Below are 57,671 nucleotides of genomic sequence, written 5' to 3'. Positions count from 1 at the left end.
ACGACGCGGAGGGCGACGGCGACGCGGCCACCCTCGCCCAGGCCATCGAGCACGCGATCAAGGAGAAGGCCCAGGTCATCAACATCTCCCAGGACACCGCGAACGCCATCCGGCCGGCCGGCGGCCTGCACGACGCGATCAACGACGCGCTGGCGCACCAGATCGTGGTGGTCGCCTCCGCGGGCAACGACGGCCTCGACGGCAACGTCAAGCTCACCTACCCGGCTTCCTACCAGGGTGTCCTGGCCGTCGCCGCGTCGGACCGCAACAACGAGCGCGCGTCCTTCTCCCAGTCGGGCGACTTCGTGGGCGTCGCCGCCCCCGGCGTCGACATGATCTCCACCGTGCCCAAGGGCGGCCACTGCTCGGACAACGGTACGAGTTTCTCGGCGCCCTACGTCGCCGGTGTCGCCGCGCTCATCAAGGCGAAACACCCCGGCTGGACGGCGCGCGAGGTCGTCGCCCAGATCGAGCAGACCGCGGAACGCTCGGTCGCCGGGCACGACATGCTGGTCGGCTGGGGCGTCGTCGACCCCGTCCGCGCCCTGACGGACGACGAACACCCCGTCGAGAAGCCCGACGCCCACGAGGGCCTCAGCCACGCCGAGGCCCCGACCCCGGCCCGGCTGGTGCTCGGCGAGACCGCCGACGAACGCAACGCCCGCCTGGCGACGTACGTCGCCGTCGGAGCGGCCGTGCTGGTGGCCGCGCTCGCGGGGGTGGCGGTGGCGATACGGGACGCGCGCAGGAGGACGGCGGGCGGCGGCGTGAAAGAAGGGTGAAGGTCGCGGGCCTGCAGCAGACTTGTCACACAAGTCAGTTGGGGCTGTCAGTGACGTTGACTAGAGTACTTGCATTGCGTAGACGAACGCCCGGGGAGTGCTGCCGCCCCGGGCAGGGGACGGAAACGGGGGGTGGCGCAACGTGCGGCCTGACGACGGCACGGGCGGACTGAAGGTCGGTCTGGAGGCTCTGAAGACCTTCAAGACGCGTGTGGACTCGGTGCTCAAGACTTTCGAGGGTTCGCCTGGTTCGGCGAAGAAGGTGGCGATGCATACGATCACCGCCGCCTCGTTCTGTGGCAATGGCGGATTTCCCGAGGCCACGGGACTGCACAGCCAGTACACACGCGTCCACGACCGCCTCATGACGCTCTCCCAGTCGCTGACGTTGCAGATCGAGGCGATGCAGATCGCGGTGCATGGCGCGGATGTCGGATTCGCCAATCTGGATGACGAACAGCGGCGCCGCTTTCACGAGATCCGCACCCAGATCAACGAGCAGTTCGGTGACACGCAGAAGGACCAGAAGCGCGCCGACAACCAGCAGCTCGGCGACGGGGAAATCTAATGGGCGACCACGACAAGAATCCGGATGTGCACCAGTTCGACCGCTGGGCGGCCGACCAGCAGTTCAAGCAAGAGAAGTCGGCGATGGACAGCCACCAGTGCGCCGCGCCGAGTCTCGACAAGCCGGGCGGCGGCTGCCAGGTCAGCGACTTCGAGAGCCACCAGTTGAACGACATGGTCGACATGGTGAAGTCCGCGAACCCCGAGCATCTGGAGAACGCCGCCAACGGCCTCTGGGACGCTCGGGACGCCATCTGGAGTGCCGCCGGTGAGCTCCTGGAGCACATCGGCAGGGTCGACTGGCACGGCGAGGCGGCCACCGCGTTCCACAGCTGGGCCGGCGACCTCGTCAATCACTCGTACGAGTTGGGTTTCTACGCGGACAACGTGGCGACCCAGGTCTCCGCAGCCAGCACAGGACTTGCCTCCGTACGCAACTCCATGCCGCCCCGGGACAACCGGCCCAAGATCCTTCTGCCCGCGGAACAGGCCAAGTTGGACCCGCATGGCATCCAGGCCCAGCAGGTCGAGAACCACCGCCAAGAGGCGATCAACCAGATGAACCGTCTGGCGTCGTACTACGCGGTCTCGGAGGGGAACCTGCGGGGGCTGGACGAGCCCAAGTTCGGGAAGATGCCGGACATGGGGGTGCCTACGCCGACGGCATCCCACGGGTGGCGACAGGACGACGAGGGCGGCGGAGGCCAGACGACCCTCCCGCACACCCCTGTGGCAGGCGGCCCGGTCGGTCACTCTGTCGTCACTCCAGCCGGGCCCAGTGCGGTAGGGAGCGACTCCGGAACGAAGCTGCACCATGTGGTCCTGCCGCCTGAGCAGCACGTGCACGTGGACCCGCCGACCCAGCACGTCGGCACCAACATCGACAACGTCAACACCCTGCCCCCGGACACCGTGAAGCCGACGGTGCCGGTCGCACCGCCGACCGCGCCCGGTCCTGGCGGCGGCGGTGGAGGGCCGATCGTTCCCTTCCCCACCGGTCCCATGGTCCCGCCCGTGGGCATGCCCGTGCCGCGCGGTGGAACAGGCGGCGTCCGGGGCCCGGTCGGGACTTCGCGGATGACCGTACGCCCCATAGAGGAACCGGAGGTCGGAACCGGCGCGGGACGCGGCCCCATCAGTGGGGTGCGGCAGTCTGTCGTACCTGGTCAGCCGGGTGCGCGCGGGCCGGCGTCACCGGTGGGCCGGACCCCCGTGGGGCAGACCCCCATGGGCAAGGCTCCGGTGGGCCGGGGACCGGTCGGGCGCGGCATCGTCGGCGGCACGCCTCGGACCGGGGGCGTGCCCGGCGAGCGCATCGGTGAATCGGGCCCGACCGGGGCGGCACGCAGTGGTGTCATCGGCGGTCGGCCGACCACGCCTTCCGCGAAGGGTGTCAACGGCTCCAGGGTGCCGCGCGGCAAGGTCATCGGCGGCGAGCCCGCCGCTCGTGACCCGCACGCGGTCGAGCGGCCCGGTCAGCGCGGAGTGATCCGGGCTGCCGAGCCTGAGGGCGCCGAGGGACAGGTTTCGCGCAGGTCCGTGACCCCCGGCGGTGCGGTCGGGGCGCCCACCGGCAAGGCGCCGACGGCCAGGAACGGCGCTCGCGCCGCTGCCGACGAGCACATGCCGGGGCGTTCGTCGTCCCGACGCTCCAAGCGGGACCGCGACGAGAAGAAGTCGCGCCGGCGGCAGGCGCCGGAGACCGAGTAACGAGATGAAGCGAGGACGTACGAGAGGCATGTTGTCAGCGAGCACGAGACGACTGACCGCCGCGTGTGCGGCGCTCGGCGCACTGATGGCTCTGCCGGTGGGCCTGGCCCCCAGCGCGGCTGCCACCGACGTCCAGTCCCAGCAGTGGTACCTGTCGGCGATGAAGGCCGACGAGATGTGGAAGACGAGCACGGGCAAGGGGGTCAAGGTCGCGGTCGTCGACTCGGGTGTCAACTCCTCGACTCTTTCCCTCAAAGGTCAGGTGCTGTCAGACGAGGTGCCTAAGTCTCTTTCCTATGGGGCCACGAAGGACTTGGCCGGCCACGGTACGACGATGGCGGAAATCATCGCGGGTACTGGTCAAGGTGGAGGGCTGAAGGGCCTTGCACCGGGGGCCAAGATTGTGCCCTATCGCATCGCGGGCAAAGAGTTGAGCCTGTCTGAGCGGAACAAGGCGCCTGACGTCGCGAAGGTGATCAGGGCCATCGCTGACAGTGACGTCAAGATCATCAATATGTCCTTCGGTGACGACATCAGCTATGACGACGAGGAGGCGGCAATCAAGTACGCAGCCTCAAAAGGCAAGTTGATGTTCGCCGCCGTAGGCAACGACGCTCAGACGAAGAACAACGCGGGGTATCCGGCTTCGTACCCCTACGTTGTCGGGGTCTCTGCCATAGACAAGACCGGAAAGGCGGGGAAGTTCTCGGTTCACGGGCGGTATGTGGACCTTACGGCTCCCGGCGTGGACGTGCCCGGGTGGTGCGATGCGACCTATCAGTCATATTGCGCGCACCAACAGGGCACCAGTGAAGCCACCGCCATCGCCTCCGCCTCCGCCGCCCTCATCTGGTCCGCCCACCCGGACTGGACCGCCAACCAGGTCCTCCGCTCACTGATCGACACTGCCGGCCGGGACTGGCCCAAGGACACCCCCAGCAACTACCTCGGCTACGGCGTCGTCCGCCCCCGCAAGGTGCTGGAGAACCCCCACTACAACCCGGGCTCGGCGACGGCCGACCCGCTCGCCACGGAGAACTGGCGCGGCAAGCCGGGCAGCTCGCCCTCCACGTCCGCATCCAGCTCCACCCCCTCGGCCCCCGCCAAGTCCACCCCCGGCGGTGCGACCTCCGCGGCCGACACCAGCTCGAAGTCGTCCGGCAGCACCCTGACGTGGGTCGTCGTCGGAGCCGCCGCCGCACTGGTGGTGATCGGTGGCGCGGCCTTCGCCGTGATCCGGTCGCGCCGACGTGCCTGACGGTTCACAGGAAAGGCGTCACCACCCGGTGATGCGCAGTCAACAAGAGCACAGCTCTCACGAAGGGGAGTGCCGCAATGGCCGACGGCCGTAAGTTTGTAGATGAACACGCGCAAAAGCTCCAGACGAACGTCATCGACCGCTACGACTCGGTCAAGAAGTGCCTCGGCCGGCTCCAGGGCACGATCGACATGATCGAGACCCAGTGGACGGGCCACGGCTCCAACGCGTTCAAGACGAAGCAGCACGAGATCAACGAGCACATGGCCGCCATCGGCCGCATGCTCGAGGACTTCCTTGAGGGCATCAACCTCAACAAGAGGGACAAGACCACGCTCGAGGACGAGCTCCACTCGACGATCAGCAAGATCGAGGTCGACGCCGGCGCGAGCACCTCCGCGCTGAACCTGTACTGACCGGGATCGATCCCCCCAGGAAGAGGAAGAGATGACCACTCCGCACTACCAGGATCTGTCCGTCAAGTACGGGGCCATGGACGCGCTCGCCACCGAGCTGGGCAACGTGGCCAAGCAGCTGGAGGAAGACCTCAGCGCGCTGAAGAAGGGCGTCCTCGACGTGGCCGAGGGCTGGGGCGGCGAGGCGTACGACTCGTTCCAGCGCAAGTCCGTGAAGTGGGACCAGCACGCCAACGGTATCCACCAGGCGCTGCTCTCCATCACCCAGCGCGTGCACTCCGCCGGCGGCGACTACCGCGGTGGCGACCTCAAGGGCGCCAGCTACTTCGAGTAAGGCGGATTCGAGTACACGAAACGTCGAGTACACGAAACGTCGAGTACATCGAACGCCGTGAGAACGGCGAGGGGTGGGCACGCGCGGGAGGTGCCCACCCTTTGGCGTTTCCCCGGCCGGGCGTGAGCCAATTGCCGCTGCCGCTGCCGCCGTACCCGCAGACGCGAGACGACCGAGGGGCCGGAGCCGGACGAACATGTCCGGCTCCGGCCCCTCGGCCACTCCCGCGAGACGCTCAGTACTCCGACTCCACCAACCCCGTCTGCACCAGCATCTTCCCCCGCCTGCGCGACACGAAGACGCCCCGGCCCGCCGGCATCGGACGCGGGCGGACACCGCCGAGGATGTCGCCCTCGCTCGGGTCGCCCGCCAGCACCACGCCCTGCGCGCCCAGTTCCATCATCCGCTGCATGAACGCCTCGAACGACGCCCGGCCCGCGCCCGCGGTGGAGCGCGCGATGATGAACCGCACGCCGACGTCACGGGCGAACGGCAGCAGATCGGTGAGGCCGCCCAGCGGGTTTCCGCTGGACGTGGAGACCAGGTCGTAGTCGTCCACGACCACGTACACCGTCGGCCCCCGCCACCAGCTGCGCTCCCGCAGCTGCTGAGCCGTCACATCGGCCGTGGGCGTGCGCCGCTTCATCAGGTCGGCGAGGGCCACCATGTGGTGGTCCATGGCGTTGGACATCGGGATGTACTCGGCGAGATGCGAGGCCGGGGTGACATCCAGCAGCGAGCGCCGGTTGTCGACCACGAAGAACTTCGCCTCGTCGCCCGAATAGCGCTGCGTCAGCTGCGTGATCAGCAGCCGCAGCAGGTTCGACTTACCCGACTCGCTCTCGCCGAAGACCATGAAGAACGGGTCCGTCTCGAAGTCGACGAACACCGGCTCCAGATCGTTCTCGTCGATGCCGAAGGCGACCCCCTGCCGGGGGAACCGGTCGCCCGCGGGCAGCTGCGCCACCGGGAGTTCCCGGGGCAGCATCCGCACCTGCGGCGCCCCCGGCGCCTGCCAGTGCCGGGACACCTCGGCCGCCAGCGCCGCCGTCGCGTCCGCCAGGTCCGTGTCGGAGGTCAGGCCGTCGATGCGCGGCACCGCCGCCATGAAGTGCAGCTTCTGCGGCGACACGCCGCGACCCGGCACACCCGCCGGCACGTTCGCCGCCACCTTGCGGTCGATCTCGGAATCCATGGTGTCGCCGAGCCGCAGTTCCAGGCGGTTCATCAGATGGTCCTTGAGGTTCGCGCGGACCTCCATGGAGCGCGACGCCGTCAGGACCAGGTGGATGCCGTAACCGAGGCCGCGCGAGGCGATCTCCAGGACGGCCGGCTCCAGACTGTCGTAGTCCGTGCGGAAGTTGCCCCAGCCGTCGATGAGCAGGAAGACATCGCCCCACGGCTGGTCGGTGACCGAGATCTCGCCGCGCTCGCGCCGGGTGCGGAAGTCCTGGATCGAGGCGATGCCCGACGCCCGGAAGTACTCCTCACGGCGCCGCAGCACCCCGTAGACCTCGGACACCGTACGCCGTACCCGCTCGGGGTCCAGCCGCGAGGCGATCCCGCCCACGTGCGGCAGGCCGGAGACCGCCGCCATTCCGCCGCCGCCGAAGTCGAGGCCGTAGATCTGCACCTCGTACGGCGTGTGCGTCAGCGCGAAGGAGCAGATCAGCGAGCGCAGCAGCGTGGACTTGCCGGACTGCGGGCCGCCCAGCAGCTGGAGATGGCCCGCCGCGCCGGAGAAGTCGAGCCACAGCGGCTCACGACGCTGCTCGTACGGCTTGTCGACCAGGCCCACCGGGACGACGAGGCGCCCGGCACCCTCGTAACCGGGCTGCGTGAGCCCGCGCCCCTCGACGGCCGTGAGCCTGGGCAGCAGCCCGTCCAGCGAGGGCGGGCTGTCCAGCGGCGGCAGCCACACCCGGTGCGCCGCCGGACCCTGCGCCTCCAGCCGGCGCACGATCACATCGAGCACCGTGTCCGCGAGCGCGTCGTCGACCTGGGACGCCGACTCCGTGCGCTGCTTGGGCACCGGCGCGTAGTGCACCGGCACCTCCGCGGCCGTGAACAGCACCGGCCGCCGGTCCAGGGGCAGCGGCCCCCCGCCCGCGGCGCCCTGCCGGCCCCCGGATCGGTACACCCCGGAGACGTACGCCGCCTTGAAGCGCACCATCTCGTCGGTGCCGAACTTCAGGAAGCCGGAACCGGGCACGTTCGGCAGCTCATAGGCGTCCGGGACGCCGAGGGCCGCGCGGGACTCGGCCGCGGAGAAGGTGCGCAGACCGATCCGGTACGACAGATACGTCTCCAGACCGCGCAGCCGGCCCTCCTCCAGGCGCTGCGAGGCCAGCAGCAGATGCACGCCCAGCGAACGCCCGATACGGCCGATCTGCACGAACATCTCGATGAAGTCCGGCTTGGCGGTGAGCAGTTCGGAGAACTCGTCGATCACCAGCACGAGCGAGGGGATCGGCTGCAGCGGGGCACCGGCCGCGCGCGCCTTCTCGTAGTCGTGGATGTTCGCGTAGTTGCCCGCGTCGCGCAGCATCTCCTGGCGGCGGTTCAGCTCGCCGCGGATCGAGTCGCCCATGCGGTCGACCAGGGTGAGGTCGTCGGCCAGGTTGGTGATGACCGCCGCCACGTGCGGCATCTGCGCCATCCCGGCGAAGGTCGCGCCGCCCTTGAAGTCGGCGAGGACGAAGTTCAGGGTCTCCGAGGAGTGCGTGACCGCGAGGCCGAGCACCAGCGTGCGCAGCAGCTCCGACTTGCCGGAACCGGTCGCGCCCACGCACAGGCCGTGCGGGCCCATGCCCTCCTGGGCGGCCTCCTTGAGGTCCAGCATCACGGGCCGCCCGTCCGGGCCGACGCCGATCGGCACCCGCAGCCGCTCGGCGAGCCCCCGTGGCCGCCAGGTGCGCCGCGGATCGACGGACGCGGCGTCGCCGAGGTTCAGCAGCTCGGTGAACTCCAGGTTGGCCAGCAGCGGTTCGTCGTCGTCACCGCCGGAGGCCAGCCGCAGCGGGGCCAGCTGGCGGGCGAGGGCCTCGGCGGACTCGTACGACAGGACGTCCGGAGTGCCCTCGTAGAGGTCGCCGTTCGCGGACTCCAGGCGCAGCACGCCGGGCTGGGCGATGACCATGAGGTCGCCGCGGGCGGCGGTGAGCTCGCCGGGCACGACCTCGATCACCGTCACGCCCTGCAGCCCCTCCATGTTCGAGAGGACGGAGTCCTGCGGCAGGGACACCCCGTCGAGGACGACGACGATGTGGGGCTCGTCCAGGAGCGGTGCGCCGCTCGGGTGGAACCGGGGGCGGCCGGAGAGGCGGTCGGCCAGCAGGTCCTCCAGCTCCCGGGCGTCGGGGCCGATCAGCCGGCGCGTGCCCGCCCCGTCCAGGGCGCCGGGCGCCTGCGCGTGCGGCAGCCACTTGACCCACTCCCAGCGCGGGAGCGTCTCGCGGCCCGCCGCCACGGCGACGACCAGGTCCTCGGGGGAGTGCAGCGCGGCCAGCGAACCGGTCAGGGCGCGGACCGTCGAGCGCGCGGACTCCGGATCACCGCTGACGGTGACGTGGTGGAAGGCGCGCAGCGACACGGCCATCGGCAGGTCGCTCAGGGTGGCGTGGACGTCGAGGAAGCGTTCAACGGCCCCGGCCGTGAGCGGCTCCAGCCGCCCGGCCGGGCCGGACTCGGGCGCGATGAGCGGCGTGGCCAGCTCCTGGGAGCCGAGCCCGATGCGCACCTGCGCGAAGTCCTCGTCGCCCGGCCTGCGCTCCCACACCCGGCTGCCCTCGGCGACCAGCGCCCACAGCTGCTCGGGGGAGGGGTGCAGGTAGTACTGCGCGTCGCGCTGCGCCTTCGCGGTCTCCACGGCCGCGCTCCGGGTGCCCGAGAGATAACGCATGTAGTCGCGCCGCACATCGGCGAGTTGGCCCTGCGAACCGCGCCGGAATCGAATGACCATGGCGATGGACATACCGACCGTCGACGCGATCATCACCATGCCCATGATCTTCATGAACGGCTGCCCGTTCGTGAAGAAGAAGACCACCGAACCACCCATACCGAGTGTCGGCAGCAACTGCATGAGGACGCTTTCCTGCGGCCCCCGCGGCAATTCCGGCGGCGGCTGGAGAACGACCTCCCCTGTGGGCACTTCGGACGGCAGCGCCCGTGGCGGGCGCTTCACGACGATGTGACTCACTGCTCCCCAATTCCTTTACCAGGCCCCACGAATGAGGTCCGTCCCCCGTCGACGGACGGACGCAGGCCGCCGCGTGATCCTACTGACTCCATGTGTCACCGGTGCGGGGTAGGGTGCCGGGTGTTCGCTCGAGCACACGCGAACAAACCCCGTGAACCGGGGTATTCCGTGCGAGGCGTCGCCGCATACCACCCCCGGTGGAACCGGCCGGCGCCCGCCGCGCCGATTACCGGGAATTCCGTCCGGGGACAGGCGCGGGATTTTCACAGCACGGGCGCAGGACCATTACTGAGGGGGAGTACGAGGTGAGCACGACGACCACGGGAACAGCGATGCCCGGCACCGGATCGGGTTCGGGGCTCGGTTTCTGCCGGGTCACGATCGTCGCACCCGACAGCCGGATCGACGTGGCGCTGCCCGACGACATCCCGGTCGCCGACATCTATCCGGAGATCCTCCGGCTCTCCCGGCAGGACCCCGCCGAGGGCGCCCCGGTCGGCTACCACCTCGTGCGCCGGGACGGCACCGTCCTCGACAGCGCGCGCTCCTTCTCCGCGCAGCGCATCCTCGACGGTGAGCTGCTCACCCTGCGGCCCTTCTCCGAGTCGCTGCCGCCGGCCGTCTTCGACGACGTCTCCGAGGCGGTCGCCTCCTCGGTGACCCGGCACCGCACCCTGTGGAGCGACGACCTCACCCGCGCCGCGGGCCTCGTCGGCGCGGGCGTCCTGGCCGCCCTGCTCGCCTTCGTCACCTGGCAGGCCGACCCCCGGCACGACATGCACAGCCTGCCCGGCGTCCTCGCGGGCGTCGCCGGGGTGCTGCTCGTCGTCTTCGCCGCCGTCCGCGGCCGGGTCTACGACGACCGGGGCGCGGCCATCGCCCTGGGCCTCGGCGCCCTGCCCAACGCCGGCGTGGCCGGCTCCGGCCTCCTCGCCCTCGCGCACGGCCAGGGCATCGGCAAGCTCCAGTTCCTGCTCGCCTGCGCCGCCGTCCTGGTCGCCTCGGTCGTCCTGACCCTGTGCACACCCGGCGGGGACGCCCCGTTCGTCGCCTTCGTGCTGGCCTCCGCGCTGGGCCTGGTCACCGTGTTCACCGCGATCCTCGTGCACTGGACGCCCAAGGACATCGCCGCCCTGTGCGCACCCCTCGCGGTCGGCGGCCTGGCCTTCCTGCCGGGCCTGTCCATGCGCTTCGCCCGGCTGCCCATCGGTTTCGAACCGCCGAACTCCGCCCAGAGCGGCGCCTACGGCACGGAGACCGTCGTACAGGAGCCGGTCGACATGAAGCGGATAGAGGCCCAGGCCCGCCGCGGTCACGAGATCCTGGTCGGGCTCGTCGGCGGCTGCGCGCTGACCGCCCTCGCCTCCTGCGCGGTGCTCGGCTTCTCCGACGACATCTGGGCCCAGCTGCTCGCCCTCGCCACCGCCGTGGCCCTGCTGATGCGCGCCCAGCTCTTCCGCTACACCGGCCAGGTCGCCCCGCTCCTGGCGGCCGGCCTCGGCTCGCTCGTGCTGCTCGGCTTCGGGCTGGCGCTCAACCCGCCGCAGTCCGTCCTGCGCGACGCGCTCACCGGCGACCGTTCCGGCCTGGACATCCGCGCCATCTGGCTCGCCGCGGCGATCGCGGCCGGCGCGGCCCTCGTGGCGGCCCTCGGGCTCATCGTCCCGCGCCAGGGCCTGAGCCCCTTCTGGGGCCGGTTCCTGGAGATCGTGGAGGGCTTCGTACTGCTCACCCTGGTTCCCCTCGCGCTCGCCGTGTTCGACGTGTACGCGGCCGCCCGCGCGATGACCAGCAAGTGAGGTGAGACCCCGCCCCCGCCGGGCCGCCCGCCCCCGCCGGGGCGGCGAGGAGGACGATCCCCCAGCGTGAGCTTCGGCCCGCCCCCGCCCCCGTCCACGCAGTGCGCGCCGGCGGCCCGACCGGCCGCGCGGCCGGCGCGGACTGGACCCCCGCACCGTCGGCCTCAGGCACTGACCCCACCCGCACGAAAGGGGCGGCACCCTGGGTGCCGCCCCTTCCCCGTGTCCCGACGCGCCTACTGCACGTCCAGCCCCCCGTTGTGCGCCATGGGCTTCAGATCGAACTCCCCGTCCCGCGCGCCCAGCACGAACGCCCGCCACTCGGCCTCCGTGTAGCGCAGCACCGTGTCCGGGTCGAGCGAGGAACGCATCGCCACGGCCCCCTCGGGGAGGTACGCGATCTCGACGCGCTCCTCGTCCTTCTCGGTGCCCGGGGCGCAGTGCCACTCGACGTCCGAGATGTCGAGCGCGTACAGCTCGTCGCGCTCGCGCTCCTTGCGTGCCTTGGTCTCGGCTTCCGTTTCCGCCATCTCGCGGCGACCCCTTCCCGACATCACGTACGGTTGCGGTGACGTACAGTCCCGGTGCTCACCCTAGTGGCCGTACGCCGTCCCATGGAGTGGTTCTCCGACCGGGGCGAACGGGTCCGCGGGCGCCTGGTACCCTGAGTGACGGCCGTTCGTGTACGCACCCCCGGAGCACCGAGCAAGCATCGAGCCCTGGAGGCCGCGCGCAGCGGATCCCCGCCTTCCGAGTCACGGAAGCTCCCCCGAGATGTAGACCGGGGGCACTCGGTGGCCTCAACAGACTATGAGGAGTACGCGTGTCGCTCGACGCCGTTACGAAGAAGCAGATCATCGGCGAGTTCGGTACCAAGGAGGGTGACACCGGCTCCCCCGAGGTCCAGGTCGCTCTGCTGTCCCGTCGGATCTCCGACCTGACCGAGCACCTCAAGACCCACAAGCACGACCACCACAGCCGTCGTGGCCTGCTGATCCTGGTCGGTCAGCGCCGCCGCCTGCTGCAGTACCTGGCGAAGAAGGACATCCAGCGCTTCCGTGCGCTGGTCGACCGCCTCGGCATCCGCCGCGGTGCGGCCGGCGCCAAGTAAGGACGCCGTGAGGGGAGCGGTTCCCGGCAGGACCCGGGAGCCGCTCCCTTTGCTGTACGTGCGGAAACGTGCGCGGTGTCACTCACGCTTTGTAGTGTGGTAGCACAACGCAAGACGCAGTACGCAAGAACGCAGTACGCACGACACACATGAGGAGAAGCGCACCACGCCGCCGCCGGTCCTCGGTAGTGGCCCCCGGGGGAAGCGAACCCCGGGTGCTTCGATCGAAGACCGGCCCGCACCAGGCGCGCTTCTCCACCACCGTCCCCCTGCCACACGGGCAGGCCAGGGGCAAAAGACGATAAGTAGGAGAAAACGCTAGTGGAGAACGAGACCCACTACGCCGAGGCCGTCATCGACAACGGCGCCTTCGGTACCCGCACCATCCGCTTCGAGACGGGCCGCCTGGCCAAGCAGGCCGCCGGCTCCGCCGTGGCGTACCTGGACGACGACACCATGGTGCTGTCGGCCACCACCGCCTCCAAGAACCCCAAGGACCAGCTCGACTTCTTCCCCCTCACGGTGGACGTCGAGGAGCGGATGTACGCCGCCGGCAAGATCCCCGGCAGCTTCTTCCGCCGCGAGGGCCGCCCCAGCGAGGACGCGATCCTCACCTGCCGCCTGATCGACCGCCCGCTGCGCCCGTCCTTCAAGAAGGGCCTGCGCAACGAGATCCAGGTCGTCTGCACGGTCATGGCGCTCAACCCCGACCACCTGTACGACGTCGTCGCGATCAACGCCGCGTCCGCGTCCACCCAGCTGGCCGGCCTGCCCTTCTCCGGCCCGATCGGCGGCGTCCGCGTCGCGCTGATCCGCGGCCAGTGGGTCGCCTTCCCGACGCACACCGAGCTTGAGGACGCCGTCTTCGACATGGTCGTCGCGGGCCGCGTCCTGGAGGACGGCGACGTCGCGATCATGATGGTCGAGGCCGAGGCCACCGACAAGGCGATCAAGCTGGTCGAGGGCGGCGTCGAGGCGCCGACCGAGGAGATCGTCGCCGCCGGTCTCGACGCCGCGAAGCCGTTCATCAAGGTCCTCTGCCGCGCCCAGGCCGACCTCGCCGCCAAGGCCGCCAAGCCCACCGGCGAGTTCCCGATCTTCCTGGACTACCAGGAGGACGTCCTCAAGGCCCTGACCGCCGCGGTCAAGCCCGAGCTGGCCCAGGCGCTCACCATCGCCGGCAAGCAGGAGCGCGAGGCCGAGCTGGACCGCGTCAAGGCTCTGGCCGCCGAGAAGCTCCTCCCGGAGTTCGAGGGCCGCGAGAAGGAGATCTCCGCCGCGTACCGCTCGCTGACCAAGACCCTGGTCCGTGAGCGCGTCATCAAGGAGAAGAAGCGCATCGACGGCCGCGGCGTGACGGACATCCGTACGCTCGCCGCCGAGGTCGAGGCCATCCCGCGGGTGCACGGCTCCGCGCTGTTCGAGCGTGGCGAGACCCAGATCCTGGGCGTCACCACCCTCAACATGCTCCGCATGGAGCAGCAGCTGGACACCCTCTCCCCGGTGACCCGCAAGCGCTACATGCACAACTACAACTTCCCGCCGTACTCCACCGGCGAGACCGGCCGCGTCGGCTCCCCGAAGCGCCGCGAGATCGGCCACGGCGCCCTCGCCGAGCGCGCCTTGGTGCCGGTGCTGCCGACGCGCGAGGAGTTCCCCTACGCGATCCGCCAGGTGTCCGAGGCCCTCGGCTCCAACGGTTCGACGTCCATGGGCTCGGTCTGCGCCTCCACCATGTCGCTGCTGAACGCCGGTGTGCCGCTGAAGGCCCCCGTCGCCGGTATCGCCATGGGTCTGATCTCCCAGGAGATCGACGGCGAGACGCACTACGTCACCCTCACCGACATCCTCGGTGCGGAGGACGCCTTCGGCGACATGGACTTCAAGGTCGCCGGCACCAAGGACTTCGTGACCGCCCTCCAGCTCGACACCAAGCTGGACGGCATCCCGGCGTCCGTCCTGGCCGCGGCCCTCAAGCAGGCCCGCGACGCCCGTCTCCACATCCTCGACGTGATGATGGAGGCCATCGACCGGCCCGACGAGATGAGCCCGCACGCCCCGCGGATCATCACCGTCAAGATCCCGGTCGACAAGATCGGTGAGGTCATCGGCCCCAAGGGCAAGATGATCAACCAGATCCAGGAGGACACGGGCGCCGAGATCACCATCGAGGACGACGGCACCATCTACATCGGTGCCGCCGACGGTCCCTCGGCGGAGGCCGCCCGCGCCACGATCAACGGCATCGCCAACCCGACGATGCCCGAGGTCGGCGAGCGCTACCTGGGTACGGTCGTCAAGACCACCACCTTCGGCGCGTTCGTCTCCCTGCTCCCCGGCAAGGACGGTCTGCTGCACATCTCGCAGATCCGCAAGCTCGCCGGCGGCAAGCGCGTGGAGAACGTCGAGGACGTCCTCGGTGTGGGCCAGAAGGTCCAGGTCGAGATCGCCGAGATCGACTCCCGAGGCAAGCTGTCCCTCATCCCCGTGATCGAGGGCGAGGACGGCGACGAGGCGAAGGACGACGCCGAGCAGTGACGTCCCGTGGCTCCAAGGTGACGGCCCGCCCCTCTTCGGAGGCGCGGGCCGTCGCCCGTACCCAAACCCTCATCAAGGGCACCGGCGGCATCGGTACCGTCCGCAAGACCACCCTCCCCGGGGGCCTGCGCGTCGTCACCGAGACCCTGCCCTCCGTCCGCTCCGCGACCTTCGGCATCTGGGCCCATGTCGGCTCCCGTGACGAGACCCCGTCCCTGAACGGCGCCACGCACTACCTGGAGCACCTGCTCTTCAAGGGCACCGGGCGCCGCTCCGCGCTGGACATCTCCGCCGCGATCGACGCCGTCGGCGGCGAGATGAACGCGTTCACGGCCAAGGAGTACACGTGCTACTACGCACGCGTGCTCGACACCGACCTGCCGCTGGCCATCGACGTCGTCTGCGACATGCTGACCGGCTCGCTCATCGTCGAGGAGGACGTCGACGTCGAACGCGGCGCGATCCTCGAAGAGATCGCGATGACCGAGGACGATCCCGGCGACTGCGTGCACGACCTGTTCGCGCACACCATGTTCGGCGACAACGCCCTCGGCCGCCCCGTCCTCGGCACCGTCGACACCGTCAACGCCCTGACCGCCGACCGCATCCGCCGCTTCTACAAGAAGCACTACGACCCGACCCACCTCGTGGTCGCCTGCGCCGGCAACGTCGACCACAACAAGGTCGTACGACAGGTCCGCGCGGCCTTCGAGAAGGCGGGCGCGCTGAAGAACCCGGACGCACAGCCCATCGCCCCGCGCGACGGCAGCCGTACGATCCGCACCTTCGGCAAGGTCGAACTGCTCGGCCGCAAGACCGAGCAGGCCCATGTCGTCCTCGGCATGCCGGGCCTCGCCCGCACCGACGAGCGCCGCTGGGCCATGGGCGTCCTGAACACCGCCCTCGGCGGCGGCATGTCCTCGCGGCTCTTCCAGGAGGTCCGGGAGAAGCGCGGCCTGGCCTACAGCGTGTACTCGTACACCTCCGGCTTCGCCGACTGCGGTCTGTTCGGCGTCTACGCCGGCTGCCGTCCCAGCCAGGTGCACGACGTGCTGCGGATCTGCCGCGACGAACTCGACCAGGTCGCCGAGAACGGGCTGACCGACGACGAGATCGCCCGCGCCATCGGCCAGTTGCGCGGCTCCACCGTGCTCGGCCTGGAGGACACCGGGGCGCTGATGAACCGCATCGGCAAGAGCGAGCTGTGCTGGGGCGAGCAGATGTCCGTGGACGACATGCTGGCGAAGATTGCCGCGGTCACCCCGGACGAGGTCCGCTCGGTCGCCCGCGACATCCTGGGCAGGCGCCCGTCGCTGTCGGTCATCGGCCCGCTGAAGGACAAACAGGCCGCGCGACTGCACGACGCCGTCGCCTGACCACCCGCACCGCCGTCACCGGACGGCACGTCGACACGACGGCAAGCCGGCAGGGACCGGTGAGCCGGCAAGGATCGGTAAGGAAGCGAAGATGAGCAAGCTGCGCGTGGCGGTCCTCGGGGCCAAGGGCCGGATCGGGTCCGAGGCCGTCAAGGCGGTCGAGGCCGCCGAGGACATGGAGCTGGTGGCCGCCCTCGGCCGCGGCGACAAGCTGGAGACGCTGGCGGAGACCGGCGCCCAGGTCGCCGTCGAACTGACCACCCCCGCCTCGGTCATGGGCAACCTCGACTTCTGCGTGCGCCACGGCATCCACGCGGTCGTCGGGACGACCGGCTGGACCGAGGACCGTCTCGCGCAGCTGAGGGGCTGGCTCGACCAGTCCCCTCGGACCGGTGTGCTCATCGCCCCGAACTTCTCCATCGGGGCCGTCCTGACCATGAAGTTCGCGCAGCTCGCGGCGCCGTACTTCGAATCGGTCGAGGTGGTCGAGCTGCACCACCCCGACAAGGTCGACGCGCCGTCCGGTACGGCCACGCGCACGGCGCAGCTCATCGCCGAGGCCCGCCGCGCGGCCGGCACCGCCCCGGCCCCGGACGCCACGGTCACCGCGCTCGACGGTGCCCGCGGCGCCGACGTGGGCGGCGTCCCCGTACACGCCGTACGGCTGCGCGGTCTCCTGGCCCACCAGGAGGTGCTGCTCGGCGCCGAGGGCGAGACCCTCACCATCCGCCACGACTCCCTGCACCACAGCAGCTTCATGCCGGGCATCCTGCTCGGCGCGCGCCGCGTGGTCACCACTCCGGGCCTGACCTTCGGCCTGGAGCACTTCCTCGACCTGAGCTGAGAACAGTCCCTGCCATGCGCGCGAAGATCAATTACCTCATCACGGCCGCCGTCCTGGTCTTCTACTTCGTCCTGGTCGGCAGCCGCGGTGTGCTGCTCATAGAGAGCGGTACGGCCCTCACCGTGACCTTCGGGATCGCGGTGCTGATCCTGCCGGTCATCGGCCTGTGGTTCCTGTGGAAGAACACCCAGTTCGTCCGCCGGGCCAACCAGCTCGCCGCCGAACTCGACGCGGAGGGGGGCCTGCCCGTGGACGAGCTCAAGCGCACGGCGGGCGGCCGTATCGACCGCGACTCGGCGGACGAGGTCTTCGCCCGGCGCAAGGCCGAGACGGAGTCCTCCCCGAACGACTGGCGCTGCTGGTTCCGCCTGGCGGTCGCCTACCACGACGCCCGCGATACGCCCCGGGCGCGCAAGGCGATGCAACGGGCGATCGCCCTGCACGCGGGCCGCACTCCGATGGACGCGTGACGGTCCGTACAGCGCGTCGTCGGCCGCGGGTGCGTCGTGGCCGCTCGCGCAGTTCCCCGCGCCCCTTACGGGGCTACTGAACGGCGGGCACCCGGCCGGCCGCAGCACAGGGCACCCGATCAGTACCGAGCCTCAGCGGCAGCGTTCCGCCGCCCACGCCTCCACCACATCCGCCGCCCGGTCGAACGCCGCCGGGCGGTTGAGAAAGTCCAGCGAGGCCGTCGTGAGCAGCGGCACCGCATCCCCCGCCCGCCCCGCAGGGACCCACACCAGTGCCTGCCCCTGCACCGTCCTCGGCAGCCCCAGCCACCGCACCGGCTGCTGCACCGTCCGCAGGGCCCCCACCCGCGCCCACGGCACCGTCCGCGTCGCCAGCAACCCGACCCGCCGTACTCCCCGCGGGCTCACCCACACGCCCATCCGCAGCAGCCGCAGCGCCCCGGCGATCACCAGCAGACCGATGCCGAGAACGGCGACCGCGGACGACGACGGACCGGTCAACGCGATCAGCACCGCGGCGAACAGCACGAACGACGCCAGCATCAGCACCAGCGCCGCCATCCCCACCCGCCAGGGACCGGGACGGTAGGGGCGCCGCCAGCGGTCCCGGTCGTCGTACGGCAGTGCGCTCTCGGAGGCCGCCTCGAAGGTACGGTCGGCCGTCAGGAAGGACAGGGGCACGGCGGTTCCTCACTCGGTCCTCGCGGGGGCTGTGCCCGGTGAGGCTATCCGGCCGCCTGAGCGCTCACCAGCCAGGAGCCGCCGTAAGGGTCAGTGCCCCTGGGACGCCTGGGACTGCGGCGCCGGCGGATCCGCGGGCGTGGACAGCGACGGCATGCCGATGATCAGCGCGCCCACCAGACCGGCCACGACGGTCAGACCCAGCAGCCAGCGCCCGGCTATCTCGCCGAAGGACCCCCGCAGGCGCGGCGGGGGAGTCACATTGCTGCGGAACATGTCGCCCTCGGCGAGGAAGGCGAAGGGTACGGGCTCGCGGCGGCGGGACATCGCGGCTGCCACTCCTTTCCCGGTTCGGGGTCGAACGTGCGGGTCTCACCGGTACAGACGATCGAGTACCGCAAAAGGTGCCCATGTCGGAAAAAATCCTCGGCACGTCTTTCGGGGTGAGGTCCCGCTCCGGCCTCGGCGGGTGCCCCGTAAGGTGGGCGCGAACCACCGATGGGAAGGACCCCAACCCCCGTGACCACCCCCGAGTCGCTCACGTTCCGCAGCGATGTCACCGTCGAGCTGGTGAAGTCCAGCGCTTCGGACGCCGACGTCCTCTTCGCCGCCCGCGTCTCCACCGCCGGTGAGCAGTCCCTGGACGAGCTGAAGAAGGACCCCGAGCGCTCCAAGGGCCTGATCAACTACCTGATGCGCGACCGGCACGGCAGCCCGTTCGAGCACAACTCGATGACCTTCTTCATCAGCGCCCCGATCTTCGTCTTCCGCGAGTTCATGCGGCACCGCGTGGGCTGGTCGTACAACGAGGAGTCCGGCCGCTACCGGGAGCTGGAGCCCGTCTTCTACGTCCCCGACACCGCCCGCAAACTCGTGCAGCAGGGCCGCCCCGGCAAGTACGTCTTCGTCGAGGGCACCCCGGAGCAGCACTCCGCCGTCAAGGGCACCCTGGAGGGGTCGTACGAGCAGTCGTACGCCGCCTACCAGCAGCTTCTCGCCGAGGGTGTCGCCCGCGAGGTCGCCCGCTCGGTGCTCCCCGTCGGCCTGTACTCCTCGATGTACGCCACCTGCAACGCGCGCTCCCTGATGCACTTCCTCGGTCTGCGCACCCAGCACGAGCTGGCCAAGGTGCCGTCCTTCCCGCAGCGGGAGATCGAGATGGTGGGCGAGAAGATGGAGGCGGAGTGGGCGAAGCTCATGCCGCTGACGTACGCCGCGTACAACGCGAACGGCCGCGTCGCGCCGTAGCGGGCCCCGGAACGGATGTACGGGTCAGCCTCCTGAAGTGTCCGTATTGCGGCATTTAGAGAAGTTCATCTAGCCTGATCAAACGGACCCGGCACTGCTTGAACCCCCGAGCAGGCAGTGCCGGGTTCCACTTTTGTCCTGACTTGCCCGGACCCCGAGGGCAGACCGCGCAGGGCGCACCGAGTAGCGTGTTACCCATGGCTCCGACCTCGACTCCGCAGACCCCCTTCGGGCGGGTCCTCACCGCCATGGTCACGCCCTTCACGGCGGACGGCGCACTCGACCTCGACGGCGCGCAGCGGCTCGCCGCCCACCTGGTGGACGCAGGCAACGACGGCCTGATCATCAACGGCACCACCGGCGAGTCCCCCACCACCAGCGACGCGGAGAAAGCGGACCTCGTACGAGCCGTCCTGGAAGCGGTCGGCGACCGCGCCCACGTCGTGGCCGGGGTCGGCACCAACGACACCCACCACAGCATCGAGCTGGCCCGGGAGGCCGAGCGCATCGGCGTCCACGGCCTCCTGGTCGTCACGCCGTACTACAACAAGCCCCCGCAGGAGGGCCTGTACCGGCACTTCACGGCCATCGCCGACGCGACCGGCCTGCCGAACATGCTCTACGACATCCCCGGCCGCAGCGGCGTCCCGATCAACACCGAGACGCTCGTCCGGCTTGCCGAGCACCCCCGGATCGTCGCCAACAAGGACGCCAAGGGCGACCTCGGCCGCGCCAGCTGGGCCATCGCCCAGTCCGGCCTCGCCTGGTACTCCGGCGACGACATGCTGAACCTGCCCCTGCTGTCCGTGGGCGCCGTCGGCTTCGTCTCGGTCGTCGGCCACCTGGTCACCCCGGACCTGCGCGCCCTGGTCGACGCGTACACCTCCGGTGACGTCGTCAAGGCCACCGAGATCCACCAGAAGCTGCTCCCGGTCTACACCGGCATGTTCCGCACCCAGGGCGTCATGACCACCAAGGCCGCGCTCGACCTGCTGGGACTGCCCGGCGGCCCGCTGCGCTCGCCCATGGTGGAGTGTTCCCCCGAGGAGATCGCCCAGCTCAAGATCGATCTTGCCGCCGGCGGGGTACAGCTCTGACAACAGACTTCAGCACCACCCGGACCCTCGCGGTCCAGAAGCTCCCGGAACCCTCCGGGGCTTCACAACTGAAGACACACAACTGAAGGCACACAACCGAATACGCGGGCACCGGTCCCGCACCCCACAACGACAACTGCTTCGCACGAACGTCATGCGCGCCACGTGCCCTACCGGTACGTGGCGTGTGTGGTTGAGGAGAGTCTTTTGAGTCATCCGCATCCTGAACTGGGCCCGCCCCCGCCGCTCCCCGAGGGCGGCCTGAGGGTCACCCCGCTCGGCGGTCTCGGCGAGATCGGCCGGAACATGACGGTCTTCGAGTACGGCGGCCGTCTGCTGATCGTCGACTGCGGAGTGCTCTTCCCCGAGGAGGAGCAGCCCGGAATCGACCTGATCCTGCCCGACTTCTCGTCCATCCGGGACCGCCTCGACGACATCGAGGGCATCGTCCTCACGCATGGCCACGAGGACCACATCGGCGGCGTCCCCTTCCTGCTCCGCGAGAAGCCGGACATCCCGCTGATCGGCTCCAAGCTGACCCTCGCGCTGATCGAGGCCAAGCTCCAGGAGCACCGCATCCGGCCGTACACGCTGGAGGTGGCCGAGGGGAACCGCGAGCGCATCGGCCCCTTCGACTGCGAGTTCATCGCCGTCAACCACTCCATCCCGGACGCCCTGGCCGTCGCCATCCGCACCCCCGCGGGCATGGTGGTGCACACCGGCGACTTCAAGATGGACCAGCTGCCGCTGGACAACCGTCTCACCGACCTGCACGCGTTCGCGCGGCTCAGCGACGAGGGCATCGACCTCCTGCTGACCGACTCCACGAACGCCGAGGTCCCCGGGTTCACCCCGCACGAGCGGGACATCTCCAGCGTGCTGCGCACGGTCTTCGCCGGCGCCGGCAAGCGGATCATCGTGGCGAGCTTCGCCAGCCACGTCCACCGCATCCAGCAGATCCTGGACGCGGCGCACGAGTACGGCCGCCGGGTCGCCTTCGTCGGCCGCTCCATGGTCCGCAACATGGGCATCGCCCGCGACCTCGGCTATCTGAAGGTCCCACCGGGCCTGGTGGTCGACGTCAAGACGCTGGACGACCTGCCCGACCACGAGGTGGTCCTGGTCTGCACGGGCTCCCAGGGCGAGCCGATGGCGGCGCTGTCCCGGATGGCCAACCGCGACCACCAGATCCGCATCGTCCACGGCGACACGGTCATCCTGGCCTCCTCGCTGATCCCCGGTAACGAGAACGCGGTCTACCGCGTGATCAACGGCCTGACCCGCTGGGGCGCCAACGTCGTCCACAAGGGCAACGCCAAGGTGCACGTCTCCGGTCACGCCTCCGCGGGCGAGCTGCTGTACTTCTACAACATCTGCCGCCCGAAGAACCTGATGCCGGTGCACGGCGAATGGCGCCATCTGCGTGCCAACGCCGAGCTGGGCGCGCTCACGGGTGTCCCGCACGACCGCATCGTCATCGCCGAGGACGGCGTGGTGGTGGACCTGGTCGAGGGCAAGGCCAAGATCTCCGGGAAGGTCCAGGCCGGCTACGTCTACGTCGACGGGCTCTCCGTCGGCGACGTGGGCGAGCCCGCGCTGAAGGACCGCAAGATCCTCGGCGACGAGGGCATCATCTCGGTCTTCGTGGTGGTGGACTCCTCCACCGGCAAGATCACCGGGGGCCCGCACATCCAGGCCCGCGGCTCCGGCATCGAGGACGCGGCCTTCACCGAGGTCGTCCCGAAGATCAACGAGGTCCTGGAGCGGTCCGCCCAGGACGGCGTCGTGGAGCCGCACCAGCTCCAGCAGCTGATCCGCCGCACGCTCGGCAAGTGGGTCTCGGACAACTACCGCCGCAGGCCGATGATCCTGCCTGTGGTCGTGGAGGTCTGACGACCCGTCGGCTCGGACCGGGAGCGGGGCGCCTCGATTTGCATCGGGGCGCCCCGCTCCAGTACGTTTACGACCTCGCCCGGTTGGGAACCCCAGCACTTCACGTGCTGGACAAGGTTGCCCAGGACCGGGAGGGAAATCCGACTCAGAACTTCTGATAAAGTCGGAACCGCCGGAAAGGGAAACGCGAAAGCGGAAACCTGGAAAGCGCCGAGGAAATCGGATCGGAAAGATCTGATAGAGTCGGAAACACGAAGGGAAGCCCGGAGGAAAGCCCGAGAGGGTGAGTACAAAGGAAGCGACCGTTCCTTGAGAACTCAACAGCGTGCCAAAAGTCAACGCCAGATATGTTGATACCCCGTCTCCGGTCATCACGACCGGGACGTGGTTCCTTTGAAATAAACACAGCGAGGACGCTGTGAACGGTCGGACTATTCCTCCGACCGTTCCGCTCTTCAGTTTGTGCACCGGCTGAAATGTTTTTCGGCCGAGTAAACATTCACGGAGAGTTTGATCCTGGCTCAGGACGAACGCTGGCGGCGTGCTTAACACATGCAAGTCGAACGATGAAGCCCTTCGGGGTGGATTAGTGGCGAACGGGTGAGTAACACGTGGGCAATCTGCCCTGCACTCTGGGACAAGCCCTGGAAACGGGGTCTAATACCGGATATGACCGTCTTGGGCATCCTTGACGGTGTAAAGCTCCGGCGGTGCAGGATGAGCCCGCGGCCTATCAGCTTGTTGGTGAGGTAACGGCTCACCAAGGCGACGACGGGTAGCCGGCCTGAGAGGGCGACCGGCCACACTGGGACTGAGACACGGCCCAGACTCCTACGGGAGGCAGCAGTGGGGAATATTGCACAATGGGCGAAAGCCTGATGCAGCGACGCCGCGTGAGGGATGACGGCCTTCGGGTTGTAAACCTCTTTCAGCAGGGAAGAAGCGAAAGTGACGGTACCTGCAGAAGAAGCGCCGGCTAACTACGTGCCAGCAGCCGCGGTAATACGTAGGGCGCAAGCGTTGTCCGGAATTATTGGGCGTAAAGAGCTCGTAGGCGGCTTGTCACGTCGGTTGTGAAAGCCCGGGGCTTAACCCCGGGTCTGCAGTCGATACGGGCAGGCTAGAGTTCGGTAGGGGAGATCGGAATTCCTGGTGTAGCGGTGAAATGCGCAGATATCAGGAGGAACACCGGTGGCGAAGGCGGATCTCTGGGCCGATACTGACGCTGAGGAGCGAAAGCGTGGGGAGCGAACAGGATTAGATACCCTGGTAGTCCACGCCGTAAACGGTGGGCACTAGGTGTGGGCAACATTCCACGTTGTCCGTGCCGCAGCTAACGCATTAAGTGCCCCGCCTGGGGAGTACGGCCGCAAGGCTAAAACTCAAAGGAATTGACGGGGGCCCGCACAAGCGGCGGAGCATGTGGCTTAATTCGACGCAACGCGAAGAACCTTACCAAGGCTTGACATACACCGGAAAGCATTAGAGATAGTGCCCCCCTTGTGGTCGGTGTACAGGTGGTGCATGGCTGTCGTCAGCTCGTGTCGTGAGATGTTGGGTTAAGTCCCGCAACGAGCGCAACCCTTGTCCCGTGTTGCCAGCAGGCCCTTGTGGTGCTGGGGACTCACGGGAGACCGCCGGGGTCAACTCGGAGGAAGGTGGGGACGACGTCAAGTCATCATGCCCCTTATGTCTTGGGCTGCACACGTGCTACAATGGCCGGTACAATGAGCTGCGATACCGTGAGGTGGAGCGAATCTCAAAAAGCCGGTCTCAGTTCGGATTGGGGTCTGCAACTCGACCCCATGAAGTCGGAGTCGCTAGTAATCGCAGATCAGCATTGCTGCGGTGAATACGTTCCCGGGCCTTGTACACACCGCCCGTCACGTCACGAAAGTCGGTAACACCCGAAGCCGGTGGCCCAACCCCTTGTGGGAGGGAGCTGTCGAAGGTGGGACCAGCGATTGGGACGAAGTCGTAACAAGGTAGCCGTACCGGAAGGTGCGGCTGGATCACCTCCTTTCTAAGGAGCACTTCTTACCGGGCTCTGCTCGGTCAGAGGCCAGTACATCAGCGCATGTCTGATGCTGGTTGCTCATGGGTGGAACGTTGACTACTCGGCACAGATGGTTCGGATGGAATCACCAGTACTGCTTCGGCGTGGAACGTGATGATCATCGGCTGGCTGTGTCGGGCACGCTGTTGGGTGTCTGAGGGAATGATCTGATCTTCTCCTCAGTCGCCGGCCCCAGTGCACTCGGACCTGTTGATGGTTCGGGGTGATGGGTGGCTGGTCGTTGTTTGAGAACTGCACAGTGGACGCGAGCATCTGTGGCCAAGTTTTTAAGGGCGCACGGTGGATGCCTTGGCACCAGGAACCGATGAAGGACGTGGGAGGCCGCGATAGTCCCCGGGGAGTCGTCAACCAGGCTTTGATCCGGGGGTTTCCGAATGGGGAAACCCGGCAGTCGTCATGGGCTGTCACCCTTGCCTGAACACATAGGGCAAGTGGAGGGAACGAGGGGAAGTGAAACATCTCAGTACCCTCAGGAAGAGAAAACAACCGTGATTCCGGGAGTAGTGGCGAGCGAAACCGGATGAGGCCAAACCGTATGCGTGTGATACCCGGCAGGGGTTGCGTGTGCGGGGTTGTGGGATCTCTCTTCTACGGTCTGCCGGCCGTAGGGCGAGTCAGAAACCGTTGATGTAGACGAAGGACATGCGAAAGGTCCGGCGTAGAGGGTAAGACCCCCGTAGTCGAAATGTCAGCGGCTTGCTTGAGAGACACCCAAGTAGCACGGGGCCCGAGAAATCCCGTGTGAATCTGGCGGGACCACCCGCTAAGCCTAAATATTCCCTGGTGACCGATAGCGGATAGTACCGTGAGGGAATGGTGAAAAGTACCCCGGGAGGGGAGTGAAATAGTACCTGAAACCGTGTGCCTACAAGCCGTGGGAGCGTCGGATGCAGCTTGCTGCATCTCGTGACTGCGTGCCTTTTGAAGAATGAGCCTGCGAGTTTGCGGTGTGTTGCGAGGTTAACCCGGGTGGGGAAGCCGTAGCGAAAGCGAGTCCGAACAGGGCGATTTTAGTAGCACGCTCAAGACCCGAAGCGGAGTGATCTAGCCATGGGCAGGTTGAAGCGGAGGTAAGACTTCGTGGAGGACCGAACCCACCAGGGTTGAAAACCTGGGGGATGACCTGTGGTTAGGGGTGAAAGGCCAATCAAACTCCGTGATAGCTGGTTCTCCCCGAAATGCATTTAGGTGCAGCGTCGTGTGTTTCTTGCCGGAGGTAGAGCACTGGATAGGCGATGGGCCCTACCGGGTTACTGACCTTAGCCAAACTCCGAATGCCGGTAAGTGAGAGCGCGGCAGTGAGACTGTGGGGGATAAGCTCCATGGTCGAGAGGGAAACAGCCCAGAGCATCGACTAAGGCCCCTAAGCGTACGCTAAGTGGGAAAGGATGTGGAGTCGCACAGACAACCAGGAGGTTGGCTTAGAAGCAGCCACCCTTGAAAGAGTGCGTAATAGCTCACTGGTCTAGTGATTCCGCGCCGACAATGTAGCGGGGCTCAAGCGTACCGCCGAAGTCGTGTCATTCACATAATAGCCCCAACGGGTGTGTGGATGGGTAGGGGAGCGTCGTCTGCCGGGTGAAGCAGCACCGGAAGGTAGTTGTGGACGGTTGACGAGTGAGAATGCAGGCATGAGTAGCGATACACACGTGAGAAACGTGTGCGCCGATTGACTAAGGGTTCCTGGGTCAAGCTGATCTGCCCAGGGTAAGTCGGGACCTAAGGCGAGGCCGACAGGCGTAGTCGATGGATAACCGGTTGATATTCCGGTACCCGCTGTGAAGCGTCAAACATCGAGCATCGTGATGCTAAGGCCGTGAAGCCGCCCTGATCTCTTCGGAGTTGAGGGGAGTGGTGGAGCCGCTGAACCGAGCGGTTAGTAGATGAGTGATGGGGTGACGCAGGAAGGTAGTCCATCCCGGGCGGTGGTTGTCCCGGGGTAAGGGTGTAGCCCGAGTGGTAGGTAAATCCGCCACTCATGAGGGTGAGACCTGATGCCGAGCCGATTGTGGTGAAGTGGATGATCCTATGCTGTCGAGAAAAGCCTCTAGCGAGTTTCATGGCGGCCCGTACCCTAAACCGACTCAGGTGGTCAGGTAGAGAATACCGAGGCGTTCGGGTGAACTATGGTTAAGGAACTCGGCAAAATGCCCCCGTAACTTCGGGAGAAGGGGGGCCACACTCGGTGATGACCTTTACGGTCTGAGCTGGGGGTGGCCGCAGAGACCAGCGAGAAGCGACTGTTTACTAAAAACACAGGTCCGTGCGAAGCCGTAAGGCGATGTATACGGACTGACGCCTGCCCGGTGCTGGAACGTTAAGGGGACCGGTTAGCTCCATTTCGGTGGGGCGAAGCTGAGAACTTAAGCGCCAGTAAACGGCGGTGGTAACTATAACCATCCTAAGGTAGCGAAATTCCTTGTCGGGTAAGTTCCGACCTGCACGAATGGCGTAACGACTTCTCGACTGTCTCAACCATAGGCCCGGTGAAATTGCACTACGAGTAAAGATGCTCGTTTCGCGCAGCAGGACGGAAAGACCCCGGGACCTTTACTACAGTTTGATATTGGTGTTCGGTTCGGCTTGTGTAGGATAGCTGGGAGACTGTGAAGCTCATACGCCAGTGTGGGTGGAGTCGTCGTTGAAATACCAGTCTGGTCGTGCTGGATGTCTAACCTGGGTCCGTGATCCGGATCAGGGACAGTGTCTGATGGGTAGTTTAACTGGGGCGGTTGCCTCCTAAAGGGTAACGGAGGCGCCCAAAGGTTCCCTCAGCCTGGTTGGTAATCAGGTGTTGAGTGTAAGTGCACAAGGGAGCTTGACTGTGAGACCGACGGGTCGAGCAGGGACGAAAGTCGGGACTAGTGATCCGGCGGTGGCTTGTGGAAGCGCCGTCGCTCAACGGATAAAAGGTACCCCGGGGATAACAGGCTGATCTTCCCCAAGAGTCCATATCGACGGGATGGTTTGGCACCTCGATGTCGGCTCGTCGCATCCTGGGGCTGGAGTCGGTCCCAAGGGTTGGGCTGTTCGCCCATTAAAGCGGTACGCGAGCTGGGTTTAGAACGTCGTGAGACAGTTCGGTCCCTATCCGCTGTGCGCGTAGGAGTCTTGAGAAGGGCTGTCCCTAGTACGAGAGGACCGGGACGGACGAACCTCTGGTGTGCCAGTTGTTCTGCCAAGGGCATGGCTGGTTGGCTACGTTCGGGAGGGATAACCGCTGAAAGCATCTAAGCGGGAAGCCTGCTTCGAGATGAGGACTCCCACCCACTTGATGGGGTAAGGCTCCCAGTAGACGACTGGGTTGATAGGCCGGATCTGGAAGCCAGGTAACTGGTGGAGGTGACCGGTACTAATAGGCCGAGGGCTTGTCCTCAGTTGCTCGCGTCCACTGTGTTGGTTCTGAAACCACGAACAACCAAAGTGCCGGTTGATAGTTTCATAGTGTTTCGGTGGTTATAGCGTTAGGGAAACGCCCGGTTACATTCCGAACCCGGAAGCTAAGCCTTTCAGCGCCGATGGTACTGCAGGGGGGACCCTGTGGGAGAGTAGGACGCCGCCGAACAATTTTTCAAAAGGTCGGATCCTGAACTTCGGTTCAGGGTCCGACCTTTTTTTGTTCTGCGTAACGTGTCGTTCACCCTGTGCGCCGACCATCCCTCACATGGGAACCTCCGCAATGCTCAGGGCGGCCGGCGTCGGAGTCGGTGACGAGGTCGTCGTACCGGCCTTCGGGAACGTCGAGGTCGCCGAGGCAGTGACCCTGGCCGGCGCGCTCCCCGTGTTCGCCGACATAGACCCCGTGACCTACTGCCTGGACCCCGAGGCGGTCGAGGCGGCCGTAACCTCCCGCACCGCGGCCGTCGTTGTCGTCCACCGCTTCGGCCGGCGGGCCGACACCGGGCGGCTGCACGCCCTGGGGCAGCGGCACGAGCTGCTGGTCCTGGAGCAGGGCGAGTCCGAGGTGGCGCCCGACGAGACGGCGCAACGGCGGGAGCGGGCCGCCTACTTGGACACCAAGCTGAAGGGCGTGCGGACCCCGGACGGAGGGGACGGACACACCTACCAGCAGTACGTGGTGCGGGTGCCCGGCAACGGACGGCCGGACCGGGACGCCTTCGCACGCGCCCTGCGGGCCAAGGGAGTCGACTGCCGGGTACCGGTGAAGACACCCGTGCACCGGCTGCCGGAATTCCGCCGCTGCGTGTCCCTGCCGCAGACCGAACTGGCCGCCGACGAGACGCTCGCGCTGCCCGTCGACGCCTCACTGACCAAACGGGAGATGCACCGCGTCGCCGCGGCCTGCAACGCCCTCGGCGGACTGCTCCAGCCCGCCTTCTGACCGGCTCCCGAACGAATTTGGGAAGTCGGGCCGGTTCGGGGTACAGTTTCTTTGTCGCCGCGAGGGAAACCTCGAAAACGACAGGCCCCTATAGCTCAGTCGGTAGAGCGTCTCCATGGTAAGGAGAAGGTCAACGGTTCGATTCCGTTTGGGGGCTCGCAAATAAAAGGCCCCACCCTTTCGGGTGGGGCCTTTTTGCTGTGCCCGGGAGCGGCCCCCGAGCCGCCCCCGGTTCAGCCCTCGTCGGGGTGCAGGCCCGGGACCCGCATCGCCAGAATGGCCATGTCGTCCGACGGGGCGTCGGACGCGAAGCGCTCCACCGCGCGCATGATCCGGGCGGCGACCGCGCCCGCCGTCAGACCCGTACACGTGGTGAGGACGTCGGCGAGACCGTCGTCGCCCAGCATGCGGGAGCCCTCGCGGCGCTCGGTGACGCCGTCCGTGACGCAGAGCAGCACATCGCCGGGATCGAGGGTGACCCTCTCCTCGTACAGCTCCAGGTCCTCGATGACGCCCAGCAGGGGCTGTGGTTCGGCGGCCGGGGTGACCGTGCCGTCCTGGCGCAGGCGCAGCGGCAGCGGATGCCCGGCGCAGACCACCTTCAGCTCGGCGCTGCCGTCCGGCTGGGGCCGCAGCTCGCCGTAAAGGAGTGTCAGGAACCGGCTGCGGTCGCCCTCGTCGAGAATGGCCGAGTTCAGCCGTTCCAGAACCGCGGGGCCGCTGAGGCCCTCGCGGGCCAGCAGGCGCAGGGCGTGCCGGGCGAGGCCGGTGACCGCCGCCGCGTTGGGTCCCGTACCGCAGACGTCGCCGATGGCGAAGCCGTAGGCGCCGTTGCCGATGGGGAAGAGGTCGTAGAAGTCGCCGCCCACCTCGTTGCCCTCGCCCGCCGCGCGGTAGATGACCTCCACCTCGACGCCGTCGATGTGCGGGGTGCCGGGCGGCAGCAGGCTGCGCTGGAGGGCCTGGCTGATGGCCGTGCGCTCCGAGTACAGGCGGGCGTTGTCCAGGGCGAGAGCGGCCCGGCGGGACAGGTCCTCGGCCAGTTCCAGGATCTCCTGGCGGAAGTGTTCGTCGGTGGGCTTGCCGAGGACCAGCATGCCGATGACCCGGTTGCGGGCGACGAGCGGCAGAACGACCGTTTCGCCACCGACCGCGGAGGCCGTGGCGAGGGTCGGGCCGATGCCCGCGGTGATCCGGTGCGTGGCGCCGTCGGCCAGGCCCAGGGTGCGCATGGAGGTGCGCAGGGCGGCCTGGTGGGCGACCTCGCCCGGGGCCGTCCACACGCGGGCGCCGGGTGTGGGCACCGGGTCCGGCGGGGCGATCTTCGACAGCAACGACTTGATGCCGTCGATGAGTTCCTCGTCCTCGTGCAGCACGTACGACAGATACGGGTCCGAGGCCTGGTCGGCGATGGTGTAGACGGCGCACCAGGTGGCCAGGGTGGGAACGGTCATCTGGGCCATGAGGGCCAGCGTCTGGTCGCGGTCCAGGGTGCCCGCCAGCAGATCGGACGCCTCGACCAGGAAGCTCAGGGAGCCGCGCCGCAGCCGCTCCAGCTCGCCGAGGCGCGCCGACTCCACGGCCAGGGCGATGCGGTCGGCGGCGAACTGGAGGCGCAGCGCCTCCTCGTTGGAGTACCGGCCCGATGCCTCCGCGGCGACGCCGAGGGAGCCGGTGAGGCGGCCCTCGACCTTCAGCGGGACGGTGACGACCGAGCGCATACCGGTGCCGCCGAGCAGCGGGACGGCGCCGGGGACGGCGCTGAGGTCGTCGTGGACGGCGGGCATGCGGGCGGAGCCGTAGCGGCCGGGGCCGGCCTCCACGGGGACGCGGGCGAAGCGCTGGCGGGCGGAGGGCAGCCCGGTGGAGGCGCGCACCTCCAGCTCGGTCTCGTCGTCGGTGGCCAGCAGCAGGAACGCGGAGTCGCCGTCGAGCATGTCGCGGGCGCGTTCCACGGTGCGCTGGAGCAGGCCGTCGAGGTCGTCGGGGGCGGGGGAGCCGATGAAGACCTCGAAGGGGTCGGCGCTCTGGCCGTCCTGCGCGGTGCCCTGGTCGCCGGCCGGGACCCGGGTGGGTGTCTGGAGTACGGCGCGCTCGTGGTCGCGCACCAGCAGGCACACGGTGGAGGGCTCGCCGCCGGTGTCGCGCACGCGCAGGTGGGAGGCGTACACCTGGTTGACGCGGCCGTCGGCGCCGCGGATGCCGTAGCTGCCCTCCCAGCGGGAGAGCTGGAGGGCCTCGGCGACGCCGGTGCTGGTGCCGGGGGTGTGCGGCCAGGCGGCGAGGTCGGTCAGCGGCCTGCCGACGGCCTCCGCCGCCGGGTGGCCGAAGAGGTGCTCCGCGTCCTCGTTCCAGGAGGTGATGGTGCCCTTGCGGTCGATCTGGAGGACGGCGACGCGGACCCGGCCGTCGGCGACCGGCAGCAGGTCGGCGGGGAGGGCGGGGCCGGCGGTGCGGGTGCCGACCGGTCGTTCGGGCAGGTTGAGCTGGAACCAGACGTGCTTGTGGGTCGGCGTGTAGTCGACGCCCCAGCGGGTGGCCAGGGCGGCGCAGAGCTGGAGGCCGCGGCCGCCCTCGCGGTCGGGGCTGGCCATGGGGCTGGCGGAGGTCTGGAGCGGGACCTCGCGCTCGGGGTAGTGGTCGGAGACCTCGATGCGCACCCCGTCGTCGGTGCGCAGGCACAGCACCTCCGCGTGGGTGCCCGCGTGCACGACCGCGTTGGTCACCAGTTCGCTCGTGAGGACGACGGCGTCGTCGACGATGTCGGCGAAGCCCCAGCCCTGGAGTGTGTCGCGGACGAAGGACCGGGCGGTCGCCACGGATCGTCCGACGGGCTCGAAACTGGCGGCCGCGCGCGCGGTGATCACAGAACTCCTCGGCCGGTTGTCGGTGGGCGGGGCGGGCAGGGCGGATTGGCCGGCCGGGTCGAGCCGCTGCTGCGGCATCGGCGCGTCGGACGGCCGCTGTTCCGGGGGCTGTCCCCCCGGGATCAGTCCGGTGGTCATGGTCTGCGGCCGCCCCTCCGATGCCCGCTCGTACTGGTGCCACCGCCCAGGCCGGACGGGACCGGTGCGGCTGGACAGCCGGATGCAAGGTTACTTACCTTCGCCGTCCGAGCGGGTGCCGGTCGCCGGTGTTTACCCCCCAGGGTGTGCGGACGATGTGCGAAGCTGCCGAACTGTTATGGCCTGGTTCGGGCAGGGTGAAACACTGGGCAAGCTTCTGATGAAGGTCGGGTCGCACCGCGTGTGTTCCGTGCGCGGCGGGCAGCAGCCCTTGGTGTGGCCGGATCTCGTCTGGCAGAAATACGCAGCAGTAACCGGTACGCGGAAGTAACCGGTATGCCGAAGACCGGTATGCCGGGCGGAAGCGTCCCGCTAGGGCAGCAAGGGTCGATCCCCCGGGAGGGACACAGTGGAGTCTGGCGCAGCGACGCGTGGCGGGAAGACGCGCGCGAAGGGCGGACCGTCCCTGGGCAGGAGTGGCGGCACCACCGAGGTGGACACCGCTGCCCTGAACCGGCTGCTGGCGGCCCTCGTGTCGATGCGTGACGGCAACTTCCGCAAACGCCTGACGGTCTCCGGGGACGGCGTGATGTCGGAGATCTCGGCGGTCTTCAACGAGGTGGCCGACCGCAATCTGCATCTGACCGGCGAGCTGTCCCGGGTGCGGCGCATGGTCGGCCGTGAGGGAAAACTCACGGAGCGGCTGGAGACGGGGGCCTGCGAGGGCTCCTGGGCGACGGCGATCGACCACTCCAACGCGCTGGTGGACGATCTCGTACGACCGGTCTCCGAGGTCGGCCGGGTGCTCACCGCGGTCGCGGAGGGCGATCTGTCGCCGCGCATGGAGCTGCGCACACAGGCGCCGGACGGCGGCACCGGGCATCCGCTGCGGGGCGAGTTCCTGAAGGTCGGCCGGACCGTCAACAACCTGGTCGACCAGTTGTCGACGTTCACCGACGAGGTCACCCGGGTGGCCAGCGAGGTCGGTACCGAGGGAAAGCTCGGCGGCCAGGCCCGGGTGCGGGGCATGTCGGGTTCCTGGAAGGACCTGACGGAGTCCGTCAACACGATGGCGGACCGGCTCACCGCGCAGGTGCGGGACATCGCCCTGGTGACGACGGCGGTCGCCAAGGGTGATCTGTCGCGCAAGGTGACCGTGCATGTCGCGGGCGAGATGCTGGAGCTGAAGAACACCGTCAACACGATGGTCGATCAGCTTTCGGCCTTCTCCTCGGAGGTCACCAGGGTGGCCCGGGAGGTGGGTACCGAGGGCATCCTCGGCGGCCGCGCGCAGGTGCCCGAGGTGGCCGGCGTGTGGAAGGAGCTGACCGACTCCGTCAACACGATGGCGGGCAATCTGACCGCCCAGGTGCGTGGGATCTCGCAGGTCACCACGGCGGTGGCGAACGGTGATCTGTCGCAGAAGGTGACGGTGCAGGCGCGCGGCGAGGTGGCGCAGCTCGCCGAGACGATCAACCAGATGACCGAGACGCTGCGGATCTTCGCGGACGAGGTCACACGCGTGGCGAACGAGGTCGGCGCGGAGGGGCGGCTCGGCGGCCAGGCGAACGTGCCGGGTGCGGCCGGGACCTGGAAGGACCTGACGGATTCGGTCAACACGGTGTTCCGGAACCTGACGACCCAGGTGCGGGACATCGCCGCCGTGACGACCGCGGTGGCCAACGGCGATCTCTCGCAGAAGGTCACGGTGGACGTGGCCGGCGAGATGCTGGAGCTGAAGAACACCGTCAACGGGATGGTGGACCAGCTGTCGTCCTTCGGTGCCGAGGTGACGCGGGTCGCGCGGGAGATCGGGGTCGAGGGCGAGCTGGGCGGCCAGGCGCAGGTGCCGGGCGCGGCGGGGACGTGGAAGGACCTGACGGACTCCGTCAACACCGCGTTCCGAAACCTCACCGGCCAGGTGCGCAATATCGCCCAGGTGACGACGGCGGTGGCGAACGGCGATCTGTCGCAGAAGGTCACCGTGGACGTCTCCGGCGAGATGCTCAAGCTGAAGAACACCGTGAACACGATGGTGGACCAGCTGTCGAGCTTCGCCGACCAGGTCACGCGGATGGCGCGGGACGTGGGTACGGAGGGCCGGCTGGGCGGCCAGGCGCAGGTGGACGGCGTGTCGGGCACCTGGAAGGAGCTGACGGACTCCGTCAACTTCATGGCCGGAAACCTCACGTCCCAGGTGCGCAACATCGCCCAGGTGACGACTGCGGTGGCCAACGGCGATCTCTCGCAGAAGATCGACGTGGACGCGCGGGGCGAGATCCTGGAGCTGAAGGACACGATCAACACCATGGTCGATCAGCTGTCCGCCTTCGCCGACCAGGTGACCCGGGTGGCCCGGGACGTGGGTACGGAGGGCCGGCTGGGCGGTCAGGCGCAGGTGCCCGGTGTCGCCGGTGTGTGGCGGGACCTGACGGACTCGGTGAACGGCATGGCCGGGAACCTGACGGCCCAGGTGCGCAACATCGCGCAGGTCGCCACCGCGGTGGCGGGCGGTGACCTCTCCCAGAAGATCACCGTGGACGCGCGCGGCGAGATCCTGGAGCTGAAGAACACCCTGAACACGATGGTGGACCAGCTGTCGTCGTTCGCCCAGGAGGTCACCAGGGTGGCCCGTGAGGTGGGTACGGAGGGCATCCTCGGCGGTCAGGCCGAGGTGCAGGGGGTCTCCGGCACCTGGAAGGACCTCACGCAGTCGGTGAACTTCATGGCGAACAACCTGACGATCCAGGTGCGCAACATCGCCGAGGTCACCACCGCGGTCGCCAAGGGCGATCTGTCGAAGAAGATCACGGTCGACGCCAAGGGCGAGATCCTGGAGCTGGTCACGACCGTCAACACCATGGTCGTCCAGCTGTCGTCGTTCGCCGAGCAGGTGACCCGGGTGGCCCGCGAGGTGGGCACCGAGGGCATGCTCGGCGGCCAGGCGCATGTGCCGGGTGTCACCGGCATCTGGAAGGACCTGAGCAATAACGTCAACCTGATGGCCAACAACCTGACCATGCAGGTGCGCAACATCTCCCAGGTGGCCTCGGCGGTCGCCAACGGCGATCTGACGCGGCAGGTGACCATCGAGGCGAGCGGCGAGGTCGCGCAGCTCGCCGACACCATCAACACGATGGTCAAGACGCTGAGTTCGTTCGCCGACCAGGTCACCAAGGTGGCCCGGGAGGTGGGCACGGACGGCATCCTGGGCGGCCAGGCGCATGTGCCGGGCGTGGCGGGCACCTGGAAGGACCTCACCGAGTCGGTGAACCAGATGGCGTCCAACCTGACCGGCCAGGTGCGCAACATCGCGATGGTCACCACGGCGATCGCCAAGGGCGACCTGACCAAGAAGATCGACATCGACGCCCGGGGCGAGATCCTGGAGCTGAAGACGACGATCAACACGATGGTCGACCAGCTGTCCAGCTTCGCCGAGGAGGTCACGCGCGTGGCCCGCGAGGTGGGCACGGAGGGCCAGCTGGGCGGTCAGGCGCGGGTGCGGGACGTGGACGGCACCTGGCGGGACCTGACGGAGTCGGTGAACGAGATGGCCGGGAACCTGACCCGGCAGGTGCGCGCCATCGCGCGGGTGGCGACCGCGGTGACCCGCGGCGACCTGAACCTGAAGATCGACGTGGACGCGTCCGGCGAGATCCAGGAACTCCAGGACTACATCAACAAGATGATCGCGAACCTGCGCGACACCACGATCGCCAACAAGGAGCAGGACTGGCTCAAGGGCAACCTGGCCCGGATCTCCGCGCTCATGCAGGGCCGCCGCGACCTCCAGGACGTGGCCTCGCTGATCATGAGCGAGCTGACGCCGGTGGTCTCCGCGCAGCACGGCGCGTTCTTCCTGGCGATGTCCCGCATGGAGGGCAAGGACGCCGGCGACGGCAAGGACGCCTACGAGCTGCGCATGCTGGGCTCGTACGGTTACTCGATGGGCTCCATGCCGACGTCGTTCCGGCCGGGCGAGGCGCTGGTCGGTACGGCCGCCCAGGAGAAGCGCACCATCCTGGTCTCGGACGCGCCGAACGGTTATCTGAAGATCTCCTCCGGGCTCGGCGAGGCCCCGCCCGCGCAGGTGATCGTGCTGCCGGTGCTGTTCGAGGACACCGTGCTCGGGGTGATCGAACTGGCCTCCTTCACGCCGTTCACGCAGATCCAGAAGGACTTCCTGAACCAGATCGCCGAGGTGATCGCGACCAGCGTCAACACCATCTCGGTCAACACCAAGACCGAGCAGCTGCTGGAGCAGTCGCAGGAGCTGACCGAGCAACTGCGCGAGCGTTCGGCGGAGTTGGAGAACCGGCAGAAGGCGCTCCAGGACTCCAACGCCGAACTGGAGGAGAAGGCCGAGCTGCTGGCCCGGCAGAACCGGGACATCGAGGTGAAGAACACCGAGATCGAGGAGGCGCGGCAGGTCCTGGAGGAGCGCGCCGAGCAACTCGCGGTGTCCATGCGCTACAAGAGCGAGTTCCTGGCCAACATGTCGCACGAGCTGCGCACGCCGCTGAACTCGCTGCTGATCCTGGCCAAGCTGCTCGCGGACAACGCCGAGGGCAATCTGTCGCCCAAGCAGGTCGAGTTCGCCGAGACCATCCACGGCGCGGGTTCCGATCTGCTCCAGCTGATCAACGACATCCTGGACCTCGCGAAGGTCGAGGCGGGCAAGATGGACGTCTCGCCGACCCGGATCGCGCTCGTCCAGCTCGTGGACTACGTGGAGGCCACCTTCCGGCCGCTGACCGCGGAGAAGGGCCTGGACCTGTCGGTGCGGGTCTCCCCGGAGCTGCCCGCGACCCTGCACACCGACGAGCAGCGGCTGCTCCAGGTGCTGCGCAACCTGCTGTCCAACGCGGTGAAGTTCACCGACTCCGGGTCGGTGGAGCTGGTCATCCGGCCCGCGGGCGCGGATGTGCCGCAGAACATCCGGGAGCAGTTGCTGGAGGCGGGGTCGCTCACCGATCCGGACGGCGAGCTGATCGCGTTCTCGGTGACGGACACCGGTATCGGGATCGCGGCCAGCAAGATGCGGGTGATCTTCGAGGCGTTCAAGCAGGCGGACGGCACCACGAGCCGCAAGTACGGCGGCACCGGCCTCGGTCTGTCGATCTCGCGGGAGATCGCGCAGCTGCTCGGCGGTGAGATCCACGCGCAGAGCGAACCGGGCCGCGGCTCCACGTTCACGCTGTACCTGCCGCTGTACCCGAGCGAGCTGCCGCCGCAGGGCTACCAGCAGTCGGTGGCCCCGCTGGAGGCCGGCGACCTGGCGGCCTCCGAGGCGGAGCGGTCCTCGCAGCTGTCCGCCTCCGAGATCGAGACGCCGGCCGAGTTCAAGTCGTACCTGGAGATGCAGAACGGGCCCGCGGCGCTCTTCCGGCGCCGCAGGCGGAGCCTGCCGCAGGGCGAGCAGCGCGCCGAGCAGTGGGCGGCGGCGCTCGAGCAGGACGGCGAGCCGCAGTCCGCGCGCGGGGTGCGTTTCGGCGGCCAGAAGGTGCTGATCGTCGACGACGACATCCGCAATGTCTTCGCGCTCACCAGCGTCCTCGAACAGCACGGCCTTTCGGTGCTGTACGCCGAGAACGGCCGCGAGGGCATCGAGGTCCTGGAGCAGCACGACGACCTGGCGGTCGTCCTGATGGACATCATGATGCCGGAGATGGACGGCTACGCGACGACCACGGCGATCCGCAGGATGCCGCAGTTCGCCGGGCTGCCGATCATCGCGCTGACCGCGAAGGCGATGAAGGGCGACCGGGAGAAGGCGATCGAGGCGGGTGCCTCCGACTACGTGACCAAGCCGGTCGATTCGGACCACCTGCTGCACGTGCTCCAGCAGTGGATGGGGGGGAAGTGACGGGATCGGCCGACCACGGTGTGAACACCCGGGGAACCCCCGTCCGGTGCGCGGAGTTGTGCGCTTAAGGTGGTCGGAGACGTATGGGAACGTGGGGTTCCGGGAACCATCCGGGTGCCCCCCGCGTTTCTGCTGTGTGCACGGTGACATCGCGGTGACAGGGTGTGGCGACAAGCGGGGTGCGGCTACGATGACCGGCACAAGGACGGGCGGCGAAAGGGAGTCGTCCCCTGGGGCGGCGCCCGGTGTACCGCCGGGGCGAGGAGGGCGGGCCATGGTGCAGAAGGCCAAGATCCTCCTGGTCGATGACCGGCCGGAGAATCTGCTGGCGCTGGAGGCCATCCTCTCTGCGCTCGATCAGACGCTGGTGCGGGCATCGAGCGGGGAGGAAGCGCTCAAAGCACTGCTCACGGACGATTTCGCGGTCATTCTGCTGGACGTCCAGATGCCGGGCATGGACGGGTTCGAGACAGCGGCGCACATCAAGCGGCGCGAGCGGACCCGGGACATCCCGATCATCTTCCTCACCGCGATCAACCACGGCCCGCACCACACCTTCCGGGGTTACGCGGCCGGCGCGGTGGACTACATCTCCAAGCCGTTCGACCCGTGGGTGCTGCGCGCCAAGGTCTCGGTGTTCGTCGAGCTGTACATGAAGAACTGCCAGCTGCGCGAGCAGGCGGCGCTGCTGCGGCTCCAGTTGGAGGGCGGCGGCAAGGGCGCGGTCGGCGGCAAGGAGTCGGCCGGACTGCTCGCCGAGCTGTCCGCACGGCTCGCGGCCGTCGAGGAGCAGGCGGAGGCGCTGTCCAAACAGCTGGACGACGACTCCGCGGACGCGGCGGCGGTCGCCACGGCGGCCCATCTGGAGCGCAAACTCACCGGACTGCGCCGCGCCCTCGACGCCCTGGAGCCGGGCACCGGCGCGGGCGGTCCCGCGGTGTCGCCGGCCAACTGAGCCGTCCGGAGGCTCCCGTTGCCCATGAGCCCACGTCAGTTCCGCGCCCCGGCAGGGGCGACACGAACGGGTGAAGCTGTGGGCACACGTGTCCGTCGTCGTCTCCCCCGGTAACCTCACACCCATGGCCTCACGTCCCTCCGCAGCCAAGAAGCAGCCCGCGAAGAAGGCTGCCGCTCCCGCGAAGGGCCCGGCGAAGAAGGCCGTCGCCGCGAAGAAGGCCCCGGCCAGGAAGGCGCCCGCGAAGAAGGCGCCCGCCCGCACGGCCCCGGTCAGGAAGGCGCCGCCGAGGCCGGTGCCCAGCCCCACGGGGGGCGTGTACCGCCTGGCGCGCGCCCTCTGGCTCGGACTCGCGCACGCGGTCGGCGCCGTCTTCCGCGGCATAGGGCAGGGCGCCAAGAACCTCGACCCGGCCCATCGCAAGGACGGCGTGGCGCTGCTGCTGTTCGGCATCGCGCTGATCGTCGCCGCCGGCACCTGGGCCGACCTCAAGGGCCCCGTCGGCGACTTGGTGGAGATCCTGGTCACCGGCGCCTTCGGCCGGCTCGACCTGCTGGTGCCGATACTGCTCGCGGTGATCGCCGTACGACTCATCCGGCACCCGGAGAAGCCGGAGGCCAACGGGCGGATCGTGATCGGCCTGTCCGCGCTGCTGATCGGGGTGCTCGGCCAGGTCCACATCGCGTGCGGCTCGCCCGCCCGCAGCGACGGCATGCAGGCCATAAGGGACGCCGGCGGCCTCATCGGCTGGGCGGCGGCCACCCCGCTGACGTACACCGTGACCGAGATGCTCGCCGTGCCGCTGCTGGTGCTGCTGACCGTCTTCGGACTGCTCGTGGTGACCGCCACCCCCGTCAACGCCATCCCGCAGCGGCTGCGCGCCCTCGGGGTGCGCCTCGGCGTGCTGCACGAGCACGAGCCGGAGGAGTACGGCGAGGACGACGAGCGCTACGAGGAGCAGTGGCGCGAGGCGCTGCCCGCGCGCTCCCGCGGCCGCTCGGGCGGCCCCCGGGCGTACGACCCCGACGAGGCCGAGGAAGAGGCCCTCTCCAGCCGTCGCGGGCGCCCCAGGCGCTCCGCGGTGCCCCAGCCGGACCCGCGGCGCCGGATGGACGCCGTGGACGTGGCCGCCGCCGCTGCCGCCGCGCTCGACGGCGCCGTGCAGCACGGCCTGCCGCCGTCCCCGCTGGTCGCCGATCTCACCCAGGGCGTCAGCGTCGGCGACCGCGAGGAGACCACGCCGGTCCCCGCTGCCGAGGAGACCGCGACCCCGGACGCCGGGCCGGCCGCCGCCGAGCCCGCCGCCAAGGCCGCGGCCCCGCCCGCCAAGCCGGTCCCGGCCGCCCGCCCGGAGCAGGGCAGGGGCTCCGTCGTACCCGACCTCACGAAGAAGGCCCCCGAGGAGCCGCGCGAGCTGCCCGCGCGCGCGGAGCAGCTGCAGCTGGCCGGCGACATCACCTACTCGCTGCCCGCCCTGGACCTGCTCCAGCGCGGCGGACCCGGCAAGGTGCGCAGCGAGGCCAACGACGCCATAGTCGCCTCGCTCACCCAGGTCTTCACCGAGTTCAAGGTCGACGCGGCCGTCACCGGCTTCACCCGCGGTCCGACGGTCACCCGTTACGAGGTCGCGCTCGGCCCGGCCGTGAAGGTGGAGCGGATCACCGCGCTCACCAAGAACATCGCGTACGCCGTCGCCAGCCCGGACGTGCGGATCATCAGCCCCATCCCCGGCAAGTCCGCGGTGGGCATCGAGATCCCGAACACCGACCGGGAGATGGTCAACCTCGGCGACGTGCTGCGGCTCGCGGAGTCCGCCGAGGACGACGACCCGATGCTGGTCGCCTTCGGCAAGGACGTCGAGGGCGGCTACGTCATGCACTCGCTGGCGAAGATGCCGCACATGCTGGTCGCCGGCGCCACCGGCTCCGGCAAGTCGTCCTGCATCAACTGCCTGATCACCTCGATCATGATGCGGGCGACCCCGGAGGACGTGCGGATGATCCTGGTCGACCCCAAGCGGGTCGAGCTGACCGCCTACGAGGGCATCCCGCACCTGATCACACCGATCATCACCAACCCCAAGCGGGCCGCCGAGGCGCTCCAGTGGGTGGTGCGCGAGATGGACCTGCGCTACGACGACCTCGCGGCCTACGGCTTCCGGCACATCGACGACTTCAACCGGGCCGTGCGCGAGGGCAGGGCCAAGCCGCCGGAGGGCAGCGAGCGCGAGCTCCAGCCGTACCCGTACCTGCTGGTGATCGTGGACGAGCTGGCCGACCTGATGATGGTCGCCCCGCGCGACGTCGAGGACTCGATCGTGCGCATCACCCAGCTCGCGCGCGCCGCCGGCATCCACCTGGTGCTCGCCACCCAGCGCCCCTCCGTCGACGTGGTCACCGGTCTGATCAAGGCCAATGTGCCCTCCCGGCTCGCTTTCGCCACCTCCTCGCTGGCCGACTCCCGCGTCATCCTCGACCAGCCCGGCGCCGAGAAGCTGATCGGCAAGGGCGACGGCCTCTTCCTGCCGATGGGCGCCAACAAGCCGACCCGTATGCAGGGCGCCTTCGTGACCGAGGAGGAGGTCGCGGAGGTCGTACGGCACTGCAAGGCGCAGATGACGCCGGTCTTCCGGGAAGACGTCACGGTCGGCACCAAGCAGAAGAAGGAGATCGACGAGGACATCGGCGACGACCTGGACCTGTTGTGCCAGGCGGCCGAACTCGTGGTGTCCACCCAGTTCGGGTCCACGTCCATGCTCCAGCGCAAGCTGCGCGTCGGCTTCGCCAAGGCCGGCCGGCTGATGGACCTCATGGAGTCCCGCAACATCGTGGGACCCAGCGAGGGATCCAAGGCGCGTGACGTTCTGGTGAAACCCGACGATCTCGACGGCGTGCTCGCCGTGATTCGCGGCGAATCCGAGGGATAGTAATAAGAGCCGCCCGGTTCCGCACGACGAACGCCGGGCGGAGGTCCGCCGTGATGCCTTCGTTCCGGCGTGATCGAGCCGTGCCGTCGTGCTGCGTCCGTGCCCGCCGTGATCCACCCGTTAGAGAGCGGCGGGCAACCGTTTCCCTTTGTCCTACGTCAAGTTGAGCGAGAGGACAGGTAAGCGTCCCCATCTCGGGGTATCCGCCTGTCCAGCCCTCGGAGTGTCGGGCCATTCCGATGGCGTAGAAGTTCCTACCGCCCGGTTGCCCCACCCTTTCGTACCCCCCCTAGACTGAGCTTCCAGCACAGGTGGCTACACGCTCGAAAGGCGCCCCCGTGTCCATCGGCAACTCCCCTGAAGACGAGCGTCCCTTCCCAGACGAGTCCCAGGAAGCCCGAATCTCCGTGGGCCGTGCCCTCCATCAGGCGCGGATCGCGGCCGGGCTCACCGTGGACGACGTCAGCAGCGCCACTCGTGTCCGCCTCGCCATCGTGCACGCCATCGAGGCGGACGACTTCGGCCCCTGCGGCGGTGCCGTGTACGCGCGCGGCCACATCCGAAACCTGGCCAGGGCCGTCCATCTCGATCCCGAGCCGTTGGTCGCCCAGTACGACGCCGAGCACGGTGGCCGGCCCGCGCCCACCCCCGCCGCACCCCTGTTCGAGGCCGAGCGGATCCGCCCCGAGCGCCGGGGCCCCAACTGGACCGCGGCGATGGTCGCCGCGATCGTCGTGGTGATCGGTTTCGTCGGCTTCACCGCGGTCAAGGGCGGCGACGGCGGAAGCGACTCCAAGTCGCAGCTCGCCGAGGGCTCCGCGTCCGCCGCCGGCAAGGCCGCCTCGCCCGCGCCCACCAAGGCCAAGCCCGTCGACCCGGCTCCGGAGCCCAGTGACAGCGCCATCGCGGCCGCTCCGCAGGACAAGGTCACCGTGCAGGTCAGCGCGCCCAACGGACGCAGCTGGATCTCGGCCAAGGACCACAACGGGCGGATGCTCTTCGACGGCCTGCTGGACAAGGGCCAGTCCAAGACCTTCCAGGACAGCGCCAAGATCAACCTGATCCTCGGCGACGCCGGCGCGATCGAGCTGTATGTGAACGGCAAGAAGATCGAGGACAACTTCCGGCCCGGCGCCGTGGAGCGCCTGACGTACACCAAGGGCGACCCGGTCGCGGGCTGATCCGGCCCGCCGCGCGCCCCGCCGACGGGGTCGGCCGACGTCGGCCAACCCCGTCGACAGGGGCTGTCGGTGAGACAAAGTACTCTTGAGCCCATGCCTGAACGCCGTACCGTCGCACTCGTCACTCTCGGCTGCGCTCGTAACGAGGTGGATTCCGAGGAGCTCGCAGGCCGTTTGGAGGCGGACGGCTGGCAGCTGGTCGAGGACGCCGAGGACGCCGACGTCGCCGTCGTGAACACCTGTGGCTTTGTCGAGGCCGCCAAGAAGGACTCCGTCGACGCCCTCCTGGAGGCCAACGACCTCAAGGGCCACGGCAGAACCCGGGCCGTCGTGGCGGTGGGCTGCATGGCCGAGCGGTACGGCAAGGAACTGGCCGAGGCGCTCCCCGAGGCCGACGGCGTGCTCGGCTTCGACGACTACACCGACATCTCCGACCGCCTCCAGACCATCCTGTCCGGCGGCATCCACGCCTCGCACACCCCGCGCGACCGCCGCAAGCTGCTGCCGATCAGCCCGGCCGAGCGCCAGGACCAGGCCGCCTCGGTCGCGCTGCCCGGCCACGGCCCCACCGACCTGCCCGAGGGCCTGGCGCCCGCCTCGGGCCCCCGCGCGCCCCTGCGCCGCCGGCTGGACGGCGCCCCGGTCGCCTCGGTGAAGCTCGCCTCCGGCTGCGACCGGCGCTGCTCCTTCTGCGCCATCCCGTCCTTCCGCGGCTCCTTCATCTCCCGCCGCCCCAGCGATGTGCTCAACGAGTCCCGCTGGCTGGCCGAGCAGGGCGTGAAGGAGATCATGCTGGTCTCCGAGAACAACACGTCGTACGGCAAGGACCTCGGCGACATCCGCCTGCTGGAGTCCCTGCTGCCCGAACTGGCCGGGATCGACGGCATCGAGCGGATCCGGGTGAGCTACCTCCAGCCGGCCGAGATGCGCCCCGGGCTGATCGACGTACTGACCTCGACGCCCAAGATCGCGCCGTACTTCGACCTCTCCTTCCAGCACTCGGCGCCCGCCGTGCTGCGCTCCATGCGCCGCTTCGGCGACACCGACCGCTTCCTGGAACTGCTCGACACCATCCGCTCCAAGGCCCCCGAGGCCGGTGTGCGCTCCAACTTCATCGTCGGCTTCCCCGGCGAGAGCGAGGGGGACCTCGCCGAGCTGGAGCGCTTCCTGAACGGCGCCCGCCTGGACGCCATCGGCGTCTTCGGCTACTCCGACGAGGAGGGCACCGAGGCGGCCACGTACGACAACAAGCTGGACGAGGACGTCGTGGCCGAGCGGCTGGCCCACATCTCCCGGCTCGCCGAGGAGCTGGTCTCGCAGCGCGCCGAGGAGCGCGTCGGCGAGAGCGTGCACGTCATGGTGGAGTCGGTGGACGAGGTGGAGGGCGTGTACGGCCGCGCCGCGCACCAGGCGCCCGAGACCGACGGCCAGGTGCTGCTCACGAGCGGCGAGGGCCTCGCCGTGGGACGTATGGTCGAGGCGAAGGTGGTCGGTACGGAGGGTGTCGACCTGGTGGCCGAGCCGCTGACCGGCTCGCTCGCGTGTAGTGAGGAGGCGGGCAGATGACCGGAGTCCCGGCATCCGCCGCGGGCGGCTCCTCCGGCGCGCAGGGCGCGCGGGGCACCGCCGCCGCTGCCGACGGCGTTGCGTCCGAGGTCTCCGGTCCCGCGTCCGCCCCCGGCCGGTCCGCTCCGGCCGGCCCGTCTGCTCCCGGCCGCCCCGCCGGCGCCGACGCCACGGCCGAGGGCAGGCCCGCGCGCGGTGGCAAGATCACGGCCGCGGCGGTCAACCAGGCGAGCGTGTGGAACGTCGCCAATCTGCTGACCATGCTCCGGCTGGTCCTGGTGCCGGGTTTCGTGGCGCTGATGCTGGCGAACGGCGGCTACGACCCGGCCTGGCGCTCGCTGGCCTGGGCGGCCTTCGCCGTCGCGATGATCACCGACCTGTTCGACGGTCATCTCGCGCGCACCTACAACCTGGTCACCGACTTCGGGAAGATCGCCGACCCCATCGCCGACAAGGCGATCATGGGGGCGGCGCTGATCTGTCTGTCCTCCCTCGGCGATCTGCCGTGGTGGGTGACGATCGTGATCCTCGGCCGGGAACTCGGCATCACACTGATGCGTTTTCTGGTCATTCGCTACGGCGTGATCCCGGCCAGCCGCGGCGGCAAGCTGAAGACCCTGACCCAGGGCGTGGCCGTCGGCATGTATGTGCTGGCGCTCACCGGGTGGCTGGCCACCCTGCGGTTCTGGGTGATGGCAGCGGCGGTCGTCCTGACCGTCGTCACCGGTCTCGACTATGTAAGACAAGCCATTGTGCTGCGCAGGCAGGGAATCGCCGAGCGCGCGGCGGCGTTGGAGGAGACGGAAGCGTGAGTTCCCCGGCCACCGAACTGGTGCGACTACTGACAGTGAGGGGCGAGACCCTCGCGGTCGCCGAGTCGCTCACGGGTGGCCTGGTGGCGGCGGAGATCACCGCGGTACCCGGAGCCTCCAAGGTGTTCCGGGGCTCGGTCACCGCCTACGCCACGGAACTCAAGCACCGGCTGCTGGGCGTCGACGCCGCCCTGCTGGAGCGGTGCGGAGCGGTGGATCCGCAGGTCGCGGCCGAGATGGCGGCCGGGGTGCGCAAGGCTCTGGACGCCGACTGGGGCATCGCGACCACCGGGGTCGCGGGACCCGACCCGCAGGACGGGCAGCCGGTCGGCACGGTCTTCGTGGCCGCTGACGGGCCGCTGACGCCCCCCGCGCCCTCCGCCGGTGGCGGAAAAGTGGAGGCCCTGCGGTTGAACGGCAGCCGTACGGAAATCCGTAGAGAGAGTGTACGGAGCGTACTCGCCCTGCTCCTGGAGCGGATCGCGGGCGAACAGTTCGGGAATGAGCGGACGCAGGATACGGAACGGAACGGGGGGTTTTGATGTTTGCAGCCCTGAGTGAACACGACATCGCTCCCCGCACGGCCGCAGCGCGAGGCGGTACGGTGGGGCGAGAAGGATGCGGCTACGCGGTCCGAGGAGGGAGCCACCGATGATTCTGCTCCGTCGCCTGCTGGGTGACGTGCTGCGTCGGCAGCGCCAACGCCAGGGCCGTACTCTGCGCGAAGTCTCCTCGTCCGCCCGAGTCTCACTCGGCTATCTCTCCGAGGTGGAGCGGGGGCAGAAGGAGGCTTCCTCCGAGCTGCTCTCCGCCATCTGCGACGCGCTGGACGTACGGATGTCGGAACTCATGCGTGAAGTGAGCGACGAACTGGCGCTCGCCGAGCTGGCCCAGTCCGCCGCGGCCACCGAGCCCGTACCCACGCCGGTCCGTCCGATGCTGGGTTCCGTCTCGGTGACCGGTGTGCCACCGGAACGGGTGACCATCAAGGCACCCGCGAAGGCGGTGGACGTGGTCGCCGCCTGATCTACGCGGCGCCGCGCCCGACGGGCACAGCCAGACACAGCCAGACACAGCCAGACATGGACGAGGCCCCGGCCGGGCTTCTCGGGAAGATCCCCGGGAAGCGTGGCCGGGGCCTCGTGCCGTACGCCCGTATGCGCCCGGTGCTGTACATCCGTATGTGTGTATGTATGCGCTCCGATGCGTCCGTTTGCCGGGTTTGGGTGGGGCGGTCATGGTGGAGGGACATGACGGCCGTGGGGGTCGTCGGAGCGCCGGAGGAAACGGATGTACGTCGTGAAGAGCCCGTTGGCCGACGCGGACCTGAAGGCCGTGGCCGAGGCGCTGCAAGGCGCCCTGGTCGACCTGGTGGACCTGTCCCTGGTCGCCAAGCAGATCCACTGGAACGTCGTCGGGCCCCGCTTCCGTTCCATCCACCTCCAGCTGGACGAGGTCGTCGCCTCCGCCCGCACCCACTCCGACACGGTGGCCGAGCGGGCCTCCGCGCTGGGCGTCCCGCCCGACGGCCGCGCCGCCACGGTTTCCTCGACCAGCGGCATCAAGACCACCCCGTCCGGCTGGATCAAGGACGGGGACGCGGTCGGGGCGATGGTGGACGCCCTCGGCTCCGTCATCACCCGGATGCGGGAGCGCGTGCACACCACCGAGGAGCCGGACCCGGTGTCCCAGGACATCTTCATCCAGATAACCGCCGACCTGGAGAAGCATCACTGGATGTTCCAGGCGGAGAACGCGTAGCGTCCGCCGGTGCCGCCGGGTAGCGGGTGCGAGCCGGCGTCCGGCGGGAGGTGGCGCGCATGACGGGGCGGGCGGTGCGCCGGACGCTGGCGCTGGCATGCGGCGCGCTCTGGTGGTGGGCCGTACTGCGGCTCGCCCTCGGGCAGGGCGCGGGCGTGCTGGAAGCCGCCGTCGCGGCCGGCGGCTGGGGGCTCAGCGTGCTGCCGGTCCACTGCGCGCCCAAGGAGAAGGCGGAGGGGGCGTTGGCCCCGGGGCGGTGGGCTACGGCATGGCGGGCGGGGGAGGCCGGTACCGGTACCGACGCCGACGGGCTGCCCCTGCGGGGGCGTACGGGGGAAGTCCCCGAGCCGTGAGCCGTCGGGTTCGGCGGGCGTGTCGGTCGGGTGCGTCAGCCGGGGGTACGACGGTGCCGCTCGCGCCGGCGCTGGGGGGTGCCCGGCGCCGGGGCGGGGCCGGTCTGGCAGGTGGGGCACCAGTAGGTGGGGCGTTCCTGGGAGCCGTCGCCCTGGTCGGCCACGCGGACCTGGGTGCGGCAGCGCAGACAGGGGCGGGGCGCGCGGCCGTACACGAACAGGTCCTGGTGGCGCAGGCCCGTGGTCTGTCGGACCGGGCGCTCGCGGTTGGCCTCCAGCAGCCGGTGCGCGAGGCCGGGCAGCTTCTCGGCGCGGTCTGCGGGGAGCGCGCCGACCGGCAGCCAGGGGGTGACGCCGAGCAGGAAGCACAGCTCGCTCTTGTAGACGTTGCCGATCCCGGCCAGATTGCGCTGGTCGAGCAGGGCCTCGCCGAGGGGGCGGGCGGGGTCCGTGCGCAGATTGGCCAGCGCGCGCTCCGGATCCCAGTCGGGGCCGAGCAGATCGGGGCCGAGGTGGCCCACCACCCGCTCCTCCTCGGTGGTGCGCAGCAGTTCGAGCACGGGGAGGCGGTAACCGACGGCCGTGCGGTCGAAGGTGCCGAGGATCACGCGGATCTGGTACCCGGGACCGCCACGCCAGCGCTCGCCCGTGCCGTACACCTTCCACGCGCCCTCCATGCGCAGATGTGTGTGCAGGGTCAGGCCGCCCTCGAAGCGGGTGAGCAGGTGTTTGCCGCGCGGAACCGTGCTCAGTACCCGGCGGCCGGTGAGATCGGCGGTCGCGTATTTCGGCACCCGGAAGTCGCTACGGGTGAGCACCTCACCCGCGAGCGCCTCGTGCAACCGCCGCGCGGCCTGCCAGACCGTGTCACCTTCGGGCATGGGACAAGGGTGCCATGGGGAGGGAGGCGGGGTGGGCGGGGAGAGGGCGTTGGTGGAGGGGGATGGGGGGTGACCTTCTGGAGGGGCTGGGGGCGGCCTTCTGGAGTGGGCTGGAGGCCCTCGGTACGGCGGTCGGCCGGACGTGTCCGGCTTTTCTGCCCCTCGGCTCCCGCCCCTCCCGGGCTCACGCCCTCAGGCGCAGCCCCCGTGGTGTGGCCACGAAGCCCGCCGCCTCCAGCAGGGTGCCGATGGGGGAGGTCAGGGCCGGGGTGCCGTTGATCCGTTCCACGGTGACCGTGCCGAGGGAGCCGGCGCGGGCGGCGGCGGCCAGGGCTTCGGCGGCCGAACGCAGCCGGGGGTCGTCCGTGGCGCCGGTGTCCGGAGCGATCGGCCAGGCGAGGAGGGTCTTGCCGCCGCGCTCCATGTACAGGGTCAGCTCGCCCTCCACCAGGACGACCAGGGAACCCGCCTTGCGGCCCGGCTTGTGCCCGGCGCCCGTCGGCGGCTCGGGCCAGGACAGGGCCGCGCCGTAGGCGTTCGCCGGGTCCGCCGCGGCGAGGACGACGGCACGGGAGTCGGGGGAGCGGTCCCGGCCGCGACTCCGCTGCGGGCCCCGGTCCCCCCAGGGGGAGCCCGAACCATAACCGGTGGATCCGCCGCCGCCCCGTGGGCCGCCGTAGCCGGGGGCGGAGAAGGGGTCGGTGAGGTCGCGGGGGGAGTCGTGGCCACCGGCGTCGGCCGGTGGCCAGGTGAAGTCGCCGTCGAGACCGGGGTGGGCGAAGCCCGCGTCGGCGCCGGAAGGGGACGGGCTGTGGCCGTGCGGATCGCCGTCGACGCCCGGGAAGCCGTTCGGACCGGTGAACCCGGGTGCCGGGAAGCCGCCCGCCGGGGCGGGCAGGGACTCGCCCCGGTCCCGCGCGGTGGACACCGCGCGCAGCCGGTCCACCGCGCCGTCCATGGCGAACTGGGCCGCGCCGAGCCCCTCGACCACGTAACCGCGCCTGGCCTGGCCGCTGTCCTCGAAGGCGGACAGCACCCGGTACACCGCCGAGAAGCCGCCCTCCACGCCCTCCGCGGCGACCGCGCCCCGGGTCACCACGCCGTGCCGGTCCAGCAGGGTGCGGGCCAGGGCGTGCGCGCGCACGGTGGGGTCCGGCTCGGCCGCGGGCAGCAGGGACCAGCGTCCCGCGACGGTCGGCGGGCCGGTACGGGAGGCCGTACGCGCCGCGGCCGTCAGTGAGCCGTAGCGCCCGCGCGGCACGGCGCGCTTGGCGCGGTGGGCGGTCGAACCCGCCGTACGGCCCGAGCCCAGCAGGGAACGCATCGGCGCCAGCGTGTCGTTGGTGAGCCGGCCCGACCAGGCCAGGTCCCAGAGGATGTCGGCCAGTTGGGGATCGGTGGCGTCGGGATGCGTGGTGGCGCGGACCTGGTCGGCGATCTGCCGGAAGAACAGGCCGTAGCCACCGGACAGCGCGTCCAGGACGGACTGGTGGAGCGCGGTCAGCTCCAGCGGGTGCGGCGGCGGGAGCAACAGCGGTGCCGCGTCCGCCAGATAGAGGGAGACCCAGCCGTCCTTGCCGGGCAGCGCGCCCGCGCCGGCCCACACCACCTCGCCGGCCGCGGTCAACTCGTCCAGCATCGACGGCGTGTAGTTCGCCACCCGGGACGGCAGGACCAGCTTCTCCAGCGCGGAGGCGGGCACCGAGGCGCTCTGCAACTGCTCGACGGCGCGCACCAGTCCGTCGACGCCCCGCAGGCCGTGGCCCTTGCCGATGTGCTGCCACTGCGGCAGGAACTGGCCGAGCGCGGCGGGCGGTACGGGCTCCAGTTCCTGCCGCAGGGCCGCCAGGGAGCGGCGGCGCAGCCGTCGGAGCACCGTGGCGTCGCACCACTCCTGGCCGATGCCCGCCGGATGGAACTCGCCCTGCACCACCCGGCCGCTCGCGGCGAGCCGCTGGAGGGCGCCGTCGGTGACCGCGGCGCCCAGGCCGAAGCGGTCGGCGGCGGTGGCTGAGGTGAACGGGCCGTGGGTACGGGCATAGCGCGCGAGGAGGTCGCCGAGGGGGTCCTTGACCGGTTCGGTGAAGGCCTCGGGGACGCCGACGGGCAGGGCGGTGCCGAGCGCGTCGCGCAGCCGGCCCGCGTCCTCGATCGCCGCCCAGTGGTCGGCGCCGGAGATCCGGACCTTGATCGCCCGGCGGGCCCCGGCCAGCTCCCGCACCCAGTGCGGATCGGCGCCCCGCGCGACCAACTCGGCCTCGGTGAGCGGGCCGAGCAGCCGCAGCACATCGGCGACGCCCTCCACGTCCTTGATCCGGCGGTCCTCGGTGAGCCACTGGAGTTCGCGCTCCAGCTCGGTCAGCACCTCGGCGTCCAGCAGCTCGCGCAGCTCGGCCTGTCCGAGCAGTTCGGCCAGCAGATGGGAGTCCAGGGAGAGCGCGGCGGCCCGGCGCTCGGCCAGCGGGGAATCGCCCTCGTACAGGAACTGGGCGACATACCCGAACAGGAGGGAACGGGCGAAGGGGGACGGCTCCGGGGTGGTGACCTCGACCAGGCGGACCTTGCGGGACTCGATGTCGCCCATCAGTTCGGCCAGGCCCGGTACGTCGAAGACGTCCTGGAGGCATTCGCGGACGGCCTCCAGGACGATCGGGAACGAGCCGAACTCGCTCGCCACCTGGAGCAGTTGGGAGGCGCGCTGGCGTTGCTGCCACAGCGGGGTGCGCTTGCCGGGGCTGCGGCGCGGCAGCAGCAGGGCGCGCGCGGCGCATTCCCGGAACCGGGAGGCGAACAGGGCCGAGCCGCCGACCTGTTCGGTGACCACCTGGTCGACCTCGCCCTTGTCGAAGGCGACGTCCGCCGCGCCCACGGGCGGCTGCTCGCCGTCCGCGGGGAAGGGCGCGCCCGGCTTCATGGGCTCCTGGTCGAGCAGGTCCAGGCTCATCAGGTCGGCGTCGGGCAGGCGCAGCACGATGCCGTCGTCCGCGTGCATCACCTGGGCGTCCATGCCGTACCGCTCGGACAGCCGGGCGCCGAGCGCGAGCGCCCAGGGGGCGTGCACCTGGGCGCCGAAGGGGGAGTGGACGACGACCCGCCAGTCGCCCAGTTCGTCCCGGAAGCGCTCCACGACGATCGTACGGTCGTCCGGGACATGGCCGCAGGCCTCGCGCTGCTCCCGCAGATACGCCAGTACGTTGTCCGCCGCCCACGCGTCCAGGCCCGCGGTGAGCAGCCGCAGCCGGGCGTCGTCCTCGGACAGCGAGCCGACCTCGCGCAGGAACGCGCCCACCGCGCGGCCCAGTTCGAGCGGGCGGCCCAGCTGGTCGCCCTTCCAGAACGGCAGCCGGCCCGGCATGCCGGGGGCGGGGGAGACCAGGACCCGGTCGCGGGTGATGTCCTCGATGCGCCAGGTACTCGTGCCCAGGGTGAAGACGTCGCCCACGCGGGACTCGTAGACCATCTCCTCGTCCAACTCGCCGACCCGGCCGCCGCCCTTCTTGGGGTCGCTGCCGGCGAGGAAGACCCCGAACAGGCCGCGGTCCGGGATGGTGCCGCCGGAGGTGACGGCCAGCCGCTGGGCGCCGGGGCGGCCGGTGACGGTGCCGGCCACGCGGTCCCACACCACCCGGGGGCGCAGTTCCGCGAACGCGTCCGAGGGGTAGCGGCCCGCGAGCATGTCGAGGACCGCGGTGAACGCCGACTCCGGGAGCGAGGCGAAGGGGGCCGCGCGGCGGACCATGGCGAGCAGGTCGTCGAACTGCCAGGTGTCCAGGGCCGTCATGGCGACGAGCTGCTGGGCGAGCACGTCCAGCGGGTTCGCGGGCACCCGCAGGGACTCGATGGCGCCCGAACGCATCCGCTCGGTCACCACGGCCGCCTGCACCAGATCGCCCCGGTACTTGGGGAAGACCACACCGGTGGAGACGGCGCCCACCTGGTGCCCGGCGCGGCCGACACGCTGGAGGCCGGAGGCCACCGAGGGCGGCGACTCCACCTGGACGACGAGATCGACGGCGCCCATGTCGATGCCCAGCTCCAGGCTGGACGTGGCGACCACGGCGGGCAGCCGGCCCGCCTTCAGGTCCTCCTCGACCAGCGCGCGCTGCTCCTTGGACACCGAGCCGTGGTGCGCCCGGGCGATCACCGGGGGCGCGCCCTGGGCCGCGCCCGAGCCGCCCATCAGCTGGGCGGGGGAGTGGTGCTCCGCCAGCGGCTCGCCCGTCGCGCGCTCGTACGCGATCTCGTTGAGCCGGTTGCACAGGCGCTCGGCCAGGCGGCGGGAGTTGGCGAAGACGATGGTGGAGCGGTGCGCCTGGACCAGGTCGGCGATCCGCTCCTCCACATGCGGCCAGATCGACGGCCGTTCCCCGCCGTCGGCCGCGTCGGTGGCCGGGGAGCCGCCCAGCTCGCCCATGTCCTCGATCGGCACGACCACCGAGAGGTCGAACTCCTTGCCGGACTCCGGCTGGACGATCTCCACCTTGCGGCGCGGCGAGAGATAGCGGGCGATCTCGTCCACCGGGCGCACGGTCGCCGACAGGCCGATCCGGCGGGCCGGCTTGGGGAGCAGTTCGTCCAGGCGCTCCAGGGTGAGCGCGAGATGTGCGCCGCGCTTGGTGCCCGCGACCGCGTGGACCTCGTCGAGGATCACCGTCTCCACGCCCGTGAGCGCGTCGCGGGTGGCCGAGGTCAGCATCAGGAAGAGCGACTCGGGGGTGGTGATCAGGATGTCCGGCGGCCGTGTGGACAGCGCGCGGCGCTCGGCGGCCGGGGTGTCGCCGGAGCGGATGCCGACCTTGATCTCGGGTTCCGGCAGGCCGAGGCGCACCGACTCCTGGCGGATGCCGGTCAGCGGGCTGCGCAGATTGCGCTCGACGTCGACCGCGAGGGCCTTCAGCGGCGAGACGTACAGCACCCGGCAGCGCTTCCTCGGGTCGGCCGGGGGCGGGGCCGCGGCCAGCTGGTCCAGGGCGGCGAGGAACGCGGCCAGTGTCTTGCCGGAACCGGTCGGCGCGACCACGAGCACGTCCGAGCCCGCCTGGATGGCCCCCCACGCGCCCGCCTGGGCCGCGGTGGGCGCGGAGAACGCCCCCGTGAACCAGTCGCGGGTCGCGGGGGAGAAGCCGTCGAGGGCCCGATGCGCGGAGCTGACCATGCGTCCATCCTGCACCCGACCACTGACAATCGTGCTGACCTGCGCAAATGCCTCGCCGTCGGGGGATGGGCGAGGGGCGGGACGCGACCGGCGCGGCGGACAATGGGCCCATGGCAGGCACGGCTGGACGGCAGGACGACCGCCCGCCCCGCGACCGGGCGGGACGGGCGGTGGAGCGGGCGCGGCACTGGCGCTACGAGGAACTGCCCGGCGTCGATCTGCTGCGCGCCCGCTACGTCCACAAGACCTTCGTCCGGCACACCCACGAGAACTTCGTGATCGCCGCCATCGCCGACGGCGTCGAGGTGTTCCACCACGGCGGCTCCGACGTCTCCGCGGGCGCGGGGGCCCTCGCGCTGGTCAACCCGGACACCCCGCACACCGGCCGGGCCGGGGTACCGGAGGGCTGGCGGTACGGCGCGGTCTACCCCGCGCCCGAGGTGGTGGCGGCGATAGCGGCGGAGACCAGCACCCTGCGCGGCGCCCCCGGCTTCATCAGCCCGGTCCTCGACGACCCCGCCACCGTCCGCCTCGTCCACGAGGTGCTCCGCGCCGCCGAGGAGGGCAACGCGCTGGCCGCCGACACCCTGCTCCGGGTCGCCGTGACACGGCTGCTCCGGCTGAACGGCGGCACGCTGCCCGAACGGCGGCCGCGCACGGCCGGGGCCCGGATCGCGGCCCGCGCGCGGGCCGTGCTGGAGGAGCGCATGGCCGAGCCGCCGACCCTGGAGCGGCTCGCCACCGACCTCGGGACCAGCCCGTTCGCGCTGCTGCGGGCCTTCCGCGACAGCTATGGCATGCCACCGCACGCCTGGCTGACCGACGCCCGGGTGCGCCGCGCGCGGCTCCTCCTGGACACCGGCACCCGGCCCGCCGAGGCGGCCGTCGCCGTGGGCTTCACCGACCAGCCGCACCTCAACCGCCACTTCGCCCGCATCGTCGGCGTGCCCCCGGGCGCCTATCAGCGGGAGCGCAACGGCGTACGCGGACGCCCAGACGCACCGGGGCGCAAGAATGTACAAGACTCGGACTGACGTTCGCCCGTAGCGTCCCGTGCGTGACACACCAGCAGACAGCATCAGTGGACAGGGCGGACGGGCCGGACGGCGCGGCCAAGCCCGACGCGGCGGTCGTACGGGACGCCCTCGGGGTCGGCGTCGCCGTGGGACTGTCCGGATTCGCCTTCGGGGTGACCTCGGCCGGCGGCGGGCTCGGGCTTCTCCAGACCTGCGCGCTCAGCCTTCTGGTGTTCACCGGCGCCTCCCAGTTCGCCCTGGTCGGAGCGCTGGCCGCCGGGGGCAACCCGTACACCGCCGCGGCCGGGGCCTTCTTCCTCGGCGTACGCAACGCCTTCTACGGGCTGCGTCTTTCCCAGCTCCTCGCCCTCCCGCGCGCGGTGCGGCCCCTCGCCGCCCAGTGGGTGATCGACGAGACGACGGCGGTCACCCTGGCGCAGCCCACCCGGCGCGCCGCGCGGATCGGCTTCACGGTCACCGGAGTCAGCCTCTACGTGCTGTGGAACCTCACCACCCTGCTGGGCGCCCTGGGCGCCAAGGCCATCGGCGACACGCGCGCCTGGGGGCTGGACGCGGCCGGTCCCGCGGTGTTCCTGGCCCTGCTCGCGCCGATGCTGAGGACGGCCGCCGAGCGGGCGGTCGCGGGCCTCGCGGTGCTGCTGGGGCTCGGCCTGCTGCCCGTACTCCCGGCCGGTGTGCCGGTCCTGGTGGCGGCGCTGGCCGCGCCGCTCGCCCTGTTCGTGTCGGGGCGGCGCGGACCCCGTGACCCACAGGACCGGGACGCGATCTCGCGGGACAACGCCATGGAGGAGGGCCGGTGAACACCTGGATCGCGATCGGTCTGACCGTGCTCGGCTGCTACGCCGTCAAGCTCGCCGGCCTGCTGGTACCGGCGCATGTCATCGAGCGGCCCGTCGTACGGCGGCTCGCCGCGCTGCTGCCCGTCGCCCTCCTCGCCGCGCTCACCGCACAGCAGACGTTCGCCCAGGGGCACACGCTGATGCTGGACGCCAGGGCCGCGGGGCTCGGGGCGGCGGCCGTGGCCCTGGTGCTGCGGGCGCCGTTCCTGGTGGTCGTCGGCGCGGCCGTCCTGGTGACGGCGGGCGTCCGGGCCCTCGGCGGCTGAGCGGTCGTACCGCCATCGGGTTCGAACCGCCATCGGGTCCGGACCGACACCGACACCGAGCCCGGACCGGCACAGCAGGTCGTACCCGGCACCAGGTCGTACCCGGCACCGGACCGGACTCGGCACCGGGACGGACTCGGCACCGGGACGGGTCGGCACCAGGGCCCGGCGCCGGGTTCGAGCCGGATCAGCCCACGAAGCGGCCGTACGCCCGCAAGGTGCACAGCGCCTCGATCGTCACCATGGCGCGTGTCTCGAACGCGGGGACCGCTGCCCAGGGACGGCGGCGGAGCGGCCAGCCGCCGTCCTCCTGCTGCCCGGCGGCCAGGTGGTCGAGGGAGCGGGCCATCTCGTCGTCGGTGAACCAGGCGCGCGCGAGCGAGGCGGGGCTCCTGGCGAAATCGTGCGGGAAGTGGCGCGGCCCCGGTTCGCCCCGGTGCGCCGCCTGCTGGGGAACACGGCGCTCTCCCGCGGCCTGGCCGGGCACCACCGGGCGAGCCGGGTCCAGCGCCGCGAGCCGCTGTGCGCGCACCAGGCGGCCGAGCCGGTCCGCGGCGGCCTCCGCGCGCGGGCGGTCGGGAACGGAGTCCAGGAAGGCCACGGCGGCCAGCACCTCGTGAGGACGCGGATTCTCCAGGTTCGCCACGGCCTGCCAGCAGAAGTCGGTGGCCCGGAACAGCCAGGCGTGCCACACCTCGTTGCGGTGCAGCAGCCCCACCACCGGGCCGGTGGCGGGCAGCGAGCCGCGGGAGCCGGCGTGGGCGGGCGTGTCCGAGCCCGTGGGAGCGCCCTGGACGAACGGCGCCGCCGGATACCCGCGCCCGCTCGGATGGACCGCCGGCAGCGCGCCGTCCGCCGTCGACACGGAGGTCAGATAGCGGCACACCCGCTCCACGCGCTGCCCGCCGCACCGCCCGACGGCGTCCAGGACCCGCAGCGCGTGGGCGGTGTGCAGGGGCTGGCTCACGGGCCCGCGCAGATCGGGCTCCAGGGCGTGCCCGTACCCGCCGTCCTCGTTGCGATAGGCGTCCAGCGCCGCCTCCACCGCGTCCGGGGCGCCGCGCAGGAAGTGGTACGCGAAAAGGCGCTGCTCCAGCACGCGCGCGGTGAGCCACATGAACTGCTCGGCGCTGAAGAGCGGGGAGCGCGCCGGGGGCGTGCAGGGGAGTGGGGAAGCTCCGGTTTCGGCCATGCGTCAGACCGTAGGACGGAACGCGGTCCTGGCAAGCGGTCCCGGGCGGGGCCCACTCTCAGGAGCGGGGTACCGGGTTCACGTAGTTGACGGTCTCTTGGAGTGCCTGTGTTCCATGTCCTTCCTTGTCACGCGTACGACGGCGCCGCGAACGCGAGGACCGTGTTGTGGCCGCCGAACCCCAGGGAGTGGCTGAGGGCCAGGCGGACGGACTGGGCACGGAGAGCGCGGGTGACGATGTCCAGGCCGGCGGTGGTGTCGTCGGGGACGGCGAAGTTCGCCGTGGGAGGCACGGTCCCGTGCGCGATGGTCAGGACGGTGACGGCGGCCTCGATGGCGCCCGCCGCTCCCATGGTGTGCCCCAGGGCGCCCTTCGCCGAGGTGACCGAGGGCGGCCTGCGGGCGTAGAGGTCTCTGATCACGGCCGCCTCCACCGCGTCGTTCAGGCGCGTGCTCGTCCCGTGGGCGTTGATGTGGTCGACGTCGCCGGGGCCCGCGCCCGCGCCCGCCAGGGCCGCCCTGGTGGCCGCCCGCAGCCCCGCCCCCTCGGGGTGCGGCGCCGTGGGATGGTGGGCGTCACTGGTGCTGCCGTGGCCGGTGAGCAGCGCCGTCGGCACGGCCCCGCGAGCCCGTGCGTGCGGCTCACGCTCCAGGATCAGGACGCCGCAGCCCTCCCCCAGGACGAAGCCGTCGCGGTCCTTGTCGAAGGGGCGCGAGGCGTGTTCGGGTTCGTGCTCCCGGCGGGACAGGGCGCCGAGTTTGGCGAACGCGGACGCGCACAGCGGGGTCACCATGGCGTCGGTCCCGGCGGCCACGGCGATGTCACAGGCGCCGGCGGCCAGCAGCAGGCAGGCCGTGACGGCGGCCGTCGCGCCCGAGGCGCAGGCCGTGGAGGTCTGGAGCGAGGGGCCCGTCGTGCCCAGTTCCAGGGCGAGTTGGCCCGCCGCCATGTTGGGCAGGAACGCGGGCAGCGTCATCGGGGAGAGGACACCGTGACCGGCGGTGAGCAGCTTGCGGTGCTGGGCCTCCAGCGTGCCGACCCCGCCCGCCGCCGTGCCCACGACCACCGCCACCCGCGCCGCATCCCACTCCGCCGGTTCCAGACCGGCGCTGTCCAGGGCCTCCCGGG

At 69.9% G+C, this 57,671-nt stretch carries 38 protein-coding genes, 1 tRNA gene and 3 rRNA genes (2 of these 42 running past the window's edge); 33 read left to right on the top strand and 9 right to left on the bottom strand.

Annotated elements, in window-relative coordinates; translation table 11 throughout:
* From mycP to QHG49_RS10075, 6 genes are all read left to right on the top strand, one after another.
* On the top strand, positions 1-782 hold the 3' portion of the coding sequence (mycP, locus tag QHG49_RS10100) for a type VII secretion-associated serine protease mycosin (RefSeq protein WP_370530566.1). It extends 454 nt beyond the left edge of the window; 782 of the gene's 1,236 nt are visible here — the last part of the coding sequence; the start codon falls outside the window, past its left edge; the stop codon is at positions 780-782.
* A 142-nt stretch (positions 783-924) separates the two neighbouring features.
* Positions 925-1,350 (top strand): hypothetical protein, encoded by a 426-nt coding sequence (locus tag QHG49_RS10095; protein WP_145485498.1) that lies wholly within the window; start codon positions 925-927, stop codon positions 1,348-1,350.
* Positions 1,350-3,059 (top strand): hypothetical protein, encoded by a 1,710-nt coding sequence (locus QHG49_RS10090; protein ID WP_301488741.1) that lies wholly within the window; start codon positions 1,350-1,352, stop codon positions 3,057-3,059. Before QHG49_RS10095 ends, QHG49_RS10090 begins: the two co-directional genes overlap by 1 nt.
* Positions 3,060-3,087: 28 nt before the next feature.
* Positions 3,088-4,317, top strand: a complete 1,230-nt coding sequence (locus QHG49_RS10085) for a S8 family serine peptidase (protein WP_301488739.1) — start codon at positions 3,088-3,090, stop codon at positions 4,315-4,317.
* 77 nt (positions 4,318-4,394) lie between these two features.
* The gene (locus tag QHG49_RS10080; RefSeq protein ID WP_145485496.1) at positions 4,395-4,733 is read left to right on the top strand and encodes a WXG100 family type VII secretion target; all 339 of its coding nucleotides are present in this window, start codon (positions 4,395-4,397) and stop codon (positions 4,731-4,733) included.
* Between the two features lie 31 nt (positions 4,734-4,764).
* Positions 4,765-5,067: a WXG100 family type VII secretion target gene (locus tag QHG49_RS10075; RefSeq protein ID WP_145485495.1), complete on the top strand. Its 303-nt coding sequence runs from the start codon at positions 4,765-4,767 to the stop codon at positions 5,065-5,067.
* A gap of 235 nt (positions 5,068-5,302) precedes the next feature.
* Here the strand turns inward: QHG49_RS10075 and eccCa are convergent, their stop codons facing one another.
* Positions 5,303-9,268, bottom strand: coding sequence for a type VII secretion protein EccCa (gene eccCa / locus QHG49_RS10070; RefSeq protein WP_301488734.1), 3,966 nt, complete (start codon positions 9,266-9,268; stop codon positions 5,303-5,305).
* Positions 9,269-9,600: 332 nt separating this feature from the next.
* Here eccCa and eccD point away from each other — a divergent pair, with 332 nt between their 5' ends.
* Positions 9,601-11,067, top strand: a complete 1,467-nt coding sequence (gene eccD / locus QHG49_RS10065) for a type VII secretion integral membrane protein EccD (RefSeq protein ID WP_301492747.1) — start codon at positions 9,601-9,603, stop codon at positions 11,065-11,067.
* Positions 11,068-11,303: 236 nt separating this feature from the next.
* On the opposite strand, the gene QHG49_RS10060 is transcribed toward eccD, so the two are convergent.
* Positions 11,304-11,597: a DUF397 domain-containing protein gene (locus tag QHG49_RS10060; RefSeq protein WP_145485493.1), complete on the bottom strand. Its 294-nt coding sequence runs from the start codon at positions 11,595-11,597 to the stop codon at positions 11,304-11,306.
* A 293-nt stretch (positions 11,598-11,890) separates the two neighbouring features.
* On the opposite strand from QHG49_RS10060, the gene rpsO reads away from it, so the two are divergent.
* The 5 genes from rpsO (at position 11,891) to QHG49_RS10035 (ending at position 17,406) form a co-directional block, all read left to right on the top strand.
* Entirely contained in the window at positions 11,891-12,178 is a 288-nt protein-coding gene (rpsO, locus tag QHG49_RS10055; protein WP_301488730.1) for a 30S ribosomal protein S15, read from the top strand.
* A 321-nt stretch (positions 12,179-12,499) separates the two neighbouring features.
* Positions 12,500-14,716 (top strand): polyribonucleotide nucleotidyltransferase, encoded by a 2,217-nt coding sequence (locus QHG49_RS10050; RefSeq protein ID WP_145485492.1) that lies wholly within the window; start codon positions 12,500-12,502, stop codon positions 14,714-14,716.
* Positions 14,713-16,092: a pitrilysin family protein gene (locus QHG49_RS10045; protein WP_145485491.1), complete on the top strand. Its 1,380-nt coding sequence runs from the start codon at positions 14,713-14,715 to the stop codon at positions 16,090-16,092. The genes QHG49_RS10050 and QHG49_RS10045 overlap by 4 nt, the downstream gene beginning before the upstream one ends.
* Before the next feature lie 91 nt (positions 16,093-16,183).
* Positions 16,184-16,936, top strand: coding sequence for a 4-hydroxy-tetrahydrodipicolinate reductase (dapB, locus tag QHG49_RS10040; RefSeq protein ID WP_301488726.1), 753 nt, complete (start codon positions 16,184-16,186; stop codon positions 16,934-16,936).
* Positions 16,937-16,950: 14 nt separating this feature from the next.
* On the top strand, positions 16,951-17,406 hold the full coding sequence (locus QHG49_RS10035) for a hypothetical protein (RefSeq protein WP_145485489.1): 456 nt from the start codon (positions 16,951-16,953) through the stop codon (positions 17,404-17,406).
* Positions 17,407-17,538: 132 nt separating this feature from the next.
* Here QHG49_RS10035 and QHG49_RS10030 read toward each other — a convergent pair whose 3' ends face one another.
* Both QHG49_RS10030 and QHG49_RS10025 read right to left on the bottom strand, forming a co-directional pair.
* Positions 17,539-18,087: a hypothetical protein gene (locus QHG49_RS10030; protein ID WP_145485488.1), complete on the bottom strand. Its 549-nt coding sequence runs from the start codon at positions 18,085-18,087 to the stop codon at positions 17,539-17,541.
* 90 nt (positions 18,088-18,177) lie between these two features.
* Entirely contained in the window at positions 18,178-18,414 is a 237-nt protein-coding gene (locus tag QHG49_RS10025) for a hypothetical protein (RefSeq protein ID WP_145485487.1), read from the bottom strand.
* Between the two features lie 171 nt (positions 18,415-18,585).
* Here QHG49_RS10025 and thyX point away from each other — a divergent pair, with 171 nt between their 5' ends.
* The 8 genes from thyX (at position 18,586) to QHG49_RS09985 (ending at position 28,901) form a co-directional block, all read left to right on the top strand.
* On the top strand, positions 18,586-19,335 hold the full coding sequence (thyX, locus tag QHG49_RS10020; protein WP_159705581.1) for an FAD-dependent thymidylate synthase: 750 nt from the start codon (positions 18,586-18,588) through the stop codon (positions 19,333-19,335).
* A gap of 197 nt (positions 19,336-19,532) precedes the next feature.
* Entirely contained in the window at positions 19,533-20,432 is a 900-nt protein-coding gene (gene dapA / locus QHG49_RS10015) for a 4-hydroxy-tetrahydrodipicolinate synthase (RefSeq protein ID WP_301488719.1), read from the top strand.
* 207 nt (positions 20,433-20,639) lie between these two features.
* Positions 20,640-22,325 carry a ribonuclease J gene (locus QHG49_RS10010; RefSeq protein ID WP_159705587.1) on the top strand — a complete coding sequence of 562 codons (1,686 nt, stop codon included), beginning with the start codon at positions 20,640-20,642 and terminating at the stop codon, positions 22,323-22,325.
* Between the two features lie 498 nt (positions 22,326-22,823).
* Positions 22,824-24,348 (top strand): 16S ribosomal RNA (locus tag QHG49_RS10005).
* A 310-nt stretch (positions 24,349-24,658) separates the two neighbouring features.
* Positions 24,659-27,778 (top strand): 23S ribosomal RNA (locus QHG49_RS10000).
* A gap of 72 nt (positions 27,779-27,850) precedes the next feature.
* A 5S ribosomal RNA gene (rrf, locus tag QHG49_RS09995) occupies positions 27,851-27,967 on the top strand.
* Together the 16S, 23S and 5S rRNA genes form the textbook arrangement of a ribosomal RNA operon.
* Before the next feature lie 114 nt (positions 27,968-28,081).
* Entirely contained in the window at positions 28,082-28,744 is a 663-nt protein-coding gene (locus QHG49_RS09990; protein WP_301492746.1) for a DegT/DnrJ/EryC1/StrS family aminotransferase, read from the top strand.
* Positions 28,745-28,828: 84 nt separating this feature from the next.
* Positions 28,829-28,901 (top strand) — tRNA-Thr (locus tag QHG49_RS09985).
* 76 nt (positions 28,902-28,977) lie between these two features.
* On the opposite strand, the gene QHG49_RS09980 is transcribed toward QHG49_RS09985, so the two are convergent.
* Positions 28,978-31,749 carry a SpoIIE family protein phosphatase gene (locus QHG49_RS09980; protein ID WP_145492545.1) on the bottom strand — a complete coding sequence of 924 codons (2,772 nt, stop codon included), beginning with the start codon at positions 31,747-31,749 and terminating at the stop codon, positions 28,978-28,980.
* Between the two features lie 409 nt (positions 31,750-32,158).
* Here QHG49_RS09980 and QHG49_RS09975 point away from each other — a divergent pair, with 409 nt between their 5' ends.
* From QHG49_RS09975 to QHG49_RS09930, 10 genes are all read left to right on the top strand, one after another.
* On the top strand, positions 32,159-37,618 hold the full coding sequence (locus tag QHG49_RS09975; protein WP_301488716.1) for a HAMP domain-containing protein: 5,460 nt from the start codon (positions 32,159-32,161) through the stop codon (positions 37,616-37,618).
* Between the two features lie 274 nt (positions 37,619-37,892).
* Positions 37,893-38,573, top strand: coding sequence for a two-component system response regulator (locus QHG49_RS09970; RefSeq protein ID WP_085566856.1), 681 nt, complete (start codon positions 37,893-37,895; stop codon positions 38,571-38,573).
* 124 nt (positions 38,574-38,697) lie between these two features.
* A complete protein-coding gene (locus QHG49_RS09965) occupies positions 38,698-41,499 on the top strand; it encodes a DNA translocase FtsK (RefSeq protein ID WP_301488714.1) in 2,802 nt (933 codons plus the stop codon).
* Positions 41,500-41,837: 338 nt separating this feature from the next.
* A complete protein-coding gene (locus QHG49_RS09960; protein WP_145492551.1) occupies positions 41,838-42,680 on the top strand; it encodes a helix-turn-helix domain-containing protein in 843 nt (280 codons plus the stop codon).
* A 93-nt stretch (positions 42,681-42,773) separates the two neighbouring features.
* Positions 42,774-44,246 (top strand): 30S ribosomal protein S12 methylthiotransferase RimO, encoded by a 1,473-nt coding sequence (gene rimO / locus QHG49_RS09955; protein ID WP_301488710.1) that lies wholly within the window; start codon positions 42,774-42,776, stop codon positions 44,244-44,246.
* Entirely contained in the window at positions 44,243-45,058 is an 816-nt protein-coding gene (gene pgsA, locus QHG49_RS09950) for a CDP-diacylglycerol--glycerol-3-phosphate 3-phosphatidyltransferase (protein WP_301488708.1), read from the top strand. Before rimO ends, pgsA begins: the two co-directional genes overlap by 4 nt.
* Positions 45,055-45,600 (top strand): CinA family protein, encoded by a 546-nt coding sequence (locus QHG49_RS09945; RefSeq protein ID WP_301488706.1) that lies wholly within the window; start codon positions 45,055-45,057, stop codon positions 45,598-45,600. The genes pgsA and QHG49_RS09945 overlap by 4 nt, the downstream gene beginning before the upstream one ends.
* 109 nt (positions 45,601-45,709) lie before the next feature.
* The gene (locus tag QHG49_RS09940) at positions 45,710-46,084 is read left to right on the top strand and encodes a helix-turn-helix domain-containing protein (RefSeq protein WP_070026017.1); all 375 of its coding nucleotides are present in this window, start codon (positions 45,710-45,712) and stop codon (positions 46,082-46,084) included.
* Between the two features lie 264 nt (positions 46,085-46,348).
* The gene (locus tag QHG49_RS09935) at positions 46,349-46,819 is read left to right on the top strand and encodes a Dps family protein (protein ID WP_145492561.1); all 471 of its coding nucleotides are present in this window, start codon (positions 46,349-46,351) and stop codon (positions 46,817-46,819) included.
* A gap of 59 nt (positions 46,820-46,878) precedes the next feature.
* A complete protein-coding gene (locus QHG49_RS09930) occupies positions 46,879-47,172 on the top strand; it encodes a hypothetical protein (RefSeq protein ID WP_301488700.1) in 294 nt (97 codons plus the stop codon).
* Between the two features lie 35 nt (positions 47,173-47,207).
* On the opposite strand, the gene QHG49_RS09925 is transcribed toward QHG49_RS09930, so the two are convergent.
* Positions 47,208-48,053: an Fpg/Nei family DNA glycosylase gene (locus QHG49_RS09925; protein ID WP_301488699.1), complete on the bottom strand. Its 846-nt coding sequence runs from the start codon at positions 48,051-48,053 to the stop codon at positions 47,208-47,210.
* 184 nt (positions 48,054-48,237) lie between these two features.
* Complete coding sequence (locus tag QHG49_RS09920) at positions 48,238-53,208, bottom strand: ATP-dependent helicase (protein ID WP_301488697.1); 4,971 nt, start codon at positions 53,206-53,208, stop codon at positions 48,238-48,240.
* Between the two features lie 110 nt (positions 53,209-53,318).
* Between QHG49_RS09920 and QHG49_RS09915 the strand changes: the two genes are divergently transcribed.
* From QHG49_RS09915 to QHG49_RS09905, 3 genes are read left to right on the top strand one after another with little or no spacing between them, the layout of a single operon-like run.
* The gene (locus QHG49_RS09915) at positions 53,319-54,242 is read left to right on the top strand and encodes an AraC family transcriptional regulator (RefSeq protein WP_301488694.1); all 924 of its coding nucleotides are present in this window, start codon (positions 53,319-53,321) and stop codon (positions 54,240-54,242) included.
* A gap of 23 nt (positions 54,243-54,265) precedes the next feature.
* On the top strand, positions 54,266-55,045 hold the full coding sequence (locus QHG49_RS09910) for an AzlC family ABC transporter permease (protein WP_301488692.1): 780 nt from the start codon (positions 54,266-54,268) through the stop codon (positions 55,043-55,045).
* Positions 55,042-55,350: an AzlD domain-containing protein gene (locus tag QHG49_RS09905; protein ID WP_111580776.1), complete on the top strand. Its 309-nt coding sequence runs from the start codon at positions 55,042-55,044 to the stop codon at positions 55,348-55,350. The genes QHG49_RS09910 and QHG49_RS09905 overlap by 4 nt, the downstream gene beginning before the upstream one ends.
* Before the next feature lie 187 nt (positions 55,351-55,537).
* Here QHG49_RS09905 and QHG49_RS09900 read toward each other — a convergent pair whose 3' ends face one another.
* Together QHG49_RS09900 and QHG49_RS09895 are read right to left on the bottom strand one after the other, a co-directional pair.
* A complete protein-coding gene (locus QHG49_RS09900) occupies positions 55,538-56,542 on the bottom strand; it encodes a hypothetical protein (RefSeq protein WP_201300677.1) in 1,005 nt (334 codons plus the stop codon).
* A gap of 128 nt (positions 56,543-56,670) precedes the next feature.
* Positions 56,671-57,671 carry the 3' portion of a beta-ketoacyl synthase gene (locus QHG49_RS09895; protein ID WP_301488688.1) on the bottom strand. It continues 223 nt past the right edge of the window, so 1,001 of the gene's 1,224 nt are visible here — the last part of the coding sequence; the start codon falls outside the window, past its right edge — the gene reads right to left on this strand; the stop codon is at positions 56,671-56,673.

It is taken from the genome of Streptomyces sp. WP-1 (genome assembly GCF_030450125.1).
GTDB lineage: Bacteria > Actinomycetota > Actinomycetes > Streptomycetales > Streptomycetaceae > Streptomyces > Streptomyces incarnatus.
This window is presented reverse-complemented; position numbering and strand designations above follow the sequence as displayed.

Excerpts from the sequence above, each read along its gene's own strand:
- QHG49_RS09920 (WP_301488697.1), bottom strand. The coding sequence starts at position 53,208 with ATGGTCAGCTCCGCGCATCGGGCCCTCGACGGCTTCTCCCCCGCGACC.
- QHG49_RS09965 (WP_301488714.1), top strand. The coding sequence starts at position 38,698 with ATGGCCTCACGTCCCTCCGCAGCCAAGAAGCAGCCCGCGAAGAAGGCT.
- QHG49_RS09915 (WP_301488694.1), top strand. The coding sequence starts at position 53,319 with ATGGCAGGCACGGCTGGACGGCAGGACGACCGCCCGCCCCGCGACCGG.
- QHG49_RS10060 (WP_145485493.1), bottom strand. The coding sequence starts at position 11,597 with ATGGCGGAAACGGAAGCCGAGACCAAGGCACGCAAGGAGCGCGAGCGC.
- QHG49_RS10085 (WP_301488739.1), top strand. The coding sequence starts at position 3,088 with ATGTTGTCAGCGAGCACGAGACGACTGACCGCCGCGTGTGCGGCGCTC.
- QHG49_RS10075 (WP_145485495.1), top strand. The coding sequence starts at position 4,765 with ATGACCACTCCGCACTACCAGGATCTGTCCGTCAAGTACGGGGCCATG.
- dapA (WP_301488719.1), top strand. The coding sequence starts at position 19,533 with ATGGCTCCGACCTCGACTCCGCAGACCCCCTTCGGGCGGGTCCTCACC.
- QHG49_RS09940 (WP_070026017.1), top strand. The coding sequence starts at position 45,710 with ATGATTCTGCTCCGTCGCCTGCTGGGTGACGTGCTGCGTCGGCAGCGC.
- QHG49_RS09970 (WP_085566856.1), top strand. The coding sequence starts at position 37,893 with ATGGTGCAGAAGGCCAAGATCCTCCTGGTCGATGACCGGCCGGAGAAT.
- QHG49_RS09925 (WP_301488699.1), bottom strand. The coding sequence starts at position 48,053 with ATGCCCGAAGGTGACACGGTCTGGCAGGCCGCGCGGCGGTTGCACGAG.
- QHG49_RS09900 (WP_201300677.1), bottom strand. The coding sequence starts at position 56,542 with ATGGCCGAAACCGGAGCTTCCCCACTCCCCTGCACGCCCCCGGCGCGC.
- QHG49_RS09980 (WP_145492545.1), bottom strand. The coding sequence starts at position 31,749 with ATGACCACCGGACTGATCCCGGGGGGACAGCCCCCGGAACAGCGGCCG.
- QHG49_RS09990 (WP_301492746.1), top strand. The coding sequence starts at position 28,082 with ATGCTCAGGGCGGCCGGCGTCGGAGTCGGTGACGAGGTCGTCGTACCG.
- QHG49_RS09935 (WP_145492561.1), top strand. The coding sequence starts at position 46,349 with ATGTACGTCGTGAAGAGCCCGTTGGCCGACGCGGACCTGAAGGCCGTG.
- thyX (WP_159705581.1), top strand. The coding sequence starts at position 18,586 with ATGGGAAGGACCCCAACCCCCGTGACCACCCCCGAGTCGCTCACGTTC.
- QHG49_RS10080 (WP_145485496.1), top strand. The coding sequence starts at position 4,395 with ATGGCCGACGGCCGTAAGTTTGTAGATGAACACGCGCAAAAGCTCCAG.
- eccD (WP_301492747.1), top strand. The coding sequence starts at position 9,601 with ATGCCCGGCACCGGATCGGGTTCGGGGCTCGGTTTCTGCCGGGTCACG.
- rimO (WP_301488710.1), top strand. The coding sequence starts at position 42,774 with ATGCCTGAACGCCGTACCGTCGCACTCGTCACTCTCGGCTGCGCTCGT.
- QHG49_RS10035 (WP_145485489.1), top strand. The coding sequence starts at position 16,951 with ATGCGCGCGAAGATCAATTACCTCATCACGGCCGCCGTCCTGGTCTTC.
- QHG49_RS10025 (WP_145485487.1), bottom strand. The coding sequence starts at position 18,414 with ATGTCCCGCCGCCGCGAGCCCGTACCCTTCGCCTTCCTCGCCGAGGGC.
- dapB (WP_301488726.1), top strand. The coding sequence starts at position 16,184 with ATGAGCAAGCTGCGCGTGGCGGTCCTCGGGGCCAAGGGCCGGATCGGG.
- QHG49_RS09930 (WP_301488700.1), top strand. The coding sequence starts at position 46,879 with ATGACGGGGCGGGCGGTGCGCCGGACGCTGGCGCTGGCATGCGGCGCG.
- QHG49_RS10090 (WP_301488741.1), top strand. The coding sequence starts at position 1,350 with ATGGGCGACCACGACAAGAATCCGGATGTGCACCAGTTCGACCGCTGG.
- pgsA (WP_301488708.1), top strand. The coding sequence starts at position 44,243 with ATGACCGGAGTCCCGGCATCCGCCGCGGGCGGCTCCTCCGGCGCGCAG.